Here is a 57,671-nt window from a genome sequence, read left to right as displayed (position 1 = left end):
TGCTCGGCCTCCACCAGCGCGGACTGCTTCATGGAAGCCATCGCGGAGGCTTCGATCATCACGTCGCGCATGAGCGGGAACTTGAGCGACAGCTTGCGCTGATCCTCGGCCACGCGGGAGCTGAAATCCACAAGCCCCGCCAGCGCGGTGCGGCTGAACGGCAGGAGGCGCGTCTCGTCGATGATCCCGGCGATGCGGATGAGCCACGAACGGATGTCGGCGGCGGTGCGCTCCACCGTTTCGGTCATGTGCGCCTTGATCTTGAACAGCTTCGCGAAGCGGTCGTCGTTGGTCAGCAGGGCTTCGTACAGTTCCTCGTTGCCGATGAGCACGACCTTGAGGTTCAGGGGAACCGGCTGCGGCTCGATGCCCTTGGTGCGGACAGCGCCGTCCGGCACGTCGCCCGCTTCCTCAAGCCGCGCGGAACCGGCGCGCAGGGCGCGGAGAAGCCCTTCCCATGCGCCGGGATGTTGGAGGATGTCCTCAAGGTGCAGGACAAGGAAACCGCCGTTGGCCCGGTGCAGGGACCCGGCCTTGATCAGCGTGAAGTCCGTAACCAGCGCGCCCATTTCCGACTCGCGCTCCACGCAGCCGAGCAGGTTGGCGGTGGTGGGGTGGTCTTCGATGATCAGGGGCGCGCCCTTGTTCCCGCTGTTGTCCACAAACACGTTCACGTCATAAAGGTACGTGTCCGTCTCCGGATGCTGCGCATCGCCGGACAACGCGGCGCTCAGGGCCTGCGGGGGCTGCGTTTCGCGGGGCAGGAAACTTTCCGGGTGATCCAGAATATCCTGACGCAGGGCCTCGAAATACTTTTTCAAGGCGGAATCCGGCTCGCCGTCCGGCCCGGCGCAGTTCTTCAGGATGCGCTCCACGGCGGGGGCCAGCACGGCGGACAGCACAGAGCCGATCACTTCCCGCTCCAATGTCCTCTCGTCCGAACGGAAGGACTGCTCGGCGGAATTCAGCTTGCGCACCATACCGGACATGGCCCGCAGGAGGGTATCGCCCTTCTGTTTGAGCCCCTGACGCAACGTGGGATCGAGATGTTCGTACTCGTCTTCGCTCAGGCGCTTGCCTTCCACCAGAGGATACAGGGTCAGGCTGCCCTGATCGTCCATATCGAGGTTGAAGCCCTGTTTCCCGGCGGTCTTGTCCATCTGCTTGATCAGCCCGGAACGCACGGCCTGAAAGCGATCCTGCAATTCGGAGCGTTTCTTGACGTAACTCTCGTTTTCCAGACGGACGGGCAGTTCCTTGCGGATGTCCGCCAGCGCCTGCGAGAGGATGGAACGCAGCTTCCTGCCCTGCCCCGCGGGGACGGACAACAGCAGCGGGTGATCCGCGTCATCAAAATTGTTGACGTAAAGCAGATCCGGCGGCGTCTGGGCCTTGCGGATGCGGGGTTCGAGAAACTCCCGGAGCATGTAGGTACGCCCAAGGTTCGACTCGCCGGAAAGATAGACATTGTACCCTGCCGTATGGATGTGCAGCGCCAGCTCCAACGCTTTGAGGGCACGGGGCTGCGGGGCCACCTTGCGGTGCCCGTTGCGCGGGATGGCGTCGCTCGTTTCCCAAGGGATGCGATCCGGGGGCAGGCTCGAACAGAGGCGCTGGCCGGGCAGAGACTTTATTTTACTCATACTCTTCCTATATGGATTCAAAAGGCCACAGGGAGGGGAGAGAAAACCTTTCCGGAGAAAGGCCGTCCCCTTCCCTCCCCATCCCCTTTCAAAGGCTTTCGCCGTGAAAAGAGCGCGGCACCTCCCAAAAGGCATCGGCTTTCCTTGCGGCGCAGGCCGGGAACCCCAAACGGGAGGGCCGCAGCCGGGACAGCCCGGCGGCGGGAAACTTACTACGCGTACACCCTGGCGAGGATCTCGGCCCCGCCGTCCTCGGCGAGGGATCGGGCCAAAGCGAGGCCCACGGCGCGGGCTTCATCGGCGCGGCCCGTCACCTTGCGGCGGATGATCACCGAACCGTCCACTTCGCCGACCAGACCTTCCAGTTCAAAGGTGTCGCCGTCGAGCATTTCCGCGTGCCCGGCAATGGGAACCTGACAGCCGCCGTCAAGCCCGGCGAGCAGGCCGCGTTCGGCCTCCACGCAGATGCGGGTGGGGCGGTGCTCCATGAAGGCCAGCATTTCAGCGAGATCCTTGCGATCCTCACAGAATTCGATGCCGAGCGCGCCCTGCCCCACGGCGGGGATGAACGCGGGCGGGGCAAGCGGGCGCTCCTTGGGCACGGACAGGCCGAGGCGCTTCATGCCCGCCGTCGCCATGATGATGGCGGCGAACTGCCCCTCCGTCAGCTTGCGGAGCCGCGTATCCACGTTCCCGCGCAGGGAAACGACTTCAAGATCCGGCCTCTGGGCCAATACCTGCGCCTGGCGGCGGAGGCTGCTCGTGCCGACCACGGCCCCGGCGGGCAGGCTTTCCAGCGAATCGTAATCCACCGAAAGGAACAAATCCGTGGGGTCCTCGCGTTCCGGCACGATGCCGAGGATGAGGCCCTCAGGAAGCTCCATGGGAACGTCCTTCATGCTGTGTACGGCGATGTCCGCCGCGCCGGAAAGGAGCGCCTCCTCAATTTCCTTTACGAACAGCCCCTTGCCGCCGACCTTGGCCAGCGGCACGTCAAGGATGATGTCGCCCTTGGTCTTGATGATGTTCAGTTCCACCGCAAGGCCGGGATGCGCGGCTTCGAGGCTGTCCTTCACATGGTTCGCCTGCCAGAGGGCCAGACGGCTGCCACGGGTGGCGATAACGAGTTTTTCCATAACGATCCTTGGCTGGTGGATACGGTGCCTTTTTGAGGGACGCCGCCGTACCGGAGCCGCCCCCTCACACATATCCGGGAAAGGGAAACCCGGAGAAAGGCCGCCTTTCGGAAAGCCCCTCCCCGGCTTTGGGGAATTTAGTGGCAGCTCGCGCAGTTGCCGCCGGAGCAGCCGGCGCATCCGCCCCCGGAAGACGGCGCGGAGGGCGCGCCGAAATCTCCGAGGCTTCCGCCTTCGCAGTGGCGGCACGGCTTGGAGATGAGCTTTTCCGTGGCTTCGGCACGGCAGGCCGGGCACACCGGGGTTTCATCGCCGAAAACAAGTTCTTCAAATTCATGGCCGCAACGGGTGCAGCGGTATTCAAACATGGGCATGACGCTTCTCCTGTAAACGTATTCAGTCAAGCATAGGCTTGATGGCCATCACATTTTCAAAAAGGTAGTAGTCCGTCAGCGCGCAGAGCATATGCCCGATGGCGGCGTGCGTCTCCTGCACGAGCGGCGTGGACGGATGCCCCACCGCAAGGAGGATGTCGCACAGCGGGGCCATGCGCCCCCCCCCGTCCCCGGTCAGGCCGATGGTGAACAGGCCCTGCTTGCGGGCCGCCTGCAGCGCGCCGATGACGTTGGCGCTGTTGCCTGAGGTGGAAATGCCGACGAACACGTCGCCGGGCCGCCCAAGCGCCTGCACCTGCTTGGTGAAGACGAGATCGTAGCCGAAATCGTTGCCGATGGACGTCAGCACGGAAGAATCGGTCGTCAGCGCGATGGCCGGAAGCGGAGGCCGATCCATCAGGAACCGGTTGACGAATTCCGCGGCCCAGTGCTGGGCGTCCGCCGCGCTCCCGCCGTTGCCCGCCAGCAAAATTTTGCCTCCGCGCGCCACGGCGACGGCCATGCGCCGGGCGGCCTCGGCCACCTTGCCCCCGTGGACGGCAAAAAAATCGCGGCGCAGTTTCGCGCCGTCTTCCGCATGTTGGGAAATCATTTGCAGGGCTTTGTCCATAAAGATGCTCCTCCGAACCGCATGGCCGCATACACAGATAATCCCTGATTCCCGTTCTGCAACCCGCCTGCGGCGAACTTTGAGCTATAAGCGAAACAGCCCCCGCTGACAACTCCATGCGGGCCGTGCGGCATCCCCACAACCCGCCGAAACGATACGGCGGCGGTACCGGGCGCCCAAGTTTGCTATTGAAGAATCACAGGGATTCTACTACTGAAAGCAGATGCACTCCGTCACCTCCATACTTCTCGTCACCAAGGCCCGGCATGCCGCCGCCGAAGCCACCGCAGCAGCCGTCGGCCAGTGGCTCGGAGCCCACGGCGTGGCCTGTTCCGCCCTTCCCGCCGACTGCCCTTCCGAAAAACTCGTCGGCAGGGCCCGCACCGCCGACGCAATCCTGATCCTCGGCGGCGACGGCACTTTCGTCGGCGTGGGCCGCAAGCTCGCCGGGCTGGACATCCCGCTTCTCGGCATCAATTTCGGGCAGGTCGGCTTTCTGACCGAGCTTCCCGCCGCCGGCTGGGAACCTGCGCTGGAACGCCTCCTCGCCGGAAAGATGATCACGCGCACCTGCCTCCTGCTCGCGTGGGAGCTCCTGCGTGGCGGGACGCCCATCGCCAGCGGGCACGCCGCCAACGACGTGGTGGTCGGGCGCGGCGCCATCGCCCGCGTGCTGCCCGTCCATGTGTCCGTGGACGGCGAAGACATGGGCGTCGTGCGCTCCGACGGGGTGATCGTCTCCACGCCCCTCGGCTCCTCGGCGTATGCCCTGTCCGCCCACGGGCCGCTGGTGCACCCCAAGGTGCAGGCCCTCACCCTGACGCCCATTTCGCCCTTCTTCAAGAGCTTCCCGCCCATCGTCCTGCCCGCGGACTCCCGCATCCGCCTCGAAACCGACGACGCCGCGCCCGACGCGTTCCTGACCGTGGACGGGCAGGAAGGCATCCCCCTGTGCGGCGGCGACGTCATCCGGGTGCAAAGCCTCGACGCCGGGCTGCGCGTCCTTTCCTGCTCATCCGGCACCTATTTCCAGCGGCTGCGCGAGCGCGGCTTTATCCAGACGGGCGGGACGTCCGCCCCGGAGCAGGCATGAACAGGCTTCCCGACATCGGAAAGGTCAGCGATCTCCGGCTCGGCGACCATCCCGGCTTTGATGCGTGGTTCTACAGCTTTTGCGCGGAAAACAACATCGAGCACGGCATCAACCCCAGCGGCGTCGCCAGCCCGGAGCAGCTCCGTTTCATGGTCGCCTTGGACGAGCGGCAGGTGTACGCGCCGTGTTCCGACGCCACCTTCCGGGAACTGGCGGCCTCCTTCCACCTCCGCAGTTTTCCGCCCCGCGTGCGCAGCCAGTATATTGCGGCATGGCGCTCCATCATCCGGGTCGTCCGCTACGAAAAAGACCGCCAGAAGCGCCGCGACATGATCAACTACTGCCGCCACCGCTTCCGGGGCTGCCTCGCGCTCGGCAACATCCTGCCCTCCCGCCTCGTCAAGCGGCTGGTCACCACGCTCATCAGCCATTTCGACGCGGGCGATCCGTGGCTGAACGAACGCCTGTTCTACAACGAAACGCTCGCCTCCTTCCTCCGTTCGCAGGCCCTGCAGAATGCCCTCGGACGCCTGCCCGACGGCCTGAGCGCCGAGGGCATTCCCGATCTGCGCCGCGCGCTGGATCTGGCTGAGCTGGCCCGCCTCTTCCACCTTGCCGGGCGCTCGCACCGCACCCTCACCCAGCTCATCCACAACTGCGCGGCGGCGGAAAGCGGCAAGTGCGGGTTCCCGGACATCTTTACCGGTTCCGAAGCCTTCATCCCGCAGGTGGAGGAGCTTTTCCCCGGCCCGCCGCGCACGTTCCTCTACATCTGCGCGATGGAGGGCGGCCTTGCCCTTGATCTGCGGATCATCCAGACGCTGCTGCGGCTGGGGCACAAGGTCATCCTGACGCTCAAGGAAGCGCCGGTCTACTACGCCCCGACCATCTGGGACATGGATCGTGACCCCCTGCTGGTGGACAGCCTGCCGGAATCCCATTTGTTCAAGGCTCCGGCCGCATCCAAGAACGAATTGCTCCGCCGCCTGCGGGAAAACCGCCTGCTCATCATTTCGGACGGCACGGGCGAGCGGCTCAACCTGTACCGCACCTCGGTCACCTTCGCCCGCGCATGGAAAGAAAGCGACGCCGTCATCGCCCGCGGACGCTGCAACCGCGACGTGCTCCTCGGCACGAGCCACCTCTTCACCCGCGACGTCTTCTGTTTCTGGGAGGATCGCGGCGAAGTGCGCATGCAGCTCAAGCCCCATGCGCCCGGCATCCGCAAGTTCAGCGAGCAGGCGCTCACGGCCAAGGCCCGGACCATCATCAAGAGCATGCGCGCCTCCAAGGACAGCGGCAAGGCCGTAATGTTCTACAGCTGCATCATCGGCAGTATCCCCGGCCAGACCGCCACGGCGATCAAGGTGGCGGACACGTTCGTCCGGTCGCTGCGGGAGCGGCTTGATCAGGTCTTCATCATCAACCCGGCGGAATATTTCGAGCCCGGCATGGACGGGGACGATCTCATGTTCATGTGGGAGCAGGTGCAGCGCAGCGGCCTCATCAACATCTGGCGCTTCCAGAGCATGGAGGACATCGAGGCCAGCTTCGGGCTCATGGGGCTCAAGGTCCCGCCCGTCTGGTCGGGCAAGGACGCCACCTTCTCCACCGGATGCACCAAGGAAATGCGCATCGCTCTGGACATGCAGCGCTCCCATCCCGAACTCCAGATCGTCGGCCCCGGCCCGGAAAAATTCTTCCGCCGCGGCGACTACGGCGTCGGCAAATTCTTTGACGCCACCATCTCCAACGCCTATCAGGAATAGCCATGACCACACCCACGCAACTGTTCACGCTTCTGGATGCCTGTTTCGACGCCCAAAACGAAGCCACGGCCCTCTGGCACAGCCAGGAACCCGAAGCCGCCGACGTCGCCCCCGACGCCCCAGCCTCCCCCGATGTGCTCCTTGCCCTCGTCCGCGCGCAACACCTGCGGAATTTCCGGCTCTGGCACATTGAGGACACGGCCCGCCGCCGCGACGTGACGCCCGACGTCATCGCAGACTGCAAGTACCGCATCGACAGGCTCAATCAGGAGCGCAACGACCGCATAGAGCGCGTGGACGCCTGCCTCGTGGCCCTGCTCTCCCCGCTGCTCCCGGCCTCGCCCGCGCCGCACATCAATACGGAATCCCTCGGCATGGCCATCGACCGCCTTTCCATCCTCAGCCTCAAGATCTGGCACATGGACGAGCAGGTCAGGCGCACCGACGTGACTCCCGAACACATCGCCTCCTGCGAAAAGAAGCTCGCAGTCCTCAAGGAGCAGCGCGCCGACCTCAGCCTTGCCGTCAAGCACCTCGTCACCGAGTTCGTCGAGGGGACCAAGACCCCCAAGCTGTATTTCCAGTTCAAGATGTACAACGACCCCACGTTGAACCCTGAGCTGTATGGAAAATAGATGAGAATCGGGGAGGGGAAGGAGAACCTTTCTGAAGAAAGGCTTCTCCTTCCCCTCCCCGAACCCCACCCCTTCCTCTCCCAAGACTTTCATCTTTTTGGGTGAGGCGCTTCGTCAGCCGTGCGGCAGGGCAAAAGGGGTGTCGTCAGAAAACATATTGAGAATCGTTCGGCCTTTCGGAGTCGCCCTATGTCCGCTTATGAAACCGTCATCGGCCTTGAAGTGCATGTCCACCTCTGCACCAAATCCAAGCTGTTCTGCTCCTGCCCCACGACGTTCGGGGTGGAGCCCAATACCAACGTCTGTGAGGTGTGCGCCGGGATGCCGGGCGTGCTGCCCGTCCTGAACCAGACCGCCGTGGAGTACGCCACCCGCGCGGGCCTTGCCCTTAACTGCACCATCAACAACGATTCGGTATTCGCCCGCAAGAACTACTTCTACCCCGACATGCCGTACAACTACCAGATTTCGCAGTTCGAGCGCCCGCTGTGCGAATTCGGGCATCTGGACATCAACGTCGGCGGCGAAGCCAAGCGCATCGGCATCACCCGCATCCACATGGAAACCGACGCGGGCAAGAATATCCACGAAGGCGACCACAGCTATCTCGACCTCAACCGCGCCGCCGTGCCGCTCATCGAAATCGTGAGCGAGCCCGATATGCGCAGCGCCGAGGAAGCGGTGGCCTATCTCAAGGCCCTGCACGCCATCGTGGTCTACCTCGGCATCACGGACGGCAACATGGAGGAAGGCAGCTTCCGTTGCGACGCCAACGTATCCATCCGTCCCAAAGGCGCGGCCGAGTTCGGCACCCGCACCGAGCTCAAGAACCTGAACTCGTTCCGCCATGTGCAGAAGGCCATTGAGTACGAAGTTGCCCGCCAGCAGGATGTTTTGGAGGATGGGGACAAGGTGGTTCAGGAGACCCGCCTGTTCGACAGCGTGAAGGGCATCACCATGTCCATGCGCGACAAGGAAGAGGCGCACGACTACCGCTATTTCCCCGACCCGGATCTCGTGCCCGTACACATCACGGATGAGCAGCTCGAAAGCTGGAAGGCCAGCCTTCCCGAACTGCCCGCGCAGCGCCGCCGCCGGTTCATGGAAGAGTGGAAGCTCCCCGAACAGGATGCGGACATCATCACGTCCGACCGCGCGCAGGCCGATCTGTTTGAGGCGGCTGTGGCCCTGTACAACGAGCCGCGCAAGATAGCCAATTACATGACCGGCCCCATGCTCCGCGAGATCAACCAGACCGGCGTGGCGCTTAAAGATTCCGCCCTCAGGCCCGAAGCCCTTGCCGAACTCGCCAAGATCGTTGACGGCGGCCTTATCAGCGCCAAGATCGCACAGGATATTTTCAGCGAAGTGTACGCCAACGGCGTCATGCCCGAAGCCTATGTCCGCGAAAAGGGCCTTGTGCAGGTGTCCGACACTTCCGCCATCGACGCCGCCGTCTCCGAGGTGATCGCCGAGAACCCCGCCGAAGCCGAAGCCTACAAGGGCGGCAAGACCAAGCTCATCAGTTTCTTCGTCGGGCAGGTCATGCGCAAGATGAAGGGCAAGGCCAACCCCGCCCTCGTCAATGAAGCGTTGGGAAGGTTGTTGAAATAGGGGAAGAATATTGGAGGGGGAGAGGGAACCCTTCTGGAGAAGGGTTCCCTCTCCCCCTCCAAACCTCCCCCTCTCCCTCCCAAGACTTTCGACTTTATAGAATCCCCATTCTCAATTTTACTGGATAAAAGAGCCTTCCTCCGTATGGGGGAAGGCTTTTTTTGCCATATTCTAGAATAAAGAGAAAAAGAATGAAGCAGGTTCCCTTTTCTAAAGAGGAGCTGCTCCAGGGAAAGCTGGGAACAGGGATTCAATAAACATAAAAGTCTTTGGAAAGGGAGGGATGGGGTTTGGGGAAGGGAGGGAAAGCTTTTCTTCAGAAAAGTTTTCCCTCCCTTCCCCAACATATCCACCCCACCCTACCCTACCTGCCCGGCAGCAAAAAGGCTTTCAGCTCAACCGGATCGCAGCCGCTGAACAGCAGATGCAGCGGAAAACGGTCAAGCACGGGCGAAAGGGCCTCGTTCGTGTAGGGGACGCCGCGCATGGCCTCTTCCAGATCACAGATCTCGCAACCGCTCGCCTCGTCGGTCAGGCTCTTGCCCGGCCCGGCCATGAAGAAATCGCCGTAAAAATGGCACTCGGCCACGCTGCCCTGCCGGATGTCGTAGGAAACTTCCACCTTCCCCCAAGGGAAACGCTGCGCCTTGCGCTCCGTGAACGGAGGCGATGCGCCGTACGTCCAATCCCACGTCGAATATTTGGCGTCCCGCAGACGGGTGACGGCGACGAAATCCGCCGCGCTCATCCGGTATTCATCCCCGGAACGGTGCTCCATGATCGCATCGCGCACGCGCTGCACCGTCAGCGGCGGCAGATCCGGGGAGTGCTCCGCCAAATACCCGGCCAAATTCCCCACGCGGCTGCGGACAGAGGCCACGCCCTTTGACTTGTACTTGGCCGGGTCCACATTGAGCGCCTGAGACAGGACATCGAGATCGCTGTCGACCAGAATGCAGCCGTGATGCAGATAGCGCATCCCCCGGCGGCAGTGCGCCACGCCAGCCACCTTCAGGCCGTCCAGCATCAGATCGTTGCGCCCGGAAAAGGCCACGGGCAGGCCGAGCTTTTGCAGCGCCTCGGCAATGGGTTTTCCGGCTTCACTGAAGGCGGGCAGGGTTCCTTCCTTCTCCAGATGATGGATGAAGGTATAGTTGAGCGTCCCGGCGTCGTGATAGACCGCGCCCCCGCCCGTCATCCGGCGCACCACGCTGATCCCGCGTTCGCGCACGAAATCGGCGTTCACTTCCTGACGGGTGTTCTGGAACCGCCCCACCACGATGGCCGGGCTGTTCTGCCACAGGATGGCGTAACCGGGATGTCCGGGCTCGATCCGGCCTAAAAAATATTCCTCAAGCGCAAGGTTGAATGCCGGATCGAGGGAGTGATTTACAATCCAATACATGCGGAACTCCATAAAAAAACTTTCATAATGGCGCAGTCCCATTATGAAAGTCCCAAAGGGCCGGGAAAACGGCAAAGAGAGGAGAAGGAATCCCCGACGGCGAACCGTCGGGCGTCGCCCGTAATCCTTGGCGGCGGCAAAGCGTTCTTTGCTGATCCCTTCCCCTCCTCGGCTGTTTTTCGTTTACATATCGCCCGTCAGAACGGGCTTGCGGGCTGCGCCGACTTCATCGACGCGACCCACTTTAGTCCGGGTCGGAGAGGCATGCAACAGATCGGCGTCGGTTTCGGCCAGCTGCGCGATGGAACGCATGGCCTCAATGAACGCGTCCAGATCCTCAAGGTTTTCCGACTCGGTGGGCTCGATCATGATCGCGCCGTGCACCACCAGCGGGAAATAGATCGTCGGCGGATGGATGCCGCAGTCGATCAGGCGCTTGGCGATGTCCATCGTGCTGACCCCGAACCCTTCCTGCTTCTTGTCCGTGAACACGCATTCGTGCAGGGACGGCTGCGGGAAAGGCAGATCGTACAGATCCTTGAGGCTGAACTTGATGTAGTTCGCGTTGAGCACGGCCAGCTCACTGGCACGCTTCAGATCCGGGCCGAGGGTCTTCAGGTAGGCCCATGCGCGCAGGACTACGCCGAACTGCCCCCAGAAGGGATGCATACGGCCGATGGACTGCCCGCCTGCATCGACGGAGTTGTCCACCCAGCCGAGCTTGCTGTCGGTTTCGACCAGACGGGGGCCGGGCAGGAACGGCACAAGCGTCTTGCTCACGCAGATCGCGCCGGAGCCGGGGCCGCCGCCGCCGTGCGGGGTGGAGAACGTCTTGTGCAGGTTCATGTGCATGACGTCGATCCCGATATGGCCCATGTGGGCATAGCCCATGATCGCGTTCAGGTTCGCGCCGTCGCCGTAGACGAGGCCGCCGCGGGCGTGCACGAGTTCGGCGATTTCCTTGATGTTGGACTCGAACAGGCCGAGCGTGTTCGGGTTCGTGATCATGATCCCGGCGCAGTCGTCATCCATCAGGGCGGCCACGTCCTCAACGGTCAGGATGCCGTCGGGACCGAGCGGAACCTTTACCGACGAGAAGCCGCACAGGGCGGCACTGGCCGGGTTGGTGCCGTGCGCGGTGTCGGGGATGAGCATCTTGGTGCGCGTGTTGCCCTGAGCCCGGTGCCATGCCTGAATGAGCATGATGCCGGTCAGTTCGCCGTGCGCACCGGCGGAAGGCTGGAGGCTGCAAGCCTCAAGGCCGGTCACGGCGCACAGCATCTGCTCGGTTTCGTACAGCACCCGCAGCGCGCCCTGCGAATATTCGGAGGGGAACAGCGGATGCGCACCGGCAAAACCGGGCAGCGCGGCGATCTTTTCGTTGATCTTGGGGTTGTATTTCATGGTGCAGGAACCGAGCGGATACATGCCCGTGTCCACACCGAAGTTCCACGTGGAAAGGCGCGTGTAGTGGCGCACCACATCCAGTTCGGCAAGGTCGGGCAGATTCAGCTCCGTCCGCACCATACCCTCCGCCTCATAAGGGGCGGCGGGCACGTCCGATTCGGGCAGGCTCACGCCCACGCGTCCGGGGCGGCCTTTTTCCCACAGCAGGGGCTCGTTCAGTACGAGACTCGACACCCCGGGCCAAGACTGATTGCTCATCAGGCGATCTCCTTCAGGATGGCGTCGATGTCGGCGCGGCTCCGGGTTTCCGTAACACAGAAAAGGTAGCTGTCGGCAAGCGGATACCACTTGGACAGCTCCATGCCGAACATGATCTTCTTTTCTTCGAGGAGGCGTTTCCACTTGGCGTCGAAACCGGCGGGAGCGGCCATCACGAACTCATTGAAGGTCTGGCCGGAATACACGGGGCGGAAGCCGAGCTTGACGAGGCCGGCCTTGAGGTACTCGGCCTTGTCCCGGTTGAGCTGGGCCATATGGCGGAGGCCCGTGCCGCCCACGCTCGCAAGGTACATGGCGCAGGTCATGGCGCACAGCCCGGCGTTGGAGCAGATGTTGGACACGGCCTTTTCGCGGCGGATGTGCTGCTCGCGGGTGGACAGGGTGAGCACGAAGGCGCGCTTGCCCTTGTTGTCCACGGTCTGGCCCACGAGACGGCCCGGCAGGTTGCGGACGAACGCCTTGCGGGTTGCCATAAGCCCCAGATAAGGACCGCCGAACGCCTGCGACAGGCCGAAGCTCTGCCCTTCGCCGCACACGATGTCCGCGCCCTGGCTGCCGGGGGTGGCCAGCAGGCCATAGGCCATCGCTTCGGTGAAGCCGGTGATCAGCAGACCCTTGCGGGCGTGGATCCATTCGGCTTGTTCGGCAAGGTGTTCGACCACGCCGAAGACGTTGGGGGACTGCACGATCAGCGCGGCAAGCCCCGTATCGTCCTTGAGGTGCTCAAGGCTGGTGCCGCCCTCTTCGGTCATGGTGAGGTCGCGCACTTCAATGCCGTTGGCGTTGCAGTACGTGTCCAGCACCGCGCGGTAATGCGGATGCAGGGCCAGCGAGACCGCCACGGCGCTGCGCTTGGTCAGGCGGCAGGCCATCAGCGCGCCTTCGGCCAGCGCGGTCGCGCCGTCATACATGGAGGCGTTGGCCACTTCCATGCCGAGCAGACGGGCGATGAGCGTCTGGAATTCAAAGATGCCCTGCAGCGTGCCTTGGCTGATTTCCGGCTGGTACGGCGTGTAGGCGGTGTAAAATTCGGAACGTCCGGCAAGGGCCGGGACAACGGCGGGGATGTAGTGCTGGTAGCTTCCCGCGCCGATCCATGCGGAACCGGCTGCGGGCATGGAAGCCGCCAGCGCTTCGGCCTGCGCCGTCAGTTCCCACTCCGTCATGGCGGTCAGAGGAAGCGCACCCTCGTGGCGGCAGTCCGCCGGGATGGAGGAAAACAGATCCTCCACCCTGTCGGCACCGACGACGCCGAGCATCTGCGCTTCGTCTTCCGCGGTGTGGGGGAAATAACGATGCATTACAGGGTCTCCAGGTGCGCCTTGTATGCCGCGGCATCCAGCAGTTCGCCCACGCCTTCGGCGGCCTCGATTTCGATGATCCAGCCTTCGCCGTAGGGGTCCTGATTCACTTTTTCAGGGGCGTCCGCCAGCGCTTCGTTGACGGCCTTGACGGTGCCCGCGACGGGCATGAGCAGAGGGCTCACGGACTTGGTGGATTCGAGCGTGCCGAATTCCTGGCCTTTCTCAAAGGTGTCGCCCACGGAAGGCAGTTCCACATAGGTGAGGTCGCCGAGGGCGTTCTGGGCGTAATCGCTCACGCCGATCTTCCACGGGGCGGAGGTGCTGATCCATTCGTGATCTTCCGAGTAACGCAGTTCGGCGGGAATGTTGGACATGATCGTGTTCCTCTCGTGCGGTTGATATTTATGGTATGCCTCCGGCGGCAAAGGGCTGCCGCCCCTTGACCCCGCCCGGGGGGAATGATTCCCCCCGGACCCCCTCAAAACCGTCCGTATCCGCTCCGGCCGAAACAACGTTTCAACCGGAGCGGATACGGACGGCCCCGAGCGCGTCAGGAGTTCCCTCTTCGTTTTTCAACAAGGCCCACTCGCCTCCCCCGCCCCCATTACAAACGTCTTGGGAGAGGGAGAGGTGGGGTTTGGGGAGGGGAGGGAGAAGCCCTTCTCCAGAAGGGTTCTCCCTCCCCTCCCCAATCTCAAAACCTTTTCCCTTCCTACAGGCTTCCCAGCTTCTTGCGGGCGGTGCGGGCGGGGCGGATGTCGGTCACGGTCTCGACCTGAATCTTGCGGCGCGGATCGGCGAGCGTAAGCTTGGTGCCGTTCTCCAGCGGACGGTTCACGCGGACAAAGCCGCAGACAAGGCCCTTGGGCGCGAAGCCTTCCGGCTTTTCCGGGCTGGCGACGCTCGTGATCACGCCGTCCACGCGCCCGATGGACACGTCCGCCACGCAGGTGAGCACGTCGCCGATGGCCTCGCCGTCCAGCAGAACCTGCGGATGCGTGTCGTGATCGGGAGACGTCACCTTGCGGGGGTCAAAGCCGCAGTAGGCGTAGGTATATGTGACGCTGCCGGAAGCGAGGGCTTCCTCAAGGGCGGAACGGCCAAAGAAATCCTTCGTCCAGTTGCCGTTTTCGTCCTTGGGCAGGGTAAAGGGCCACGGATTGTTCACAAACGGCCACGGCCCGATGTCCTGCTGCGAAAGCGGAAGCATAGCCCCGGCGCGCACGGAGTCGCGGGCCGCCAAGCCGCAGGGGATGACGCCCTCATCCTTCCCGGCTTCGAGAATCCGGTTCCAAATGTCCACGATCTTGTCGTAGGGAACGAAGATTTCAAAACCCTGCTCACCGGTATATCCCGTACGGGACAGGAAAATCGGCGTCCCGTCGGCAAGGAAGATATCGCTGTCGGCAAGTTCGATGTCGCCCTTGAAGGAAAAATAAGGCAGCTTGTCAAATACGGCGTCGGGATCCTTGAGGAGCTTGGCCATGACGCGGACTGTGGCCGGGCCCTGAAGGTCAAGCTTGCCGTACGTCCCGGCGAGATCGCGGATCGTGACGTCCTTGCCTTCGGAAGCGGCCCACGCACGGAGCGATTCGGCGATGCGTTCGCCCTTGCCCACGTTGAGCACCACAAAGTAGCGGCCTTTGCTCAGGGGGTATATGATGGCGTCATCCACCACGCCGCCGGACGCGTCGAGGAACGCGCCGTAAGCGGCACGCGGGCCGGACAAGGACAAATCCTTGGTAAAGGCCCACTGGAGGGCCTCCAGCGCATCGGGGCCGGAAACCATGAGCCCGGCCATGTGCCCGATGTCGAACAGCCCGGCGTGCTGGATGACGGCGAGATGTTCCTTCACCGCGCCGGTGGGATACCAGAGCGGCATATCCCAGCCGCCGAAATCAACCAGCGTGGCTCCGAGGGCCTCGTGCGTTGCGTGTAATGCCGTTTGATGCAACATGAATGACTCCGTTTGACATTCCCTGTTTGTACGAAATCCCGCGCCGCCTGTGCGACACCAGAAAGCCGACGGGACACCCCCGCCGACTCAAAAAACTCCACAAACCGCCGGGCGCCTACAGAACATAGGGCACTTTCAGGCCGAACCCCTTATAAACGATAAAGGTTTCGATGGAAGAAACCCTGTCGTGACACTTGGAGAACTCGTTGGTGTAGAAATCCAGCAGGCCGAATTCCTCATTGAGCAGCACGGTCAGGATGAGGTCGTGCCGCCCCGTCAGGACGGCCACGGAAACCACGCCCCTCAGATGGGAAAACACTTCGCCCTCGCCCACCAGATCCGGGGAGCGGAGCTTGATCGCCACCAAGGCCAGCGTATGGCCGGGCAGCTTTTCCACATCGACCTGCCCGCAGATGTCCAGTACGCCGTCTTCGATGAGCCGGGCGGCGCGGGTACGGACAGTCACTTCGGAAAGCCCCAGATCCGCGGCGATGTCCCGGAAAGAGGCGCGGCCATTGCGCAGCGCCTTGATAATTGCCAGATTGGTTTCGTCGAGCTTGATTTTCATGACATTCCGATGGTCGGAGACCTGCGAAAGCCGGGATGCGTTCCCAGAACCAGTACGTTTTTTGCAAGAACTTTTCTTTCAAAAAAGGATAGTCCTTTTCATTTTTTTATTCAACAGAAATTCCTCCTTTCTCTTTTGTTAACGATATTTTTCACAGACAGCCGCTCCTTGGGCGCTTTTCTCGAAAAGGCAGGGGAAAAGGCCATAAAACAGACCACATCAATGCCGTTTTTCTCCATAGAAGTATCTTTTTTGCAAAAACGGCATGAGCATCCGACATCAAAATTTTTCCCAAAACCTTTACTCCCATCGGAAAAAAACGCAGGATGCTCCATTACCCACTTTTGCGGCATCTTCCGTATGGGCAGCCGCCCCGCGCCGCAAGCCCTTTTCCGCCCCGGCGCATCATGGAGGGAAGCAAGCGCCTCTTTCAGGCGACGTTGGGAGGTAATCACGAAACGGTCAGGGCTATCCCCTTGATATTCGTTCCCCGTTTCGGCATTCTTGCTCTTTGAAAAAGGATGCAATCATGGATACGTGAACGGACAACCGCACATGCAAAGGATCCTATGCTGCATAACGTCGATCTCATCCTGACGCTTGCCGGTGGCCTGAGCGCAGCCCTCGTGCTCGGATTCATCACCCAAAAACTGCGCATGTCCCCCATTGTGGGTTACCTGTTGGCAGGCATTATTGTAGGCCCCTACTCCCCCGGCTTCGTCGCCGATGCGGACACGGCTTCCCAGTGCGCGGAAATCGGCATCATCCTGCTCATGTTCGGCGTGGGCCTCCACTTCCACCTTAAAGACCTGCTGGCCGTCCAGCGTATCGTCCTGCCCGGCGCGACAGCCCAGATCGGGGCGGCAACCTTGCTCGGCATGGTCGTTTCGCACGGTTTCGGCTGGTCATGGTCAGCCGGGGCTGTTTTCGGCATGGCCATCTCCGTCGCCAGCACGGTCGTCCTGACCCGCGTCCTCTCCGACAACAAGGCGCTGCACACCACGACGGGCCACGTCGCCCTCGGCTGGCTGGTGGTGGAAGACCTCTTCACCATCCTTCTGCTGGTGCTTTTGCCCGCCATCGTGGGCGGCGGCGGACAGTCCGAAAGCGTCTGGCACGTCCTTGCCGTTACGACGCTGAAACTCGGCGCCCTTGTGGTCTTCGCGCTGGTGGTCGGCCAGCGGATCATCCCCAAGCTCCTCGCCTACGTAGCCCGCACCGGAACCCGCGATCTCTTCACCCTCTCCGTCCTTGTCCTGGCCCTCGGCGTGGCTGTGGGCGCGGCCAATTTCTTCGGCGCGTCCATGGCCCTCGGCGCCTTCCTCAGCGGCATGGTCGTCGGCCAGTCCGAATTCAGCTCGCAGGCCGCCGCGGAAGCCCTGCCCATGCGCGACGCCTTCGCCGTCCTCTTCTTCGTTTCCGTGGGGATGCTGTTCAACCCCGCCTCGCTCATCAGCGACTGGCCCCTCATCCTCGCCACGCTTGGGATCGTCCTCATCGGCAAACCGCTGGCCGCCTTCATTGTGGTCAAGCTCTTCGGCAAGCCTTTGCGCATGGCCCTTTCCGTCGCGGTCGCACTGGCGCAGATCGGTGAATTTTCCTTCATCCTCGCCGCGATGGGCGTCAGCTTCGGCGTACTGCCCAAGGAAGCGTCCAGCGCCATCATCGTGACGGCAATCGTTTCCATCACCCTCAACCCCCTGCTCTACCGGCGCATCAACGGGGTGGCCCATTGGCTGGAATCCAAGGGCATCGGGCTCCCCCGGCTCGACGAAAATGAGCTTTCCCACCCTGAAGGCGCGCAGCGCATCATTGTTGTAGGGTACGGCCCCGTAGGGAAGCAGCTCACGGGCATCCTCCGCGACAACAACCTCGACGTGGTGGTCGTGGAAATGAACATTGATACCGTGCGGAGGGTCAGCGCGCTCGGCGAGAAGATCATCTACGGCGACGCCACACAGCGCGAAGTCCTGATCCACGCGGGCGCGGAAGAGGCCGAGGGGCTCATCATTTCCTCGTCGAGCGCACCTGCCGGGGAAATCGTGGAAGTCGCCCGCGCCATCAACCCCAACCTGCGCATCCTCGTCCACACCACCTATCTGCGTGTGGCGGAAAACCTCAAGTCCGAAGGCGTATCAGCCGTCTTCTCCGGCGAACGTGAAGTCGCCGTCGCCATGACCGAGCACCTGATGCGCGACTTCGGAGCCACGGACGAGCAAATCGACCGCGAACGCCGCAAGCTCCGCGAGCGCATGGCCTGATCTGGTTCAGGTTCCTTCAAAGGCCGTTGGTGAAAGCAAGCCCCGCAGGCGCATGGCCTGCTCCGGCGGCGGCACCTCGAATCTGATGCAGAAAGGGCAAGTTCCGCTGGCGCATGGCCTGCCCCCAAGATGTCAACAGCGGAAGAGACGCCTCACGGCAAGATCCGCGGGCGCATGGCCCGCTCCCCTAACCCGCCAAACCACCGTCTCTGTACAAACCGTGGAGGCCATACAAGCCTTCACGGTTTTTTCAGGACAGGGGCGCCACGCCTCACGCTTTCCCTTCCGCCCCTCCCCCCACATCCCCTTATTTTTGCAAAAGTGTCGCATCTGCATCAGATTTGCCGGGCACAACCATCTAAAGTTCTCGGAAACATCATGATGGCCCGCCGTTCCACAACCTGCGGGCGTTTTGGGGAGGGAACCATGACCGTATCCAAGAACGTGCTGATGGCGCTGCTGATCCTGAGCTATGCAACGTGGGGCGGCGGCATGATCGCCATGAAATACGCGTTCGAGTCGTTTACCGCCATGCAGGTGGTTTTCGCCCGCGTAGCGTTCGCCGGGGTCATCTATCTGGCGCTGTACCGCCTGTGGAGCCGTCTCCCCTATCAAAAAGGCGACTGGAAATATCTGGTGGCGATGGTTTTGTTTGAGCCCTGCCTGTTCTTCCTCTGCGAAACCTTTGCCATGACCTACACCACGGCATCGCAGGGCGGCGTCATCGCGGCCTGCTTCCCCCTTTGCACCGCCGTAGCCGCATGGCTGTTCCTCGGCGAAAAGCTGACCAAGAAGACCATCGTCGCCATGCTGCTTGCCGTGGCGGGCGTCGCCGGAGCCTCCCTCGCCGCCGAAAGCTCGGATCAGGCCTCCAATCCCATCCTCGGCAACCTGCTCATGGTTGGGGCCATCCTGTCCGCAACGGGCTATGCCATATGCGTACGCTTTATTTCCCGGCGCTACTCCTTCCTGAGCATTTCAGCCATTCAAGCGCTCGGCGGAACCATCGTATTCCTGCCCTTCGTGTTCATGACGCCCATGCCCGCCGACATCACCGCGCCCGCAGTCGGCGGCCTGCTCTATATGGGGATCGGCGTGGGTTTCCTTGTCTATTTGAGCTTCAACTTCGCACTCAAACACCTTGAAGCGGGCATCGTAGCCCTCTTCGGCAACCTCATCCCCGTATTCACCCTTATCTTCGCCTTTACCATCCTCGGAGAACGCCTCACGCTGGCCCAAGCCCTTGGCGTCGGGCTTACTTTCGTAGGCGTCATCATCGCGGCCTTGCCGGAAAAACAACAGCGGCAGTAAAGCGGGAGAGGGCATCTCCATAATGCCCTCTCCCCTCATCCTCCTACACCGATTCCATATTCTCCCCAAGAGATATGGCGCTTCCCCCTTTCCTGCCCTGTTCCTACTCTTGCTATAATCACACCGCCTATTTTGCCTTCATCCACGGAACATTCCGCGCAGCCTCCCCGCCAGCCCAAAGCCTTCGGAGTGGAATTCTTGGGAGAGGAAAACCGTTCTAGGCCGTGTCGCCATTTTATATGTAGCTATTTGAAACTATTGGAAACAATCCTTTTGCAACCTGAAAAACAGTTAAATGATTTCAATAGATTATATCCAATTGACGACACGACCTAAGGAAAGCGTTCCCTCCCCAATCTTCCTCGCACAATCGTGCCGGACACAAAATGGCTCTGTTATAGTTTGTGGTTGTTCCATCTCCACAGTACGGTGAAAATACAACCTTTTTCTCCGGTTTTCCCCTTGGCGGGATCCTCGGCCAAGGCCTTTTGCCGGTTATCCCTTTGGAACTTCAAGGAAAAAGGCATCAACCATTTTCTATAACACAGCCAAATAAAAAGGCTGTGCCACAGGAAACGATTGATGTTTTGTTTGAAGTTCCAAAGAAATAACCAATACCCTCCAATCATGGAGCCCACCAGCGAAAAAACAGAATAAAAAGTATATATTTTCAGTATATTAATAAAATTAAAGGCTGTGTTCAATTTTACGGTTGATGATTTTTTCAATGAAAATCAATAGATAAAAGCTCGTTCTACGTCTGGTGATGTGGGCCTCTCTCATTTTTTGTTCATTACATGAAATCCAGTTTTGAAGAATTGTTGCGAGACCTCCAAATCATTTCCAAAGAACTCTTCCTTTCCAGTTGGAATACTTGTATCAGCCACAAACTTAAACACAGCCAAATTAAACAACCACATACTCTGACAGAGCCTTCTGGAAAAACAAACTTTGGGAGTCCCCCGGCAAAGCCGGAAGATTATCTGTTGTTGGTTACCGTGCGGCCTCCTGCGGGCCTATCGCGCCGCGCATCAACCGCACGCCTATCGGCGGGATTCAAACAAAAAGGGGAACCTTCCTTCCGAAAGGTTCCCCTTTTTGCATCGATTCTTTTCCCCTACGAAATCCTGCTTCCCGGCGCGACATCCCCGCCGGGGGCGAGGAGGGTCAGCTTGCCGTCAGGGGATTCCGCCGTCAGGATCATGCCCGCGGATACGAGCCCGCGGATCTTGCGCGGCGCGAGGTTGGCGACCACGCACACCTGACGGCCCACGAGGGTTTCCGGCTCAAAGTGCTCGGCAATGCCCGACAGGATCTGACGCGGCTCGGCTTCGCCAAGATCGATCTTGAAGCACAGCAGCTTGTCCGCATTGGGCACCCGGCCCGCTTCGAGGATCGTGCCCACGCGCAGCTCAAGCTTCTGGAAGTCGGCGTATTCGGCCACTCCGGGGGCGGCTGTTTCAGCAGGCGCGGGAGCGGGCGCGGCTTTGGCTTCCTTCCCCTTGGCGGGCTTCTTCTGCTTCGCCTTTTTGTCTTCCTTCATCTCTTCCGGGATTTCCAAGCGCGGGAACAGGTTGGACGCGGACGCGATCACGCTGCCGGTGGCAAGGCATTCCCAAGCGCCCTCTTCATCGTTGACGTTCCCGGCGGGCGCGACGCCGAAACGCTCGGACGCGGGCAGGGGCTGGCCGAGCTGCTCAAGCAGGGCCGCCGCCGTGCCCGGCATGACCGGCCACAGGCAGAGCGCCACCTTGCGCATGCATTCGAGCAGCAGCCGGATGACCGTGCCGAGGCGGGCCGTATCGCCCTGCTTGAAGAGCGTCCACGGGGCTTGGGAATCCACGTACTTGTTGAGGGCGCGCACGAGCTCCCACAGCGCGTCGAGGCCCTGCGAGAAACGGATGTTGCCGAACAACTGCACGTAGTTGCGGCGGGAGTTCTCCGCAAGCTCGACGAGCGCCTTGTCGTCCTCGGTCAGTTCGCCCATCGGCGGAACCTTGCCCTCGAAATACTTGGCGTTCATGGACAGCACGCGGCTGAACAGGTTGCCGAGGTCATTGGCGAGATCGGCATTGAAGCGGGTGATCAGCGCCTCTTCGGAGAAGCTGGCGTCAGAACCGAACTGCATGTCGCGCAGCAGGAAATACCGGAACGCATCCAGCCCGTAATGTTCCGCCATCTTGATGGGCTCGACCACGTTGCCGAGGGACTTGGACATCTTGGTGTCCTTGATGAGCCAATAGCCGTGTACGTTGAGGTGCCTGTACAGCGGCACCCCGGCGGATTTCAGCATGGTGGGCCAGAATACGCCGTGCGGCTTCAGGATATCCTTGGCGACGAGGTGCTCGCCGGGCCAGTACGCGGCATACTTGCCGCCGTCGGGCCAGCCGAGGGCGGAAATATAGTTGAGCAGCGCATCAAACCACACGTAACAGACGTAATCCTTGTCGAACGGCAGCTCAATGCCCCATTCGAGGCGGGATTTCGGGCGCGAAATGCACAGGTCTTCCAGCACGCCGCTTTCGATCATCGACAGCACTTCGTTGCGGTAGCGTTCGGGACGGATGAAGTCGGGGTTTTCGCGGATATGCTCGGCAAGCCAGGGCAGGTACTTGGACATGCGGAAGAAATAGTTCTTCTCCTGAATGAAGTCCGGCTTGGTCAGGTGCTGCGGGCACAGGCCGTTTTCCAGTTCCTTTTCGGTGTAGAAACGCTCGCAGCCCGTGCAGTAATGCCCGCCGTGCTCGCCGAAATAGATGTCGCCGTTGTCGTACACCTTCTGGAGGAACGCCTGCACGCGGGCCTTGTGATCGGCATCCGTCGTGCGGATGAACTGATCGTGCTTGATGCCGAGCTTGGGCCACAGGGCCTGAAACTGGCCGCTGATGCCGTCCACGAATTCCTGCGGGGTCTGCCCGGCGGCTTCGGCGGCCTTGACGATCTTGTCGCCGTGCTCGTCCGTGCCGGTCAGAAACCACGTATCCTCGCCGAGCAGCGTATGGAAACGGCGCAGGCTGTCCGCAACTATGGTCGTATAGGCGTGCCCAAGATGCGGGCGGGCGTTCACGTAATAAATCGGTGTCGTAATGTAAAACGTGGAGGACACGGGAAAGCTCCTTTCATGGTGTTCCGTATATGCCGGCCGCAAACCGTCCCGTCTGCAGCCGTTTCTGACTCATTGCCCCCTCCCCCGCCGGAACGGGCTTCCGCCGCGCGGCCTCCCCTCAGGCCAAACGCCCTCAGGGATGATGGGAGGGGTTCGGGAGAAGCGGGCCCTTTCCCCGGAAAGGCCCCTTTTCGCTCCCCCGTCCCTATCTCTTCCGCTTGCGCTTGCGCTTGGGACGGAGCCCCTCTTCAAGCGTTTCCATATCGCCGTCATTGAGCCCGCCGAGATCGTCAAACTCATCGGGGTCGTCGCCAAACGCCTCGTCGATGGTGTCCGGATCGGCCATGACCACCATCAGCTCGTCATGCGGACGGGGCGCCGAAGGCTTGTTCTCCGGCTTCGCATCAGGCTTTCCTTCCGGGCGCGGCGGCGCGTCGGGACGCCGGGGATCGAGCTCCTGCCACTCGTCGAGCGTCAGCTCAAGCTCCTCGTTCGTATCCGTCAGCAGGGCCACGCTGTTGCGGAACATGTTGGCGCGCAGCACTTTCATGGGGCCCCTGTTGGTCTGGTAGCGTTTTCCGAGGCGCGGGCAACTGCTGTGGAAAATATCATAGTTCTCCTGCTCATAACTGAGGCAGCACAAGAGGCGCCCGCAGATGCCCGAAATCTTGGAGGGGTTCAGGAACAGGTTTTGCTCCTTCGCCATCTTGATGGTCACGGGCACAAACTTGCGCAGGAACCGGCGGCAGCAGCACACCATGCCGCAGCTCCCCACCGCGCCGAGCATCTGCGTCTCGTGCCGGACGCCGATCTGGCGCAGCTCAATGCGGGTGTGGTATTCGCGCACCAGATCCTTTACCAGCTCACGAAAGTCGATCCGGGTTGGGGCGGTAAAATAAAACACCAGCTTGCTGCGATCGAAAAGCACCTCCACATCGACAAGCTTCATGTCGAGCTGGCGTTCCCGGATGCGCGATTCACAGAACTTATACGCGGAGTACGTCAGGGTATCGTTTTCTTCCGCAACGATCTGATCCTCGTCGGTCACCTTGCGCAGGATATCGCGCACACCGTCCGGGGGAAGATCCTCAGGAAGGCGATCCACAATGTTCATGACCGTGGCGATGCCGAGGCCCTGACCGGTTTCCGCAAGTACGCGATCCCCCCTGCCGACAAAGGGATCCTCACAGTAGAAAAAATATATTTGTCCGTAATGACTAAATTTTATACCGATTATGCGCTTCATGTAGGTGCGTTGTCCGCCGCGGGGCGAACCGGGTAAGAAGGATGAAAATAGATCCCTTCCTTTTCCGTCATTCCAGAGGTTGTGTCAATCATCCGACAGCGCTGGATTTTGAAGCCGCGCTGCGGTATGCAACAGGTTCCTTGTCCCCTCACCAACCCACGGAGGCGTCATGATCAACCGCGAACAGGCTTTGGCCCTTTTGAACGAACCCGGCCCCGAAAAACATCTCATCCAGCACGCGCTGGCCTCGGAAGCGGTCATGCGCGCCCTTGCCCGGCATTTAGGCGAGGACGAAGAGGTGTGGGGCCTGACCGGGCTGCTGCACGATCTCGACTATCCCCTTACCCATGATGATCCCGCCAAGCACGGCCTCGTCGGAGCCGAACGCATCGGCGACCGCCTGCCCGAAGAAGCCCTGCACGCCATCCGCGCCCACAACGGCGAAATGACCGGCGTGGCCCCCTCCTCCGCCTTCGACTACGCCCTGCGCTGCGGGGAAACCGTGACCGGGCTTGTGGTCACGGCGGCACTCGTGCGCCCCACGGGCATGGAAGGCATGCAGGCCTCCAGCCTCAAGAAAAAGATGAAAGACAAAGCGTTTGCCGCCAGCGTCAACCGTGACTGCATCCGGCAGTGCTCTGAGCTGGGGCTTGAACTCGGCGACTTCCTCACCCTCGCCATCGGCGCGATGGCGGAAATCGACGAAGAGCTTGGGCTGAGGAAATAGGCCCGGCTTGGGTTCGGCGGCTTCCCCATCCTCGCCATCGGCGCGATGGCGGCAATCGGCGGAAGGCTTGGGCGGAGGAAAGAAAGGCCGCCGGGAAAAGGAAACGGCATCCCCCACCGCCGCGATACGGTGCAGGCTTTGAGCGGTCATACCGCCTCACCGCCGGACGCTCATGCGGCGAGGCCGCCCCATGCCGCTTTGTGTGGGCTAACTATTGAACGTCACTCATTGTGACCTCCTTTTGATTTGTTGCCGCCTGCAGTTGCCAGACCGCAAGCTTTACTGACAAATCAAAAGGAGTTTTTATAACATATGTAAAGCCGTAAGCTTTTCGGAACCTCCCGCATAGCGGGATGTTTCCTTTCCATACAAAAAAGGAGAGGCTTCCGTGAAAGCCTCTCCCTCTTTCTGCCGTAGCCGAAACAATCAGCAATTCTTGTTGCAGTGGAACTCGTCATCCATCCAGTATTCCAACGGCATGGCTTTCTTCATATTTTCGATAAGGGCCTTTTCCTTTTCGGAGTCCATCGCATGGAGACGGATATAGACGTGGCTGCTCCCTTCCTGCGTCTTGCTGCGCGAGGTGAGCACGGAAAGGACGTTGCCTCCGTTCTGGCTGATGGCCTCGAAAATCGGGGTCAGCACGCCGGGCTTGTCGGGAAGCATGAAGGCAAGCTGAAGGCCGCCCTTGCTCGCGCCGCAGAAGTCCACCAGCACCCTGAAGATGTCATGATCGGTGATGATGCCCACAAGCTCCCCGGAGCCGTCGACCACCGGCAGGCCGCCGATCCCCTTGTTTTCCATGATCAGGGCGGCGGCGTCCACGGCGTCGGTGTCGTAGACCGTGACCGGATCGCTGGTCATGATGTCTTTTACCTTCACTTCGGAAAGGAGGTAGTACAGCTCGTGCATATCGAGCGTCGTCGCCTTGGAAGGAGAGGCGGCCCGGATGTCCCTGTCGGAAACGATGCCTGCCACGCGCTTCCCGTCAAGGACGGGAAGACGCCGGATATTATGATCCTTCATCAACTTCGACGCTTTCAGCATGGATGTGTCAGGGGTCACGGTGATGACGTCCTTGGTCATCCACTCACGAATCAGCATGGGAACCTCCTTGCGAGACAATCGGAGAGTTACGAGGGTTAAAGGGGGGCTCTTCGAGCAAGCCTTAATCTACACGAATTCCCGCCTTCACACAATGCCGGGAGACGGAAGAATACGCGCTGGCCTCTCCTTGGAAAGCGTGGTATCCGACCCCCATGATACCTTCCGATCCGATGCCGTTCTGGCTGACGCTGGGCCGCCCGCTCACCCGGCTTTTGTTCGCCATGTGCCTTGGCCTGCTTATCGCCAATATCGTTGAGGCGCTGCGCTGGACGCGGCCCCTCGCCCGCCTTTCCGCGCCGCTGGTGCGGCTCGCCCGGCTGCGCGAAGCCGCCGGTGCGTCCTTCTCCATGGCCTTCTTCTCCCCGGCCGCCGCCAACGCCCTGCTGTCCGAAAGCCACGCCAAGGGTGAAATCAGCCTGTGCGAGCTTGTGCTCGCCAACCTGTTCAACAGCCTGCCCGCCTATATGGTCCACCTGCCGACCATGCTGTTCATGCTCTGGCCCGTGCTCGGCGCCCCCGCCCTCATCTATACGGGGCTGACCCTCGCGGCGGCCGTGCTGCGAACCCTGTTTACGGTGGGCCTTGGGCATTTCCTCCTGCCGCCCCTTCATGGCGAAACCTGCATCGAGTGCCGATTGCCTCAGGAAAAAGTCACTTTCAAAAGCGCCGCGCTCAAGGCGTGGAAACGGTTCCGCCGCCGCCTGCCCAAGCTCGTCATGTTCACCATCCCCGTCTACGTCGCCATGTACCTGATGCAGCACTACGGGCTGTTCCGCACCGCCGAGGCGTGGCTTTCCGAGCATACCCCGTGGATCGGGTTCATCAGGCCGGAGGCGCTCGGCATCGTGCTCCTGAGCCTCGCCGCCGAAATCGGCGCTTCCCTGTCCGCCGCGGGTTCCGCCCTGCATATGGGCGGGCTTACCCCCCCGGAAGTCATCATCGCCCTGCTCGTCGGCAACATCCTCTCCACCCCCATGCGAACCATCCGGCACCAGTTCCCGGCCTACGCCGGATATTACAGCCCCGGCCTGGCCTTCAAGCTCATCTTCTGCAACCAGCTCCTGAGGACTGCCACCATGATCGGCGTGACATGGGCCTATTGGCTGTGCGCCGTCGCCTGAGAAAAGGCGTACCCCAAGCGGAAAACGTTCTCCCTGCCGGAATGCAGCCACATTTGCGGCGGCGGAGGGCCTTGAGGGCGCGTAGGGCCTGTTCACACTATGCCGCATTTTCCCCATGCCAGAAGAGAGTTGAAGGAAAATGCAGCATCGCTCAAAACAGATATAACCATTTGTAAGTTATGTTTATTCTCTGTTTGCGCGAACAGGCCCCAGGCTGCATCATGAAAAACGGTTGATGCCTTATTTCTTGAGGTTCCCAAAAAACGGCGGATAAGATGCCTCCGGCATGGTGCCCGCCAACGAAAAAGCGAGGGGAAAAGCCGCGTATTCACCATACCGTGGAGATGAAGCCTTCGTATCCCGAAGGCTCTGTTCTAGTATGTGGTTGTTTCATCACCACAGTGCGGTGAACAGCCTTTTTATCCGGTTTTCCCCTTGGCGGGAGCCACGGATAAGGCATTTTGTCGGTTATCCCTTTGGAGCTTCAAGGAAAAAAAGCATCAACCATTTTCCATAACACAGCCATCCCGAATAACGGAGCCATGCGCTGGACAACGGGGATTTCGCCCTGATAAAAAGCCGTTTCCCGTCCATTAGCGGGGAGAAGGGCTGAACCAGCCGCTTGCCGTCATCAAGGGCACGGTTTCCCCGCCATCACCGGGGAGGAGGAAGGCCATGCTGCACGGCCCGCATCCGCCCACGGTTCCTAAAACAGTTTTCTTGCCCCAATTTAAGATAGAAAATTCAACAAATTACATTTTTTGCTATTTTCCTGCAAAAAAAGCTTGCCAAGTCCCTCAAACTCGCTTATTAAATGACCTCGCTGCTGCGGCAGCAACCTGTGGCAAGGTAGCTCAGTTGGTCAGAGCATACGGTTCATACCCGTAGTGTCGAGAGTTCAAATCTCCCCCTTGCTACCAGCTAACAATGGCGGTTCCAGATAGCTATCTGGAACCGCTTCGTCGTTTTAGTATCCGGTGTTTCTGCATGAGTGCATGCCGTTCCTTTGCGGGAACGGTATGCGCTTTGCTTTATGGAAGTTGCGGGCCAGCTGCGGACGGCGTCCCCATGCCGTCCGTATGCCGCGGCGACGGAGGAACGCCTTTCAGGGGGTCACACCATGCGGAAGGCGCGAAAAAAAGCTAAGCATACGGTAACGATCCTCGTCCGGAAACACACCCGCGCCGCACCGCTCAAAGACGATCCGGGCCCATGCCCCGCCCGCCTCCACGAAAGAACGCGGATCGGCTTCGTATCGTTTCCGGCCCCGCGCATGAATGTCATAGGCCACCAATTGGCCGTATGTCGGGGCAGCCGCCATAAGGATCTGCCAAAACAACGCATACCCGCCTTCGCGTTCCCGTGCCGCGCCCGCCTCGCCTTCCCCGTAGTGCCCCATATAGGCCACACTCAGGCATTGCCGGAACGCGGCGATCCGTTCAGGAGGCGTGCCATCCGGCAGCAATCGCTGACCGAGGCTCCCGAAGGTTTGGGCGTTGGTTCGTGTCTGTTCCGTAATAGGGACATGAAAGTGCATCAGGCAACATCCCGCCAGCAACCCTGTACCCAGCAAGGTTAAGACGTTTCGCATGGCGCCTCCTTAGGCCGTGTCGCCATGTTACATGCAACCATTTGAAACTATTAAAAACAATCCTTTTTGTAACTTTAAAAATAGTTAAATGATTTGGCTGTGTCATAGAAAACGGTTGATGCCTTATTTCCTTGAAATTCCAAAGAAATAACCAATAAAATCTCCCAATCACAGAGCCCACCAGCGGAAAGATTGGAGAAAAAGCATATATTTTCAATATATTGATAAAATAAAACAACCAGGCTCTATGACAGAACCAATAATTTTAATGATTATATCTCATTGACGATACGACCCAGTATTCCGGGCGATTCCACAGGAATCCCCTCGCTCTTTGCAGTTCCGCCGTGCGGCTTTTCCCTTGTGGGAACGGCTGAATGCCAGTCCCCGCCGCCCCGTCCCCCGCAACGCAATGGGCCTTACCCACGAAGCCATACCAATGTCTAAAACAATCCCCGGCGAAAGGTACGCCTCCAGACCGGGAACAACATGGCCTTCGTTGACCGCCATCCAGCAGTTTCCGTTTCCCCCGCTGGCCTCAGCAATCCAAAGGCCCGTATTGCCGTCCCCGAAATCGAGCCCATCCATTCAAAATGACTGTCGGGATTGAGGTATCTGCATCGGGCCCCATAATCCCCGCCATGCCCCGCAAACCGGAACACCCGGAGCGTATCCGGCATTCCGCCTATCTGTCTCCTTCTGCGGCAGTGGCCTGCAAAGCGGGAACGTCAAGAATGATGATGTCCTTTCCCCTCAGCTCGACCAAGCCCGCCTCGGAGAACCGGGACAACTGGCGGGAAAGCGTTTCACGGGCCAGCCCAAGCAGGTTGGCGAGCACTTCCCGCGAAACGCCGAGCCGGATGCAGTCCCCGCCCCCGATCTGCCTTCTGTGCAGCAAATACGTGGCAAGCCGACAGGCCGCACCGCCCTGCCCCTGCGCCGCCAGCTTGTGCGCGAACATCCGCAGGCGGAGCGACAGCGCCGCGAGCATCCGCAAGGCCATCTCCGGGTTTTCCGTCACCAGCGCAAACAGCGCCTCCGCCGGAAGGAACAGGGTTTCCACGTCGTCCACCGCCACGGCGGACGCCGGGAACGTCCCCTTTTGGAACATCGCGGCCTCGCCGATTGTGTTTCCCCCGCGGACAAGGTGAAGCACCATCTCCCGCCCGTCCGTGGCGAAGCGGACGACCTTCACGACGCCGCGCAGGACGATGTGCATGCCGTCGGCGCGCTCCCCTTCACGGAACAAAGCCGCCCCGCGCGCAAACCTACGCATCCGGCATTCCACGGCGAGACGCTCCCGCTCGTCCGGGGACAACGGCTCAAACAGCGGCAAGCCACCGAGCACTTCCAACCGTTCGTTTGACATGCCAGCTCCTGTTTTACAGTGTATTTCTTTAAAAAATGGCTGTGGTATAGAAAATGGCTGATGCTTTTTTCCTTGAAGCTCCAAAGGGATAACCGGCAAAATGCCTTGGCCGTGGAGCCTGCCAAGGGGAAAACCGGAAAAAAGGCCGTATTTTCACCGCACTGTGGAGATGAAACAACCACATACTATAACAGAACCTAAAAAATACACCGGGGCCGCCGCTGGGCGCAAGCGTTTCCGCACCAAAGGCACCAAATGCAAAAAGGACGGGAGCTTCCGAAAAAGCGCCCGTCCCTTTTACGCTATGGCTGGCAACAAGGGGGGTGGCAAGAAACATTCACATCTTCAACGAAACCTATATTCAACCATATGAGATATAAAATGATCTTTAGAAAGTCACCGAAAAGGCGAATGTCTCGGCGGCAATCCCCTGTGCGGTATCCCTGCGGCATCGCGGGCCGCACGGGAAACGCCGTCCTCCCCCGTATGCCGTTTATCCCAGAAGGGCCTTCAAATCCTCTTCAGGGGTGGAAATGGGCTTGATGCCCCAGTTTTCGACCAACAGATTGAGGATGTCGGGGGATACGAAGGCCGGGAGGCTCGGCCCAAGGTGGATGTTCTTCACGCCGAGGGCGAGCAGGGTAAGCAGGATGGCCACGGCCTTCTGCTCGTACCACGACAGCACCAGCGAGAGCGGCAGATCGTTGACGCCGCACTTGAGCGCGTCGGCCAGCGCCAGCGCCACCTTGACGGCGGAATAGGCGTCGTTGCACTGCCCCACGTCCATAAGGCGCGGGAACGGCCCGATCTTGCCCAGCTCCTTGTCGAAGAAGCGGAACTTGCCGCACGCCAGCGTGAGGATGAGCGTATCCTGCGGGGCCTTCTCCACAAATTCGGTGTAGTAGTTGCGGCCCGGCTTCGCGCCGTCACAGCCGCCCACGAGGAAGATGTGGCGCACGGCCCCGGACTTCACCGCATCAAGCACGGCGGGGGCGGCGTCCAGCAGCGTCTTGCGCCCGAAGCCCACGGTCACTTCCTTGCCCGGCGCGTCTTCCTCGAATCCGGGCAGTTCCAGCGCCTTGAGGATGAGCGGCGCGAAGTCCCGGTTCTTGATATGCACAAGGCCCGGCCAGCCCACGATGCCGGAGGTGAATACCTTCCCGCCGTAATCCTTGGGGTTCTGGATACAGTTGGTGGTGAACAGCACCGCGCCGGGGAAAGCGGGCAGTTCCTTCTGCTGGTTCTGCCACGCCGTGCCGTAATGCCCCACAAAATGCGGGAACGCCTTGAGCGCCGGGTATCCGTGCGCGGGCAGCATTTCGCCGTGGGTATAGATGTTGATGCCAGTACCCTGCGTCTGCTTCAGCAGTTCGTACAGGTCTTCGAGATCATGCCCGGAAACGAGGATGGCCTTGCCCCGGCGGTGCCCAAGGGAAACCTGCGTGGGGACGGGATCGCCGAACGCCTTGGTGTTCCCGGCGTCCAGAAGTTCCATCGCCTTCAGGTTGGCCTTGCCGCAGCGCAGCACCAGATCCAGCCAATCCTCAAGGCTGCGCGCCTTGTCCGGCGTGCCGTCCTTGTCCGGCATCCCGGCGGCGAGCGCCTCATAGATGAAGGCGTTCAGTTCCGGGTCACGCTGGCCGAGAACCGCCGCGTGATCCGCATAGGCGGCTACGCCCTTCAGCCCGTACAGGAGCAGCTGCATGGCGGAACGGACATTCACGTCGTCGCTGAAACGGTCGGTTCCGGCCTGCACCTTTCGGATGCTTTCCCAGTCGGCTTTCACGGCCGCGTCGCTCGTATCCGGCGTACAGCCGAGCTTCGCGGCGAGCGCCTTGCGGCGGCGTATGGCTTCCAGGGCGACTTCTTCAAGGGCCGCGGGATCGAAATTCACATTGGTGAGGGTGGAGAACAGCGCGCGGACGGTAAAATCGTCCGTATCCTGCTCAACCACGCCCTTGGCGCGGGCCTTGAGCGCCGTGCGGGACAGCAGCCGCAGCGCGTAGATCACATGATCCTGAAGATCGGCAACCGGGGCCAGCTTCCCGCAGACGCCCATAACCGTACAGCCCGTGCCCTTCGCCGTCTGTTCACACTGATTGCAAAACATGGAAACCTCCAAAGTTGAGGGGAAACGACATCATCTTGTCAACGGATACTCTTCCCTTTACCCGAAAAAGGCAGTGATCGGGATCACAATCACCCTTCCCGCACAAAGAAATCATGCCGCAGCCGCGTGTTCCGCCCAATCTTCCCGGCTTGACAAGGCTCTTGCACGCCAGCTAGAAAAACCAGTTAACCGGTTTCACGCCGGGCCATCCAATCCGCAGCGCGCAGCCGCGCCCTGCCCCGGAGTTCGCCTCACCATGATATGCAAACGCTGCAAGTCCGCTACGGCCATCATCTCCCTGCCGAGCCACAATACCGGATTCTGTGAAAACTGCTTCCGGGATTTCTTCTCCGCGCAGGTCGCCCGCGGCATCGAAACCGGAAAGCTGTTCACCCACGAGGATCGCATCCTCGTCGCCCTGTCCGGCGGCAAGGATTCCCTCTCCCTCATGCTTGAGCTTTCGCGTCAGGGCTATGACGTTACCGGCCTGCACATCGACCTCGGCATCCCCGGCACGTCCGAAATCGTGCGCGGGGTCATCGAACGCTTCTGCGGCAGGCACGGCTTCAAGCTCATCGTCAAGGAAATGGCCAAGGAAGGGCTTGCCATCCCGCTGGTCAAACAACGCCTCAAGCGCCCCGTCTGTTCCGCCTGCGGCAAGATCAAACGGCACTATTTCAACAAGACGGCGCTTGAGGAAGGCTTCACTGCCCTTGCCACCGGGCACAACCTCGACGACGAAATCGCCCGCCTGTTCAGCAACACCCTCCGCTGGGACGTCGGCTACCTCTCGGATCAGGGCCCGCGCCTCGACGGTGAAGACGGCTTCGCCCGCAAGGTGAAACCCTTCTGGCGGCTGACCGAATTTGAAACCGCGACCTACGCCTTCCTTGAAGAGATCGAGCACCACCATACGCCCTGCCCGTACAGCGCGGGCGCGAGCTTCACCTATTACAAAGGGCTCTGGAACCAGCTTGAGGAAGAGATGCCCGGACGCAAGCTCTCCTTCTACGTGGACTTCCTCAAGCGCGGGCGTTCCGCCTTCGCCGGGCTCGAAAAGGCGGAAGGCGACGCCCTCGCCCCCTGCACCGTCTGCGGCTACCCGACATCCTCCGGGGTGTGCGGCGTCTGCCGCATCCGGGAAGCCATAAAGGAAGGGAAGGAGTAGAGATTGGGAGGGGGAGGGGCCCTTTCTGGAGAAAGGGCCCCTCCCCCTCCCAAACCCTCCCCCTCTCCCCAAAGACTTTTGACCTTATCGAATCCCTCTTTTCCGGTTCTTCGGAAAATGAAGGCCGGGGCACGGAGTCGAGTCTCTCTTTCCTGTTTGGGGAAGATGAAGGGCGGGGCACGGAGTCGAATCTCCAGTTTTGGGGAGATAAAAGCCGGGGCGCGGCATCGAACCCCTCTCTCCAATTTCAGGAAGATGAAGGGCCGGGGCGCGGATCGGGTTCGGAAGGATATTGTAAAAGCGGATCGGTTCCGAGGAGCCGGATGCGGACATCCTGCCGGAGCAGTTTAGCGGGTGCGGGGAAAATCCCCGGCCGCCCTCTTGGAGAAAATATGAGCATCAAGCAGCGATTTGATCAGGAGCCGATCTATCTCATGGACGGATCGGCCTTCGTATACCGGGGGTTCTACGCCAACCAAAGCATGCAGCGTTCGGACGGGTTCCCGACGAGCGCGCTGTTCATCGTGGCCCGCATCCTCATGCGCATCCTCCGCGAGGAACAGCCCAGGCATTTCGCCTTTGTGCTCGACGGGCACGGCCCCAACTTCCGGCATGAGCTGTTCCCGCTGTACAAGGCCCAGCGCAGCGCCACCCCGGAAGACCTCATCAAGCAGATCGATCCCATCCATCGGCTCATCAAGGCGCTCGGCCTGCACCTTGAAGTCTCCGACAACTGCGAGGCGGACGACTGCCTCGCTTCGCTCGCCAAGCGTTACCGCGAGGAACGCCCGGTGATCCTCGTGGCTACCGACAAGGATCTCAAGCAGTGCCTGCATGAAAACGTCATGATGTGGGACCCTGCCAGCAAGGATGAAAAAATCGTCACCCTCAAGAGCTTTGAGGAAGAGACGGGCCTCAAGCCCACGCAATGGCCGGACGTGCAGGCGATCATCGGAGACTCCAGCGACAACATCCCCGGCGTCCGCGGCGTGGGGCCGAAGACGGCGGAAAAGCTGTTCCACGAGTACGCCTCGCTGGAGGCCATCCGGGACGGCTTCGCCTCCATGAAGCCCGCCCTGCAAAAAAAATTCGACGGGCAGCTTGAGGCCATGTTCCTGTACCGCCAGCTCACTACGCTGGACACTACCCGCTGCGCCTCCCTCACGCTCGACGCCATGCGCGTGCGCCCGGTGAACCGGCAGGAGGCCGCCACCCTGCTCCGTGAATTCGAGCTCAGTTCCCTTGAACGCGAACTCGCCACGCTCATCCGCGACGGACGCGTCGCCGTGGAACACGACACGCCGGAAACGGTGGATTCCGGGAAAGGCGGCCCCATGCGCCAGCTTTCCCTGCTCGACACGCCCAAGGCCGAACCGCGTCAGCGTCTCCGCGACGCCTCCGATCCCTTCTTCGACGCGCTGGAAGGCAACCCCGTGGCGGTGCTCGGCGGGCACGGCGAACTCGCCGTCGCCGTCGGGGATAAGGAAATCGTCTATACCGGCCTGACGCCCAAGCTCGTGGATCGCCTGCTCAAGGCGAAATTCGTGATCGCGCCGGACGTCAAGGCGCTGCTGCACACACACGCGGACTGGCGGCGCATCCCCTCGGAAAAATGGTTTGATCTTGGGCTCGCCAGCTACCTGCTGGAGCCGGAGGATCGCGACTACGGCTGGCCCAAGCTGTCCGCCCGCTGGGGTACGGCTCTTGGGCTTTCGGCAGCCAATCCCGGACTCCTCGCCCTTGCCATGACCGACCAGCTGCTTAAGCGGCTGTCCGGCGCGCACCTCGTCGAACTCATGAAGACGCTGGAACTGCCGCTCATCCCGGTGCTCGCGGACATGGAAAGCGCTGGCGTCAAGCTCGACGCCGAAGCCCTCGCCGGTTTTCTGGAGGAAGTGCAGAAGGATCTGGATCGCATCACCGAGGATGTCTACCGCGAAGCGCAGGGGCCGTTCAACATCCGCTCCGCGCAGCAGCTTGGGGACGTGCTGTTCAACCGCCTGAAGCTCCCCATTTCCGGCAAGACGCGCGGCGGGCAAGCCTCAACGTCTCAGGACGTGCTGGAAAAACTTTCCGGCCACCATCCGGTGGTGGACGCGCTCCTTGAGTTCCGCAAGCTGGAAAAGCTGCGCTCGACCTATCTGGAACCGCTGCCCCGGCTCATGGGCGGCGACGGACGCATCCGAACCACGTTCAACCAGCTTGCCACCGCCACGGGCCGCCTTTCGTCCAGCAACCCGAACCTCCAGAACATCCCGGTGCGCGGAGCGCTTGGCCGCCGGATGCGGGCCTGCTTCACCGCGCCGGAAGGCAAAAAGCTCATCTCGGCGGACTATTCGCAGATTGAGCTTCGGGTGCTGGCGCATCTTTCCCGCGACGAGACGCTGCTGGCGGCCTTCCGCGAGGGCGCGGACATCCACGCCCGCACGGCCAGCCTCCTCTTCGACGCCCCGCCCTCCGAGATCACCCCGGATCAGCGCCGCAACGCCAAGACCATCAACTTCGGGCTGATCTACGGCATGGGCCCGCAGAAGCTGGCGCAGGAGCTCAAGATCCCGCTGTCCGAGGCCAAGGCGTTCATGGCCCGTTATTTTGAACGCTTGCAGGGGCTCAAGAACTTCTACGAGAACGTCGAGGAAATGGCCCGCGAGCAGGGCTATGTCACCACGCTTGCCGGACGCCGCCGCCCCCTGCCGGACATTCAGGCCGAAAGCCAGCAGGCGCGTTCGCTCGCCCGGCGTCAGGCCATCAACACGCTCATTCAGGGCAGCGCTGCGGACATCATCAAGCTCGCCATGCTTGCCGTGCACGGTGACGCCCCCCTGCGCGCTCTGGACGCCAAGCTGTTGCTGCAAGTACACGACGAACTGCTGCTTGAAGTCCCCGAAGCCGCCGCGCAGGAGGCCGGGGAACGCGTCGCCGCGCTCATGGCAACCGTCCGTCCCGGCGGGATCGTCCTTGACGTACCCCTCAAGGCCGACTGGGGCGCCGCCGGGAACTGGGGCGATGCGCATTAGTTGGGGGAGGAAAGAGACGTGGGGAGGGGAAGGAGAACCCTTCTGAAGAAGGGCTTCTCCTTCCCCTCCCCACACCCCTCCCCTTCCTCTCCTAAGACTTTTGCATTCGGCTGTGCCGTGGTACTCGGTTGATATGCCCTTTCTTGGGACTCCAAAAGGGATACGTAATGAAATGGTTAGCTGCTTCATAGAAAACGGTTGGTGCTTTTTGCTTGAAGTCCAAAAGGATTAACCGACAAAATGCCTTGGCCGTGGATTCCGCCAATGGAAAAACTGGAGAAAAAGGCCGTATTTTCACCGTACTGCGGAAATGAAACAACCTTATGCTATGAAGACCCAAGTGTTTCAATCATAGAGCCCGCTAAGAGGATATTTGTATAAGGTTGTGTCATAGAAAACGGTTGATGCTTTTTTCCTTAAAATCAAAAAGAATTAACCGAAAAAATGTCTTAGCTGTGGATTCCACCAATGGAAAAACTGGAGAAAAAGGCCATATTTTCACCGTGCTGTGGAAATGAAACAACCTTATGCTATGAAGAGCCAAATGTTTCAATCATGGAACCCGCCAAGAGGATATTTGTATAAGGTTGTGTCATAGAAAACGGTTAATGCTTTTTTCCTTGAAATCAAAAAGGATTAACCGACAAAATGCCTTAGCCGTGGATTCCGCCAATAGAAAAATTGGAAAAAAAGCCGTATTTTCACCGTGCTGTGGAAATGAAACAACTTTATGCTATGAAGAGCCAAATGTTTCAATCATGGAGCCCGCTAAGAGGATATTTGTATAAAAGCGCTGCATGTTCATCATGTTGTGTGGATATATCAGCCATATTTCATGGCAGAGGCTTGTATTTTAGGCAGTTATCGTAACCTGCAGACACATCGGCAGCGTTTTGAAAGGAAAACGGGAGAAAGCTATGCCCCGATTCATCAATCCCAAGCATCTGATGGGAGCCACCAAAAATTCCCTGTCCGGCCTCGTGTTCGCGTGGAAAGGCGAGCAGGCGTTCCGGCATGAGGTGCTCGTACTGGTTGTTCTGGCAGCCCTGCTTGCCGTAACGGGTAAAGACGCCGGACAATGGCTGCTGGTGCTCGGCGGCTGGATCGGGGTCATGGTCGTGGAACTGCTCAACAGTGCCGACGAAGAATCCTTCGATCTCGTGACCACCGAATGGAACGAACACGTCAAACGCGGCAAGGATATGGCCTCCGCCGCCATCTTCCTTGCCATGGTCATCAATGCGGGCATCTGGGTCTATACCTTTTTCTTGAGCTGAACATTCCCAAAAACTTTGGCGCTCTCATAGGTCGTGTCGTCAATTTTATATAATCAATTGAAATTATTAAATATTTTATGTTATAAAATATTATTATATAATTCCAAATAGTTACATATTAAACAACGACACAACCTAGCATATTGCTGTTTTATCTCTACAGCATACTGGAAATACAGATTTTTTCTCCAGTTTTTCGCTGATGGACTCCATGATTGGAGGGTATTTTTACCCCTTTGGAATTTCAAGAAATAGTCTGTGTCCTAGAAAATGGTTGATGCTTTTTCCTTGAAGCTCCAAAGGAATAACCGGCAAAATGCCTTTGGCTATGGATTCCACCAAGGGGAAACATTGAGAAAAAGTCTGTATTTTCACTATGTTGTTGAGGCGAAGCAACCATATACTATGACAGAGCCAAGAAATAAAGCATCAACCGCTTCCTATGACGCAGCCAAAGCTTTATAGTCAATAAAAACAAACTATAACAAGCTCATAAAACAAGAAAACAGGGAAACATGCCCGCGTCTCCCCCACCCCATTACGAAAGTCTTGGGAGAGGGAGGGGAGAGGTCTGGAGAGGGGAGGGAGAAGCCCTTCTTCAGAAGGGTTCTCCCTCCCCTCTCCAGTTGCCTTTCACCCTTCTCCCCCCAAAGGACACCCATGCAACAGCTTTTCCTCAAAAAAAACGAAGACCGCCGCCTGCGGGCGGGGCACCTGTGGATTTTCAGCAACGAAGTGGACGTGAAGCGATCCCCGCTGACGGCGTTCGCGCCGGGCGAGGCCGCACAGGTCTGCGCCGCCGACGGGCGCCCCATCGGGACAGCCTACGTCAACCCGGCTTCGCTCATCGCCGCGCGCATCGTCAGCCGCAAGCCCGACGAGCCGCTCGACGCCCCCCTCATCAAAAAACGCCTCGAACGCGCCCTGCTGCTGCGTGAAGCGCTGTTCGACGTGCCTTTCTACCGCCTGTGCCACGGTGAAGGCGACTGGCTGCCCGGCCTCGTGCTCGACCGCTACGGCGACGTGTTCAGCGCGCAGATCACCACGGCGGGCATGGAAGCCCAAAAGGATGCCCTGCTCGAAGTGATCGGGGAACTGTTCACCCCCAAGGCCGTGCTGTTCCGCAACGACGTGAGCGTGCGGACGATGGAAAACCTGCCCCTGAGCGTGGAAACGGGTATGGGCACGGTGCCGGACGAAATCGAAGTGCGGGAAAGCGGCGCGGCCTTCACCGTCCCACTGGCGGAAGGCCAGAAGACCGGCTGGTTCTACGACCAGCGCCCCAACCGGGTGGAGGCAGCCAAGTACGCCAAGGGCAAGACCGTGCTCGACGCCTTCTGCTACGCGGGCGCGTTCGGGGTCATGGCGGCCCGGAACGGCGCGGCGGGCGTGACGTTCCTCGACGCTTCAAAACAGGCCCTCGACATGGCAGGCCGCAACCTTGCCGCCAACGCCGGCTGCCCCGGCGAAACGCTGCCCGGCGACGCGCTGGACACGCTGGCGGCGCTGCGCGACGGGGGGCGGAAATTCGGCGTGGTCTGCGTCGATCCCCCGGCCTTCATCAAACGCAGGAAGGACGCCGAGCAGGGCCTCAACGCCTACCGCCGGGTCAACGATCTGGGCTTGCAACTCGTGGAAAACGGGGGCATTCTCACGAGCTGTTCCTGTTCGCACCACCTTGAGGCCGAAGCGCTGCGCCGCCTGATCGCCCAGTGTGCCGCCAAGAGGGGCCTGAACACGCAATTGCTGTATCAGGGCTTTCAGGGGCCGGATCATCCGGTGCATCCGTCCATGCCCGAAACGGCCTATCTTAAAGTCTTTATCCTGCGGGTCTGGAAAGACTGATCCGCGCCGCGAAATTTGTCCGCATGACAGGAGACATCATGTTCAACAAGCCCCGTTTGCTCACCCCCGGCCCCACGCCTCTGCCCGAACGCGTCCGCCTTGCCCTCGCGCAGGACATGATCCACCACCGGAAGCCCGGCTTCAAGAAAATCCTGCTGGAAACCGAAACCATGCTCCAGAAGCTGTTCGGCACCGAACAGCCGGTGCTCCCGCTTTCCTGCTCCGGCACCGGGGCCATGACCGCCGCCGTACACGGCCTGTTCCTGCCCGGCGAAACCGTCATTGTGGTGAACGGCGGCAAATTCGGCGAGCGCTGGTCCAAAATCGCCGCCGTACGCGGGCTTAAGGTCGTGGAAATCGATGTGGCATGGGGGCAGGCCGTGACGCCCGCGCAGGTCGAACAGGCGCTCCGCGAACATCCCGAAGCCAAGGGCGTGCTCATGCAGGTCTGCGAAACCTCCACCGCCGCACAGCATCCGGTGGAAGCCATCGCCCGGCTTACCCGCACGCGCGAGGTGCTCCTTGTCGCGGACGGCATCTCGGCGGTCGGCATCTCCCCCTGCCCGATGGACGCATGGGGCATCGACTGCCTCCTTACCGGCTCCCAGAAGGGCCTCATGGTCCCGCCCGGCATGGCGTTGCTGGCCCTTTCCGCGCGCGCATGGAAACGCGCCGAATCCATCCCGGCCTCCTGCTTCTATTTCAACCTTGTGGGCGAGCGCGACAACGTGCTGAAGGGGCAGGGGCTGTTCACCTCTCCGGTCAGCCTCATCGTGGGGCTGCACGAGAGCCTGTCCATGCTGTTTGAGGAAGGCGGCCTCGACGCCCTGTACCGCAAGCAGTGGGCGCTCACCTGCATGGTCCGCACCGGGGCGCAGGCGCTGGATCTGCCCCTGTTCGCGCCCACGCATTACGCTTGGGGCGTCACCAGCATCCTGCTCCCCGCCGGGGTGGACGGCGACAAGCTCCTCAAGGTCGCTGCCGACGAATGCGGCATTGTCTTCGCGGGGGGGCAAGATCATTATAAGGGCCGCATGGTCCGCTTCGGGCACATGGGCTGGGTGGATTGGGCGGACGCGCTGGCGGGATTGCACGCGCTGGCCTACGGTTTGCGGGCTTCCGGCGGCTTCAGCGCGTCGCGCGATTATCTGGAAACGGCACTTTCCGCGTATCATCGCGCCCTTGACGTTGAGCCGGGACGAGTTATTCCTGATGTAAGAAGTTGAACAGGCCCCCTGCCGGGCCCCTCATAGACACTCGTTCCACGGAGACGCCATGAATACTGCTTCCCCTGAAGGCCATAAGGCCTGCAACTGCAATAAGCCCGGCTGCGACTGCTCCATGCCGCAGGTCACGTTTTCCACGTTCATCCTTTCCCTCGCCTCGTCCGCGCTGGTGCAGCTCGGCGAGGTTCCCAACCCGGAATCGGGCGCGACCGAACAGGATTTGGTCATGGCCAAGCATACCATCGACATCCTGACCATGCTCGAAGAAAAGACCAAGCAATGCCTCGACAGCGACGAAGCCCGCCTTCTGGAAGGCATCCTGTACGAACTGCGTATGAAATACGTCATGAAAAAGGTGGATTAAAAGCCATGCCGCAAGAAATGATCCGGGTTGGCCTTGTCGGGGTCACCGGCTACACTGGGATGGAGCTGGCCCGTCTGCTGACCGGGCACCCGAACATGAAGCTCACCGCCGCCACCTCCCGCACCGAAGCGGGCAAACGGCTCGGCGACCTGTACCCGTTCCTCAACGGCCTGCCGGGGGCCGACGTCATCCTTATCGAGCCTGAGCCGGAACTCATCGCCGAGGAATGCGATCTGGCCTTCCTTGCCGTCCCGCACACGGCGGCCACCGAAATGGCGGCGGCGCTCGTGGAACGCGGCCTCAAGGTAGTGGATCTTTCCGCCGACTTCCGCCTCAAGAGCGCAGAAACCTATGAGCAGTGGTACAAGGTCGAGCACAAGCGCCCCGACCTGCTTCCCGAAGCGGTATACGGCCTGCCGGAGCTCTACGCCTCGGACATCGCCAAGGCGCGCCTCGTGGCGAACCCCGGCTGTTACCCCACTTCGATCATCCTCGGCATGACCGCGGCCCTCGCCGACGGCCTTGTCGAAACCCACGGCATCGTCGCGGACTCCAAGTCCGGCGTATCCGGCGCGGGCCGTTCCGCCAAGCTCGGCTCGCTCTACTGCGAAGTGGCGGACTCCTTCAAGGCTTACGGCATCGGCACGCACCGCCACACCCCGGAAATCGAACAGGAGTTGTCCCGTCTGGCGCACGAGCCCATGACCATCTCTTTCAATCCGCACCTTGTGCCCATGAACCGCGGCATCCTGTCCACGATCTACGCACAGCTCAAGGCCCCCCTCTCGCAGGCGGACGCCCAGCGCGTGTATGAGGAAACATGGGCGGACAGCCCGTGGGTGCGTGTCCTGCCCTCCGGGCAACTTCCCGAAACCCGCAATGTACGCGGGACGATGTTCTGTGATATGTCCGTCATCGTCGATCCCCGGACCAACCGGCTCATCGTGGTGTCCGCCATCGACAACGTCTGCCGCGGCGCGTCCGGGCAGGCCATCGCCAACGCCAACCTCATGTGCGGGCTTCCGGTCACGGCCGGGCTCATGCTCTGCGCCATGATGCCGTAAGGCCTCCGGCGGCAAGGGGCGCGGCCCCTTGAACCCCGGCAGGGCTCCGCCCTGCACCCGCCGGGGGGAATGATTCCCCCCGGACCCCCTCAGAGAAATCGAAAACGGACGGTTCCAAACCGGCTTGCGCCGATTTGGAACCGTCCGTTTTCGATTTTCCCGTTATTGCTGTACCGTATTTTTACGGCAGCATATTTTGTTTGGCTGCGTCACAAAAATGGTTGATGCTTTTTCCTTGAAGTCCCAAAGGAATAACCGACAAAATGTCTTACTTATAGGTTAGCCAATGTAAAAAATGGATAAAAAGGATGTATTTTTATCATGTGTAGAGAAAAACAACTATATACTATGACAGAGCCGTTTATTTCGCTCTGTTCTAGAGCAAATTAATTTTAAATCTTTATAACATTAAAGTTTAAGGCACGCTCATTTCGATATTTAACAATGTAAGTACATTGTGCTTATGTCTTCGCAGTGGCCGCCTGCTTCCCGCAGTCGGAAGAACCGACAAAGTGCCTTACTCATGGATTCAGCCAATGAAAAAGATGGATAAAAAGATTGTATCTTCACCATGTTATAGAGATAAATCAACCCAATACTCATGACAGAGCCGTTTGTTTCGCTCTGTTCTAGAGCAAATTAACTTTAAATCTTTATAACATTAAAGTTTAAGGAACGTTTATTTCGGTATTTAACAATGTAAGTATATTGTGTTTATGCCTTCGCAGCGGCCGTCTGCTTCCCGCAGTCGGAAGAACATTTTCAACGTGAAAACGCTCTAAAGAAAGGGATTATTATAATATGTTTTAATAATTATAAATTTTATAAATAGTATATATCGAAATATAAACTAAAATCCTCAAAACGCAAAATTTAAGTAAATCATACCCCCTTTTATAGGACAGAGCCTTTGTTTTTGGCTCTGTTATGGTATGTGGTTGTTTCATCTCCACAGCACGGTGAAAATACGGCCTTTTTCCCCATTTTTCCCCTTGGCGTGCTCCACGGATAAGGCATTTTGCTGGTTATTCCTTTGAAATTTCAAGGAAAAAAGCATCAGCCATTTTCTATAACACCGCCTTGTTTTTAAACAATAAAGCCTCTTATCTCAGAGGGGCGGCCCCGATAGCTGCAACATACAAGGCAGGTATCCGATAAAGGAGAAGACCGTATTACGGCAAACAGTAAATATTCTCTTGCTTGGGCTTGCCAGCAGATAGCCAATAAAACGCTTTGCCATGATGTCAGCCAAAGAAAAAGCCCGAAACGGGCCATCCTTTCACCATACGGTGGAGACAAAGCTACGGCATCCTCTGACGGAGCCAAGGCGAAAATGCTAAAGGGAGGGAAGGATGGGAGCATAGGGCATTTCCCTTCTCCCAAAGCCTTCCCTCCCCATTTTCAAAATCTCTTCCCTTCCTAACACGCACAGCGCAGCATCTTGGCGCCGTCGCGGAAAAGGATCTGCATCTTGTCGGGGGGGAAAACTTCCTGCACAACGCCGCTGCCGAACTTGGGATGTTCGACGACATCGCCGACGGCGAAGGACTCGTTCATGGCGTAGGGGCGGGCGGAAGCAACGGTCATGTTCATGGTGCGCTGCCAGTTCTGTTCCATGTCCTCGGCGGCCTTCTGCGCTTTGGCGGCGGCACGGGACGCGGCGGCGGGGGATGCGGCGGCCGTGGAAGGCGTGGAGGTGGGCTTGAAGGAATTTACGGCTTCCTTGCGGGTCTCACCGGCCTTTACGCGGCAAACGGCCGTCTTTCCCTTCACTTCCTTGGGTGTCGCAGGCGGGTAATACTTGTGCACGCTTCCGCAGGCGCGGCATTCCACCTTGACGATTTCCCCGCCGACAAGGGCGACGATGACATGCCCGGTAATGTCATTGCAGCGAGTGCAACGGGCTTCAATACGATCTCCGGGACCCGGCATACCAGCCATAAAAACTCCTTCAAAACACGCTGTCACGAAAAAAAGAATGAAGAAAAAACCAGCAAACGAAACGCGTCCAAGGCCCGTAAACAGCAGAAACGGGCCCCTCGTTTCTTTGTCCAGACCGGAAAGAATACACGTATGATAACGCAGTGACAAGCCCTGACGTGCCGGAAAAGAATATCCAAACATCCGTGCGGGCTACAGACATCTTGAGTGAAAGGGCCCGGCAAAGGGACATTCACCTTTTTGATGATTTTCTAAAAATTTATTTTGAATTTCAGACAGTTGAAATACGGTTTTCAGTGCAAAAGCGAATGCCTCCCGGCAAATCGGCTCTGGTGCAACCCAAACGGATCTGCTATGTTGCGGCGAACACAAACCCGATAAAAGGAGCGTTCTTATGGATGCCTTTGAAGCCCTCCATACTCGCCGCAGCATTCGCCAGTTCCTGAACCGGCCCGTCGGTGAAGACATTGTCAAAGAATTGCTGAGCGCTGCCATGTCCGCGCCCACGGCGGGGGGCATCCAGCCGTGGAGGTTCGTGGTCATCACGGATCGCGAAAAACTGGATAAAATCCCGGAGTTCCATCCATACGCGGGCATGATCAGGCAGGCCCCGCTCGCCATCCTCGTTTGCGGGGACACCACCTCGGCCCATTACGGCAAATACTGGGTGCAGGACTGCTCCGCCGCTATGGAAAACCTCTTGCTCGCGGCACGTGCCAAGGAACTGGCTTCTCTCTGGTGCGGCGTCCATCCCGTCCCTGAACGGGAACAGGCTTTCCGTGAGCTCTGCAACCTTCCGGATACCGTATCGCCGCTCGGCCTTGCCATTATCGGCTACTCCGAAACGCCCTTCTCACATAAGGAACGTTACGACGAACAGAAAGTGCATTTTAACGTCTGGTAGGGCCAACCTATCCGAACGGCACAGCACTGTTTGAAGCAGCCCCCGCACCGTTTGAAACGGCACCGCACGGACAAAGAAATCCGGCTAAGGAAAAATACAGGCAATTGGCCATTTCCAAAGCCGCAGCGCTTCAGTATGGGCAAAAAACAGGATATTCACTTTGGCTGTGTTATAGAAAAACAGCTGATGCTTTTTTCCTTGAAGTTCCAAAGGGATAACCGGCAAAATGCCTTAACCGTGGATCCCGCCAAGGGGAAAACAGGAGAAAAAGGCTGTATTTTCAACGCACTGTGGAGATGAAACAACCACAAACCATAACAGAGCCTTCGCTTTTACAATGGAAGTTACATTTCAACTACATGGAATTCAAAACGATTTTTTTGAAAATCATCGAAAAGGTGAATGTCTCGGAATAGTCTGGGGATGACGGCGTATCGTTTTATAAAGATACGATGGATTTTCATTCCCTGCACCAGAAGGCCCACTCGGAATTCTCCCTGCCGCATCATAACGGCGCTCCCATGAGTTCCGCCGCTGGATTCCGCACTAAACGCGTTATCCCTGTGTATTTTCTTGTTACCATACTGTCGCGCTGCGGCTAAGAAAGGGGTAACCGCCCTATCATGTCGACAGTCGCCATATCTGCGTACTGGTATCCCGGCCTTTACTCCAGATTCTACTGCATCCCATCTTTTTTACTTCCCGTATCTCCATGCTTTTGTGGCGTGGGGCTCTCAACATTTTCCCCCAAACCCTCCATCATGATGACGCCCCCCCAAAAAAATATTTGGTGAACTCTAGAGCATGATACCCCTTACCGTTTTGGAGGAGTAGAGGACAAAAGAAAATTTCTATTCAATAAAATATATCTATATCAATATATTAAATAGGCAAAAAAGAGCGGTCGGCAGAACCATATGCCCGACCGCGTTTCTTGGATGCAGCCCTGTATGCAGCATTTTGTTCAAATTATATCAAAGTAGAACACCTTTGATTGTTCACTCAATCTACTTTACTCATATACAAGACCTGTTCCTTTTCATTCTGTCCTCGATTCATAATAACTCGCCACTACATTCAAAATTCTGTTGACAATAGACTGTGTCCTGTTATTAGTCGAATGAAAGGCGTCAGGTCTGTGGAGCCGTAAACTCCACAACCGCTCAAAGGCAGAGGAGTTGGTGATTTTTTTCACCCCAAAAACAGGGTTGGCTTTCGGCACATGCCCCAAGCCAGGAGGAGACTGTTATGGCAAATGAAAACAACAATGTGGTCATCGACCAAGCCCAATCGCACTGGTCAGACCTGTGGAAGAAGGAAGACTACTGGGCCATTTGGCTTGGTTTCGTCCTGCTGATCGCGGCCATCTGCATTTTCATCAATGGCGCTCCGGCCAGCTACAAGGAGACTATCGACAACTCCAACGCGATCATGAAGGCGGAAGCTGAGAAGGCTCCGTTCAAGACCATTGCGTATATCCAAGCTCAGGATGCCAAGAAGGGCGTCGTCGGCACCAACCTGCCTATCGCCAAGGAAATCAAGGCATTCATAGCCAGCCCCGGCAAGTGGACGAACAACCCTCTGAAGGCCATGTTCACCAGCCAAGCCGAGGCCGACGCGAAGAACGCCGCCAATAAGGAAAAGGCCGAAGCAGCCAAGGCCAAGGCCGAAAGCTCTTTCGCCGCCGCCGAAGCCGCCGAAAAGCTCGCCGCCGATGCGGGCTACAAGGATGCCGGACTGAACGCCGCCGCCGAAGCCGCCATCAAGGACTGGATCAAGGCCAAGTCCGAAGCGTCCAAGGCCTCCGCCAAGGCCAAGCCCGTAAACCTTTTCACCACCCTGCCCCTGCTGATGGTCGCCTTTGGCCTGTTCTTCGGCATCGGCATCTTCATCATGGGCCAGAACCTGCCCAAGTTCCTCATCGGCTTCGTGGGGCTGTTCGTCGTCGTGGTTGTCGCCATGATCCTCGGCCAGCAGTCCACTATGGCCTACTACGGCATCGGCGTAGAGCCGTGGGGCATCATGTTCGGCATGATCATCGCCAACACGATCGGTACCCCGCAGTGGATAAAGCCTGCGCTTCAGGTTGAATACTACATCAAGACGGGCCTCGTGCTCCTTGGCGCGGAAATCCTGTTCGATAAGATCATCGCCATCGGCACCGCCGGCATCTTCGTGGCGTGGGTGGTCACCCCCATCGTGCTCATCGTGACCTTTATTTTCGGGCAGAAGGTTCTCAAGATGGCCTCCCCGACCCTGAACATCACCATCTCCGCCGACATGTCCGTGTGCGGCACCTCCGCCGCCATCGCCGCGGCCGCCGCGTGCCGCGCCAAGAAGGAAGAGCTCACCCTCGCCCTCGGCCTGTCCATGACCTTCACCGCCATCATGATGGTGGCCATGCCCGCCCTCATCAAGTTCCTCGGCCTGCCTGAGGTGCTTGGCGGCGCGTGGATCGGCGGCACCGTCGATTCCACGGGCGCCGTGGCCGCCGCCGGTGCGCTGCTCGGCTCCAAGGCCATGTATGTGGCCGCGACCATCAAGATGATCCAGAACGTGCTCATCGGCGTGACCGCCTTCGGCATCGCCGTCTACTGGTGCACCAGCGTTGAAAAGACCGCCGGACGCGAAACCAGCCTGATGGAAATCTGGCATCGTTTCCCCAAGTTCGTCATCGGCTTCCTCGCCGCTTCGATCATCTTCTCCATGTACAGCGCCGACCTCGGCCCCGACCTCGGCACCGCCCTCATCAACAAGGGCGTCATCGACGGCATTGAAAAGGGCGTCCGCACATGGTTCTTCGTGCTCGCCTTCACCGCCATCGGCCTGAGCACCAACTTCCGCGAACTCGCCCCCTACTTCAAGGGCGGCAAGCCCCTCATCCTGTACGTCTGCGGCCAGTCCTTCAACTTGGCCCTGACCCTTCTCATGGCGTATGTAATGTTCTACCTCGTCTTCCCCGAAGTCACGGCGAAGATCTGACGGGCTCGTCGGCGCATCCGGCTTACGGGTGCGCTGCTTCCTCACCCCCGGATTTGGAGGTGGAACCGCCCGGCGATTCCACCTCCTTATGCAAAAGCTCACCGGGCCGGGATCTTCCCCCTACCCCTCATAGGAAAAGCATCATGTCCAGACGCCCTCTCCCCGGCTATGTGAAGCTGCTTCTCTGCATGTTCACGATATGGCTGCTGCTCTGGGTCATCACCCCGCTTTGGGTACCCTACAGCAAACTGCATCAGGACTTTGCCGCAGCACAGGAAAAATATGATGTGCCCATCGGCGCGCTCTACTACAATGACATTCCCTTCATCAACGAAGCCGCTATGGAACTCCGCGACACGTGGCGCTTCCTCCCGCGCGGCCCGTTGCCTGAAAAGAAATAGCAGGGATAACCGGGGGAGGAAAACCCTTCTGAAGAAGGGTTGTTCCTCCCCCGGCCCCCCTCCTTTCCCAAGACTTTCGACTGGTGGGGAGGCCACTCAAAAGGAGTCCCTGCCGAATGGATGCTGACGGGAAGAGAGAGAGAGAGAGAGAGAGAGAGAGAGAAGAAAGAAAGAAAGAAAGAAAGAGAAAGAAAGGCTCTGTTATAGTTTGTGGTTGTTTCATCTCCACAGTACGGTGAAAATACAGCCTTTTTCTCTGGTTTTCCTCTTGGCGGAATATAGGGCTAAGGCATTTTGTCGGTTATCCCTGTGGAACTTCAAGGAGAAAAGCATCAACCATTTTCTATAACACAGCCAAAAAAAAGAAAGAGAAATCTACCTGAATTATAAACAAGGTTCCGCCATAGCCTTTGATTGATGCAGTGTTGCAGGAGTTGATTTCATCAAATTTTTTTGAATGTATTTGCTGGTGAGCCCTGCGGCAAAAAATTTTCTTAGTCTCTATCTTGAGTTACATAAAATAGTCTATCAATCTTTTGTTATGGCAGGGGTATAGACAAAGGCTCTGTCATAGTATGTGGTTGTTTTCTCTCCACAATTGATAAAAATACAGACGTTTTCTCCAGTTTTTCCGCCGATGGACTCCATACTTGAGGCATTTTATTGGTTATTTCTTTGGGGCTTCAAGGAAAAAAGCATCAACCATTTTCTATGGCACAGCCTAAACAAAAGCCTTTGTCAGGGAAAACGAATGAAGTTTTATTTCTTGGGTCGTGTCTTCAATTAAATATAATTTTTTGAAATTATTTAACTATTTTTCAAGCCTCAAAAAAATTTATTTTTAATAGTTTTAAATAGTTACATATAAAAATGACGACACAGCCTAGGAGTTCTCAATAAAAAATCAATAAGATGCCTCAACCAAAGGGCCACCGCCAATACCCATAAAAAGCTCTCTATTCACTGCACTGTATAACACAACTCACGCTCTATAACAGTACCGCAAATAATAACCACCCATATAACGGGTGGTTTCTTGTTTCGGATACTTCGTATCCCCAACAGGCTGAAGCCCATAAAGAAAAGGCTGTGTCATAGAAAAAGGTTGATGCCTTTTTCTATGGCGTTCCGAGGGAATAACCAACAAAACGCCTCAGCCATGAAGCCCGCCAAAGGGAAAGCTGGAGAAAAGGCTGTATTTTCACCGTACTGTAGAGATGAAACAACCACGTACTATGACAGAGCCTAAAGAAAAGGCTGTGTCACGGGAAACGGCTGATGCTTTTTCCTTGAAGCTCCAAAGGAATACCCCCCCCAATGCCTTAACCATAAACCATAGATTCCGCTAATGGGAAAACTGGAGAAAAAACTGTATTTTCACCGCGCTGTGGAGATGAAACAGCCGCATGCTATGACAGAGCCAAATAAAAAGGCTGTGAACTCCGTTCACAGCCTTTCTTTTTTCAACGGTACTCCCTCTGCGCGGCCTCCCCACCAGTCAAAGTTTTCGCGGGGAAGGGGAGGGGTTCGGGGAGGGGAAGGGGGGCCTTTTTTAAAAGGCTCCCCTTCCCCTCCCCGATTGCCTTATTCTTCGCCGTCAAAAGCGAGATTCGCACCCATGACGGGGCCGTAGTACATGGCGGCGTCGTCAAGGTCTTCCTCAATGCGGAGAAGCTGGTTGTACTTGGCGAGGCGGTCGCTGCGGCAGAGCGAACCGGTCTTGATCTGGCCGGCATTCACACCCACGGCGAGGTCGGCGATGAAGCTGTCCTCGGTTTCGCCGGAACGGTGGGAAACGACCGTCGTGTAGGCCGATTCCTTGGCAAGCTGGATGGCGTCGAGGGTCTCGGTCAGAGTGCCGATCTGGTTCACCTTGATGAGGATCGAGTTGGCGATGCCCTCTTCGATGCCTTCGGCAAGGATGTCGGGGTTGGTCACGAACAGGTCGTCACCCACAAGCTGGATGTTGTCGCCGAGGGTATCGGTCAGCTCGCGCCAGCCGTCCCAATCGTCTTCGGCAAGGCCGTCTTCAATGGAGACGAGCGGATACTTGGCGGTGAACTCCGCCAGCCATTCGATCATTTCCCGGTTGCTCAGAGCGCCCTTTTCGCCGATCATATACTTGCCGTTCTTGTGGAACTCGGAAGCGGCGGCGTCAATGGCGAGCACGACTTCCGAACCGGGGTTGTAGCCGGATTCCTCAATAGCCTTCAGGATATAGCTGAACGCTTCGTCGTGGTTCCTGAGGTTGGGGGCAAAGCCGCCCTCATCGCCCACGCTGGTGATGTGGCCGTCGGCGGCAAGGATGGTCTTCAGCGTATGGAAGATTTCAGAGCCCATGCGCAGGCCGTCGGCAAACGTGTGCGCACCGACGGGCATGATCATGAATTCCTGAATATCCAAGTTATTGGGGGCGTGAGCGCCGCCGTTGATGATGTTCATCATGGGGACGGGCAACACCTTGGCGTTGACGCCGCCGATGTACTGGTACAGCGGCAGGGCCAGGGATTCAGCGGCGGCGCGGGCCGTGGCGAGCGATACGCCGAGCATGGCGTTGGCGCCGAGGCGGGACTTGTTGTCCGTGCCGTCCAAATCCAGCATGGTGTTGTCCACCTGCACCTGACGCAGCGCGTCGAGGCCCACGATCGCTTCCGCAATCTCGGTGTTCACATTTTCAACGGCCTTGCTGACGCCCTTGCCTTTATAACGGGCCTTGTCCCCGTCGCGCAGTTCCAGCGCTTCGCGGGTTCCCGTGGAAGCCCCGGACGGGACGGCGGCGCGGCCTACGTGACCGGAATCAAGGGAAACTTCTACCTCTATCGTAGGATTGCCGCGCGAATCAAGGATTTCGCGGGCCCAAACTGAAGCGATCGTACTCATATTGTCCAGCTCTCCGTTCTGCCCCTGAACAGTGTGTGACCTTGGGGACAGGGGCAAGCCTCCCGGTCACGGAACATCTTTTTTCACATACCATCAAACGCGGGGCACTGCAATGAGCCGCTATCCCTGATCCCGCATCGTCTTGCCATCGCAACACATTTGCCACAAAACACTTTGACGGGCGGGCATGGTGAACGTGAGCCCCTCATGGGCCATCATAACAAAAGGATGACGGCGGCGGAGGGGTTAAAAGTGGGGAAAAACGGATTCCATGCCTTTTAAGGCTCAGGAAAGCTTTTTCCATATATGGAATACGTACTTCCCTTTTAGGAGGCCTCGCCTTGAAACGTCTTCCTAAATCGTTTACCGTCCGTTCTTTGAAGAACGGCCCTGCCATGAGATGTGACGGCTTCATCTCCGCAGTACGGTGAAAATACAGCCTTTTTCTCCAGCTTTCCGTTAGCGGGCCCCATGACTGAGGCATGTTGTCGGTTATTTATTTGGAACTTCGAGAAGGCTGTGTTCTAGAAAATGGTTGATGCTTTTTTCTTTGAAACTCCAAAGGGATAACCGGCAAAATGCCTTGGCCGTGGATCCCGCCAAGGGGAAAACCGAAGAAAAAGGCTGTATTTTCACCTCACTGTGGAGATGAAACAACCACAAACTATAAGAGCCTTCGAGAAAGGAAACATCAATCGTTTGCTGTGGCACAGCCTTAAAAAACCGGGAGGCCATCCCGGAAACCGTGTCCCATATCCGAGGATATACCCATGCGTACGCTTGCGCTCCTGATGGCCACCCTGCTCCTTGCGGCTGGGCTGGCCTCCGCGCCGGTTCAGTCCAGAGGGCTCCAAAGGGAGATGAAGGTCGGCTTTATCTATATTTCCCCGATCGGCGAAGAAGGCTGGTCATATGCCCATGATCAAGCCCGTAAGCTCTTGAGCACCATGCCCGGCGTGAGAACCTCGTATGTGGAAAGCGTCCCCGAAGGGCCGGAAGCCGAGCGCATCATCCTAAACATGGCCCGCAAGCATTACGACGTCATTTTTGCGACCAGTTTCGGCTACATGGATTTTATGCTCAAAGTTGCCGAGCAGTACCCCGACTCCACATTCATGCACTGCTCCGGCTACAAGAACGCCCCCAACATGAGCAACTATTTCGGCAGGATCTATCAGGCTCGCTATCTCACCGGCCTGGTGGCCGGTTCCATGACCCGGAGCGGCGCCATCGGCTACGTGGCGGCCTTCCCCATCCCAGAAGTCATCCGCGGCATCAATGCCTTTACCCTCGGCGTGCGTGCGGTGAACCCAAAGGCCGAAGTCCGTGTAGTCTGGACTAAGTCATGGTATGATCCCGTCATGGAAAAAAACGTCGCCAAGCGCCTCATCAAAGAGGGCGCGGACGTCATCGCGCAGCATCAGGACTCCAGCGGTCCCCAAGAAGCGGCACAAGAAATGGGTGTTTATTCCATCGGTTACAATACCGATATGACCCGTTTTGCACCACGGGCTCACATGACGTCCGCCATATGGTCGTGGGGGCCCTTCTATAAGGAGGTTGTAGAGCAAGTCCGCGCGGGGACGTGGAAAAACGGTTCCTTCTGGTACGGCATGGAAACCGGCGTGGTGGACATAGCCCCCTATGGCCCCATGCTCCCGCAAAATGTGCGCGAACTGACCGACAGGGCCAAAGCCGACATCAAGAGCGGAAAGCTCGTTGTCTTCACGGGCCCCGTCAAAGATCAGCAAGGCGTTGAACGCATCCCCGCGGGTACGGTTCCTCCCGACAAGGAATTGCTCAGCATGGATTGGTTCGTTGAAGGCGTCAACGGCACCCTCGACTAAAAAACGCGTCTTGAATAAGTACCCCGGAATGGCAAGTTTCCTTTTATAAGACAGCTAGAGACATTTCGGAGCTCCCAACTGCTTGCCCTGCGCCTGTTTTGTCCTGCCGCGCCTTTAAGCGGCGGCAAAACCCCACCCCTTCCATCCATCGTCCCCGCCTCCAGACAGAGAATCATTCCACGGCGGGCTGGAGCGGCAGCTTTGAACGGATGCGGGCACATTGGAATCCCTGCGTATCCCCACCATGTTTCCATCCCTTCCGGGAATGCCTAGCCGAACAAACATTCCGGGATGAAGCCGGAGGCACAAATCGCGATAGGCCCCTACCCTATGCCGTAGCCTGCGGCATGGCGAAACGGGGCCCGAAACAGTGCCCTTGCCTATATCGTCCTAATCCAGCTCCTCAACAGAAAGCGCTCCTACCTCTACGGATGAAACTGAAACACCCCATGCGTGTGGGGAAAGCCAAGCTGAAAAGCGCATTCATCCATGCCCGGCCCCGCGTGCGTGGGGAAGACCCGTAGACTTCCTTACCCACCTTGTCGCTGTAGGAAACACCCCCACGTGCGTGGGGAAGACGGGAGATGGCTCCGGGGGTGACTATGGCATTTAGAAACACCCCCACGCGCGTGGGGAAACCCTGGCCGGAAACTTTCACGGAAAGCCGGGTCTGGAAACACCCCCACGCGCGTGGGGAAACCTTTTTCGCAGTTTAGCGCCATGCTTTTTGATGCGAAACACCCCCACGCACGTGGGGAAGACTTCCATCCACAGGGCGGCCCCGCGCTTATGAAGGAAACACCCCCACGCACGTGGGGAAGACCCTGAATCGTTCTTACCTGTACGGATGACTCCGTTGGCAACATGGGCGATTTTCCGGCCATTGCCGACGAAGTACATGCCGGGCTGGTTGCGGGCGCGCTTCCAAGGAATGGGGGAGGGTGGGACGTGGCTGTCCGGCAAACGCTCCCTGCCAATCGAACGCTTCCCGCCTTCGCGGGGCCGATGCCTCCGCATTGGCCTCGCAGGAGGAACGGCAGCCCGGTGCCCGCGCCGTTTTTCCTCCGCTTTCCGGGCCGCCATGCCCGCCTTCTTCCATCCCCATTGGTGGAAGAAACCCCGCTGCACCGGAGGCGGCCCCATCAGCCTTTTTCACAACATACAATTATATATCAATAAAATACAGGCCACAGCATTTCAGAGTGCGGCCCCGTTCAAAAAGCCCTCTCGATAAGCTCCCAAGGGTGCCATCCTACTTTGCCGTCCCAGCCGAAATACGGCCTTCGCGTTGCGATAAGGCGTTGTTCCGCAAGCAATTGAATCGCTACCGGCGGCGTGGCGAGCTTCGAGGCCTTGCGCTTCGCGCCGTCAAGCGTGCCTTCATACTCAAAATGCCTCCCATCCCCCAAACGGATGGTAAACAGGTGTTCCGTCTTCATATATAGGGCTCCTGTTAGTCTAATAAAGAAGCCATGCTATGATAGAATATACGGTCTTTCAAGAACGCTGAGATGGTTTATGATTCAAGGTGGTTTCATACTCGTGATATGAAGCGGCCTTTCCTCCGGCCCGTTTTGGGGCCGCCTCCCTGCCCTCCGCTTTGGCCCCGATCTTCCTTGTTCAGCGCCCTTTCCCCCGCGTTCCGGCGCCTCTCCGCTTTGGATGCGTCATATCACGATGACAGTGGGAGCCCCAATCCGGCGACCGGGCATTCCATCGCCGCGTCACGTTACGATGGCACTGTATGGGAAAAGCTGCGGCACTCGATACGCACGGAAGCCTTTAACACGGGAACCTTTAATATAGGGACGGATAGCGGAATGGAGAAAAGAGGGAAGCCGTTCCGACAGGCTTGGTGAAAGGGCAATTTTCTCCCTTTCATAATGTCTTCAGACAATTCCCCCTCCATGTGTATCCGTATGGCGACACACTGCCGCCCTTCCTCTTCACGGCTCATACATACGGGTTGTTCATACAAACAATACAAACGTCACACTAAGGCCACGTTTCCGCCACGAACGGCGTCTAGGTTCTCCCTTGCCTCATCCTGAAACGGATCAACAAGGAGAAACCCCATGAATGCCGATTACAGTCGCCGCACCTTCCTGCTGGGCGGGCTGGCTACCGGAGCCGTGCTGCTCGCCGGAAAAACCTTCCTGCATCCTTCCGCAGCCCACGCCGCCACGGAAGCCGTCTCCCTTGACGCATGCATCAACATGACGCCCAAGGAAATGGCGGACAGATCCCAGTACGTCATGGCCGCGTGGAAATACCTTCAGGACGCCGCCGCGGAAATCGGCAACCCCGGCCTACGCGCCGCCGTGCTGGACATCATGAAAAACCCGGCCCCGCTGCTGGCCGAAGGTGACGCCAAGGCCATCATGAAGGAATTGAAGGGGCAAGGGCTGCTCGCCCAGGACGCCAAGGCCGTTTTCCCGCCCTGCGCCGGCACGAAGAAAAGCCCGCAGCCTTTTTATACCGCGCCCGGCAGCGGCTGGAACAGCCACCACAGCTACCCCGGCGGGCTGGTGACGCACACGGCCCTCAACGTTGCCTCCTGCAAGGCCCTGTACGACAACTATGTCGATATGTTCGGCCTGAAGCTCGACCGCGACGTGGTGCTCGCTTCCCAGCTTCTCCACGACCTCCACAAGCCGTGGGTCTTCCAGTGGCAGGCGGATGGAACCTGCCGCAAGGAAGAAACCCTCGCCGCCACCGGAGAACACCATATCCTCAGCGTCGCCGAAAGCCTGCGGCGCGGGCTGTCCCCCGAACTGTGCGTAGCGCAGGCCTGTGCCCACGATCACCCCGGAGCCGCCGCATCCGAACAGTTGGTGGTGGGCTGGCTGAAGGCCGCCGCCGTTATCAACGGCAAAGATCCCGTCAAGGCCGGGCTTGTGGAAAAGGGCGGCAAAACCCTGCCCATGCCCCGCCGCATGGAAGGCTTCGTGACCCACCTCGCTGACCATGACTGGGTGCTCAGCGTGCCCGCCGCCCAATGGACCGTGGACGCCCTCAAGCAGGTCGCCGTCCGCTCCTACGGCATCAAGGAAGCCGATCTGTCCAAGAAGCCCTTCAACCAGTTCCGCAACTACGTGCTTTCGCAGAAGACCGCCATGCAGCTTTACGGCGCGTACAGCACCAAGGGGCTGGATGGATTGACCGCCGAAGTCGCCGAACTCGTGCGCGCCTGATTTTCACAGTTTTTCTCAACAAAGGATCGTTACATGAACACACGCATCATTCCCGCCCTGTTGGGCGCCCTGCTCTTCTCCGGCGTCGCGGAAGCCGCGCCGAACATTTACCCTGTGGATACGGCCCGTTTCCTGGGCGGGAGCCGCTTCGACTTCAAGGTGGAGTTTGACGGCCAGCTCGCCGAAAAGGACGCCAAAGTCCTGATCAACGGGCAGGACGCCAAGGCCGTTCTGGGCGCGAAACCTAAATTCATCGCCAAGGAAAAGGGGGCCGACGGCTCCGCCCTGCTGCTGCGCGGCGCTTCGCTCAAGCCCGGACAGTACAAGGTGACGGTGGAAAGCCCCACCGGGAAAGCCTCCGCCAACTGGGACGTGTACGGCACGCCCGCCAAGCCCGCCGCCAAGAACGTCATCCTGCTCATCGCAGACGGCCTGAGCATGGGACACCGCACGAGCGCCCGCCTCATGTCCAAAGGCGTGACCAACGGCATGTACAACGGCAAGCTGTCGATGGATACCCTGCCCTATACCGCCATGCTCGGCACATGCAGCGTGGATTCCATCGCCGCCGACTCCGCCAACACCGCCTCCGCCTACATGACCGGGCACAAGTCCAGCGTGAACGCCCTCGGCGTCTACGCCGACCGCACTCCCGACTCGCTGGACGATCCCAGGCAGGAAACCATCGCCGAACTGCTCCGCCGCACGACCGGCAAATCCATCGGCGTGGTTTCGGATGCCGAAATCGAGGACGCGACCCCGGCTTCCGTGGTCGGGCATACCCGCCGCCGCGCCGACAAGGCCGAAATCGTGGATATGTTCTACAACGTGAAGCCCGACGTCATCATCGGCGGCGGCTCCGCCTACTTCCTGCCCCAAAGCGTCCCCGGCTCCAAGCGCAAGGACGACAAGAACTACATCGAAATGTTCCAGAAGGAAGGCTATGCCCTTGCCACGTCCAATACCGAGCTTTCCAAGGCCATGAAGGGCAACCCCGACAAGCTGCTCGGCCTGTTCCATACCGGCAACATGGACGGTGTGCTGGATCGCAAGTTCCTCAAGAAAGGGACTGTCTCCAAGTTCCCGGATCAGCCGGATCTCACCGACTCCATGCGGGCCGCCCTTTCCGTGCTCTCCAAGAACCCCGAAGGCTTTTTCCTGATGCTTGAAGCGGGCCTCGTGGACAAGTACAGCCACCCGCTCGACTGGGAACGCGCCGTCTACGACACCATCATGTTCGACAAGGTCGTCGCCATTGCGCAGGAATTCTGCGACAAGAACCCCGACACCCTGCTCATCGTCACCGGCGACCATACCCACTCCATCAGCGTCATCGGCACCGTGGACGACAACCTGCCCGGCGAGCTCATGCGCGACAAGGTGGGCATCTACGCCGAGGCCGGCTATCCCGCCTATAAGGACGAAAACGGCGACGGCTACCCCGACGACGTGAACGTGTCCAAGCGCCTCGCGGTGTTCATCGGCAACTACCCCGACTATTACGAAACCTACCGCCCGAAGATGGACGGCCCGTTCGTCCCGTCCGTCAAGGATGAAAAGGGGCATTACATCGCCAACGCCGCCTACAAGGATGTGCCCGGCGCGCAGCTCCGCATCGGCAACCTGCCCCGTACCGAATCCACCGGCGTCCACTCCATCGACGACCTTGTGGTCGGCGCGCGCGGCCCGCATGCCGACGCCTTCCGGGGCTTCATGAACAGCACGGAAGTCTTCCGCATCATATCCGAAGCCCTCGCACTCGGAAACAAGTAGGAAAAACCGGGAGGAGGGCGCTTC

The 57,671-nt window shown here is 59.1% G+C and carries 42 protein-coding genes, 1 tRNA gene and 1 CRISPR repeat array (1 of these 44 running past the window's edge); of the genes, 22 read left to right on the top strand and 21 right to left on the bottom strand.

All coding sequences use genetic code 11. From position 1 onward, the window contains the following. From AC6I1V_RS12660 to AC6I1V_RS12645, 4 genes are all read right to left on the bottom strand, one after another. Window positions 1–1,643: the 5' portion of a Lon protease family protein gene (locus AC6I1V_RS12660; protein WP_302552193.1), read on the bottom strand. Its footprint begins 823 nt before the window's first position; only the first 1,643 of its 2,466 coding nucleotides appear in the window; the start codon lies at window positions 1,641–1,643; the stop codon falls past the left edge of the window. 212 nt (window positions 1,644–1,855) lie between these two features. Beyond that, a complete protein-coding gene (gene hemC, locus AC6I1V_RS12655; protein ID WP_486854670.1) occupies window positions 1,856–2,779 on the bottom strand; it encodes a hydroxymethylbilane synthase in 924 nt (307 codons plus the stop codon). A gap of 137 nt (window positions 2,780–2,916) precedes the next feature. Continuing rightward, the gene (locus AC6I1V_RS12650; protein WP_308771422.1) at window positions 2,917–3,153 is read right to left on the bottom strand and encodes an FmdB family zinc ribbon protein; all 237 of its coding nucleotides are present in this window, start codon (window positions 3,151–3,153) and stop codon (window positions 2,917–2,919) included. A 22-nt stretch (window positions 3,154–3,175) separates the two neighbouring features. Beyond that, window positions 3,176–3,784 (bottom strand): D-sedoheptulose 7-phosphate isomerase, encoded by a 609-nt coding sequence (locus AC6I1V_RS12645; protein ID WP_302552197.1) that lies wholly within the window; start codon window positions 3,782–3,784, stop codon window positions 3,176–3,178. 223 nt (window positions 3,785–4,007) lie between these two features. Between AC6I1V_RS12645 and AC6I1V_RS12640 the strand changes: the two genes are divergently transcribed. The 4 genes from AC6I1V_RS12640 to gatB all read left to right on the top strand — a co-directional run bounded on the left by AC6I1V_RS12640 (window position 4,008) and on the right by gatB (window position 8,895). Next, entirely contained in the window at window positions 4,008–4,877 is an 870-nt protein-coding gene (locus AC6I1V_RS12640) for an NAD(+)/NADH kinase (RefSeq protein ID WP_308771423.1), read from the top strand. Next, complete coding sequence (locus AC6I1V_RS12635) at window positions 4,874–6,646, top strand: hypothetical protein (RefSeq protein ID WP_486854671.1); 1,773 nt, start codon at window positions 4,874–4,876, stop codon at window positions 6,644–6,646. The genes AC6I1V_RS12640 and AC6I1V_RS12635 overlap by 4 nt, the downstream gene beginning before the upstream one ends. Before the next feature lie 2 nt (window positions 6,647–6,648). Beyond that, window positions 6,649–7,281, top strand: a complete 633-nt coding sequence (locus tag AC6I1V_RS12630; protein ID WP_482332021.1) for a DUF4254 domain-containing protein — start codon at window positions 6,649–6,651, stop codon at window positions 7,279–7,281. A 189-nt stretch (window positions 7,282–7,470) separates the two neighbouring features. Then, a complete protein-coding gene (gene gatB, locus AC6I1V_RS12625; protein ID WP_302553964.1) occupies window positions 7,471–8,895 on the top strand; it encodes an Asp-tRNA(Asn)/Glu-tRNA(Gln) amidotransferase subunit GatB in 1,425 nt (474 codons plus the stop codon). Window positions 8,896–9,259: 364 nt separating this feature from the next. Here gatB and lplA read toward each other — a convergent pair whose 3' ends face one another. The 7 genes from lplA to AC6I1V_RS12590 all read right to left on the bottom strand — a co-directional run bounded on the left by lplA (window position 9,260) and on the right by AC6I1V_RS12590 (window position 16,342). Next, window positions 9,260–10,300 (bottom strand): lipoate--protein ligase, encoded by a 1,041-nt coding sequence (lplA, locus tag AC6I1V_RS12620; RefSeq protein ID WP_337430687.1) that lies wholly within the window; start codon window positions 10,298–10,300, stop codon window positions 9,260–9,262. Between the two features lie 183 nt (window positions 10,301–10,483). After that, window positions 10,484–11,965, bottom strand: coding sequence for an aminomethyl-transferring glycine dehydrogenase subunit GcvPB (gene gcvPB, locus AC6I1V_RS12615; RefSeq protein ID WP_497737030.1), 1,482 nt, complete (start codon window positions 11,963–11,965; stop codon window positions 10,484–10,486). Continuing rightward, window positions 11,965–13,287: an aminomethyl-transferring glycine dehydrogenase subunit GcvPA gene (gene gcvPA / locus AC6I1V_RS12610; protein WP_486853897.1), complete on the bottom strand. Its 1,323-nt coding sequence runs from the start codon at window positions 13,285–13,287 to the stop codon at window positions 11,965–11,967. Before gcvPA ends, gcvPB begins: the two co-directional genes overlap by 1 nt. Continuing rightward, window positions 13,287–13,664, bottom strand: coding sequence for a glycine cleavage system protein GcvH (gene gcvH, locus AC6I1V_RS12605; protein ID WP_308771308.1), 378 nt, complete (start codon window positions 13,662–13,664; stop codon window positions 13,287–13,289). Before gcvH ends, gcvPA begins: the two co-directional genes overlap by 1 nt. 338 nt (window positions 13,665–14,002) lie before the next feature. Next, window positions 14,003–15,247: an aminomethyl transferase family protein gene (locus tag AC6I1V_RS12600; protein ID WP_486853898.1), complete on the bottom strand. Its 1,245-nt coding sequence runs from the start codon at window positions 15,245–15,247 to the stop codon at window positions 14,003–14,005. A 115-nt stretch (window positions 15,248–15,362) separates the two neighbouring features. Next, window positions 15,363–15,815, bottom strand: a complete 453-nt coding sequence (locus AC6I1V_RS12595; RefSeq protein WP_302553970.1) for an Lrp/AsnC family transcriptional regulator — start codon at window positions 15,813–15,815, stop codon at window positions 15,363–15,365. 110 nt (window positions 15,816–15,925) lie between these two features. Beyond that, window positions 15,926–16,342 (bottom strand): hypothetical protein, encoded by a 417-nt coding sequence (locus AC6I1V_RS12590; protein WP_497737029.1) that lies wholly within the window; start codon window positions 16,340–16,342, stop codon window positions 15,926–15,928. 42 nt (window positions 16,343–16,384) lie between these two features. Here AC6I1V_RS12590 and AC6I1V_RS12585 point away from each other — a divergent pair, with 42 nt between their 5' ends. Together AC6I1V_RS12585 and AC6I1V_RS12580 are read left to right on the top strand one after the other, a co-directional pair. Beyond that, the gene (locus AC6I1V_RS12585) at window positions 16,385–18,076 is read left to right on the top strand and encodes a cation:proton antiporter (protein ID WP_302553973.1); all 1,692 of its coding nucleotides are present in this window, start codon (window positions 16,385–16,387) and stop codon (window positions 18,074–18,076) included. A 426-nt stretch (window positions 18,077–18,502) separates the two neighbouring features. Beyond that, a complete protein-coding gene (locus AC6I1V_RS12580) occupies window positions 18,503–19,387 on the top strand; it encodes a DMT family transporter (RefSeq protein ID WP_497737028.1) in 885 nt (294 codons plus the stop codon). 1,117 nt (window positions 19,388–20,504) lie between these two features. Here AC6I1V_RS12580 and metG read toward each other — a convergent pair. Both metG and AC6I1V_RS12570 read right to left on the bottom strand, forming a co-directional pair. Beyond that, a complete protein-coding gene (gene metG / locus AC6I1V_RS12575; protein ID WP_486853900.1) occupies window positions 20,505–22,535 on the bottom strand; it encodes a methionine--tRNA ligase in 2,031 nt (676 codons plus the stop codon). Window positions 22,536–22,698: 163 nt separating this feature from the next. After that, on the bottom strand, window positions 22,699–23,739 hold the full coding sequence (locus tag AC6I1V_RS12570) for a PSP1 domain-containing protein (protein WP_486853901.1): 1,041 nt from the start codon (window positions 23,737–23,739) through the stop codon (window positions 22,699–22,701). 169 nt (window positions 23,740–23,908) lie between these two features. Between AC6I1V_RS12570 and AC6I1V_RS12565 the strand changes: the two genes are divergently transcribed. Further along, window positions 23,909–24,466 (top strand): HD domain-containing protein, encoded by a 558-nt coding sequence (locus tag AC6I1V_RS12565; RefSeq protein WP_302554440.1) that lies wholly within the window; start codon window positions 23,909–23,911, stop codon window positions 24,464–24,466. A 426-nt stretch (window positions 24,467–24,892) separates the two neighbouring features. Here the strand turns inward: AC6I1V_RS12565 and AC6I1V_RS12560 are convergent, their stop codons facing one another. Next, entirely contained in the window at window positions 24,893–25,570 is a 678-nt protein-coding gene (locus AC6I1V_RS12560) for a CBS and ACT domain-containing protein (RefSeq protein ID WP_302554439.1), read from the bottom strand. A gap of 155 nt (window positions 25,571–25,725) precedes the next feature. Between AC6I1V_RS12560 and AC6I1V_RS12555 the strand changes: the two genes are divergently transcribed. Further along, a complete protein-coding gene (locus AC6I1V_RS12555; RefSeq protein WP_486853902.1) occupies window positions 25,726–26,694 on the top strand; it encodes a hypothetical protein in 969 nt (322 codons plus the stop codon). An 843-nt stretch (window positions 26,695–27,537) separates the two neighbouring features. After that, window positions 27,538–27,614: transfer RNA gene (locus AC6I1V_RS12550), tRNA-Met, on the top strand. Window positions 27,615–27,799: 185 nt separating this feature from the next. Here the strand turns inward: AC6I1V_RS12550 and AC6I1V_RS12545 are convergent. The 4 genes from AC6I1V_RS12545 to hcp form a co-directional block, all read right to left on the bottom strand. Further along, the gene (locus AC6I1V_RS12545) at window positions 27,800–28,285 is read right to left on the bottom strand and encodes a hypothetical protein (protein ID WP_486853903.1); all 486 of its coding nucleotides are present in this window, start codon (window positions 28,283–28,285) and stop codon (window positions 27,800–27,802) included. Between the two features lie 685 nt (window positions 28,286–28,970). Continuing rightward, window positions 28,971–29,654 (bottom strand): Crp/Fnr family transcriptional regulator, encoded by a 684-nt coding sequence (locus tag AC6I1V_RS12540; protein ID WP_302554453.1) that lies wholly within the window; start codon window positions 29,652–29,654, stop codon window positions 28,971–28,973. A gap of 28 nt (window positions 29,655–29,682) precedes the next feature. Further along, a complete protein-coding gene (locus tag AC6I1V_RS12535; RefSeq protein WP_497737027.1) occupies window positions 29,683–29,991 on the bottom strand; it encodes a hypothetical protein in 309 nt (102 codons plus the stop codon). A 156-nt stretch (window positions 29,992–30,147) separates the two neighbouring features. Beyond that, the gene (gene hcp / locus AC6I1V_RS12530) at window positions 30,148–31,764 is read right to left on the bottom strand and encodes a hydroxylamine reductase (protein ID WP_486853904.1); all 1,617 of its coding nucleotides are present in this window, start codon (window positions 31,762–31,764) and stop codon (window positions 30,148–30,150) included. A 256-nt stretch (window positions 31,765–32,020) separates the two neighbouring features. Between hcp and AC6I1V_RS12525 the strand changes: the two genes are divergently transcribed. The 7 genes from AC6I1V_RS12525 (at window position 32,021) to argC (ending at window position 41,725) form a co-directional block, all read left to right on the top strand. Then, window positions 32,021–32,932, top strand: a complete 912-nt coding sequence (locus AC6I1V_RS12525) for a PP-loop family protein (protein ID WP_302554451.1) — start codon at window positions 32,021–32,023, stop codon at window positions 32,930–32,932. 392 nt (window positions 32,933–33,324) lie between these two features. Further along, window positions 33,325–35,949, top strand: coding sequence for a DNA polymerase I (gene polA, locus AC6I1V_RS12520; RefSeq protein WP_486853905.1), 2,625 nt, complete (start codon window positions 33,325–33,327; stop codon window positions 35,947–35,949). A 917-nt stretch (window positions 35,950–36,866) separates the two neighbouring features. After that, complete coding sequence (locus AC6I1V_RS12515; RefSeq protein ID WP_302554143.1) at window positions 36,867–37,226, top strand: diacylglycerol kinase; 360 nt, start codon at window positions 36,867–36,869, stop codon at window positions 37,224–37,226. A 660-nt stretch (window positions 37,227–37,886) separates the two neighbouring features. Further along, window positions 37,887–39,071: a class I SAM-dependent rRNA methyltransferase gene (locus tag AC6I1V_RS12510; RefSeq protein ID WP_486854735.1), complete on the top strand. Its 1,185-nt coding sequence runs from the start codon at window positions 37,887–37,889 to the stop codon at window positions 39,069–39,071. A gap of 38 nt (window positions 39,072–39,109) precedes the next feature. Then, entirely contained in the window at window positions 39,110–40,297 is a 1,188-nt protein-coding gene (locus AC6I1V_RS12505) for a pyridoxal-phosphate-dependent aminotransferase family protein (RefSeq protein WP_479858991.1), read from the top strand. A 49-nt stretch (window positions 40,298–40,346) separates the two neighbouring features. Then, entirely contained in the window at window positions 40,347–40,661 is a 315-nt protein-coding gene (locus AC6I1V_RS12500) for a DUF1844 domain-containing protein (RefSeq protein WP_374044391.1), read from the top strand. Between the two features lie 5 nt (window positions 40,662–40,666). Next, window positions 40,667–41,725, top strand: coding sequence for an N-acetyl-gamma-glutamyl-phosphate reductase (gene argC, locus AC6I1V_RS12495; protein WP_486854734.1), 1,059 nt, complete (start codon window positions 40,667–40,669; stop codon window positions 41,723–41,725). 1,419 nt (window positions 41,726–43,144) lie between these two features. On the opposite strand, the gene AC6I1V_RS12490 is transcribed toward argC, so the two are convergent. Then, window positions 43,145–43,666 (bottom strand): hypothetical protein, encoded by a 522-nt coding sequence (locus AC6I1V_RS12490; RefSeq protein ID WP_302554139.1) that lies wholly within the window; start codon window positions 43,664–43,666, stop codon window positions 43,145–43,147. 394 nt (window positions 43,667–44,060) lie between these two features. On the opposite strand from AC6I1V_RS12490, the gene AC6I1V_RS12485 reads away from it, so the two are divergent. The 3 genes from AC6I1V_RS12485 to AC6I1V_RS12475 all read left to right on the top strand — a co-directional run bounded on the left by AC6I1V_RS12485 (window position 44,061) and on the right by AC6I1V_RS12475 (window position 47,953). Next, entirely contained in the window at window positions 44,061–44,570 is a 510-nt protein-coding gene (locus AC6I1V_RS12485; RefSeq protein ID WP_302554138.1) for a nitroreductase family protein, read from the top strand. Window positions 44,571–45,818: 1,248 nt separating this feature from the next. Beyond that, the gene (locus tag AC6I1V_RS12480) at window positions 45,819–47,552 is read left to right on the top strand and encodes a YeiH family protein (RefSeq protein WP_497737026.1); all 1,734 of its coding nucleotides are present in this window, start codon (window positions 45,819–45,821) and stop codon (window positions 47,550–47,552) included. 143 nt (window positions 47,553–47,695) lie between these two features. Continuing rightward, complete coding sequence (locus AC6I1V_RS12475; protein ID WP_302554136.1) at window positions 47,696–47,953, top strand: hypothetical protein; 258 nt, start codon at window positions 47,696–47,698, stop codon at window positions 47,951–47,953. Between the two features lie 1,584 nt (window positions 47,954–49,537). Here the strand turns inward: AC6I1V_RS12475 and eno are convergent. Next, window positions 49,538–50,833 carry a phosphopyruvate hydratase gene (gene eno / locus AC6I1V_RS12470; RefSeq protein WP_302552947.1) on the bottom strand — a complete coding sequence of 432 codons (1,296 nt, stop codon included), beginning with the start codon at window positions 50,831–50,833 and terminating at the stop codon, window positions 49,538–49,540. A 770-nt stretch (window positions 50,834–51,603) separates the two neighbouring features. Here eno and AC6I1V_RS12465 point away from each other — a divergent pair. After that, window positions 51,604–52,680, top strand: a complete 1,077-nt coding sequence (locus AC6I1V_RS12465; protein ID WP_486854028.1) for a BMP family ABC transporter substrate-binding protein — start codon at window positions 51,604–51,606, stop codon at window positions 52,678–52,680. 551 nt (window positions 52,681–53,231) lie between these two features. After that, window positions 53,232–53,503: direct repeats of the CRISPR family, unit length 28 nt; unit sequence GAAACACCCCCACGCACGTGGGGAAGAC. Window positions 53,504–53,894: 391 nt separating this feature from the next. Here the strand turns inward: AC6I1V_RS12465 and AC6I1V_RS12460 are convergent. After that, a complete protein-coding gene (locus AC6I1V_RS12460; RefSeq protein WP_308771082.1) occupies window positions 53,895–54,119 on the bottom strand; it encodes a hypothetical protein in 225 nt (74 codons plus the stop codon). Between the two features lie 636 nt (window positions 54,120–54,755). On the opposite strand from AC6I1V_RS12460, the gene AC6I1V_RS12455 reads away from it, so the two are divergent. Both AC6I1V_RS12455 and AC6I1V_RS12450 read left to right on the top strand, forming a co-directional pair. Continuing rightward, the gene (locus AC6I1V_RS12455) at window positions 54,756–55,874 is read left to right on the top strand and encodes a metal-dependent phosphohydrolase (RefSeq protein ID WP_486854027.1); all 1,119 of its coding nucleotides are present in this window, start codon (window positions 54,756–54,758) and stop codon (window positions 55,872–55,874) included. 33 nt (window positions 55,875–55,907) lie between these two features. After that, entirely contained in the window at window positions 55,908–57,647 is a 1,740-nt protein-coding gene (locus tag AC6I1V_RS12450) for an alkaline phosphatase (protein ID WP_486854026.1), read from the top strand. Window positions 57,648–57,671 lie beyond the last annotated feature (24 nt).

This window comes from Bilophila sp. T19-St14 (assembly GCF_059728385.1).
This window is presented reverse-complemented; position numbering and strand designations above follow the sequence as displayed.

What these genes read in the sequence shown, in the direction of transcription:
- hemC (WP_486854670.1), bottom strand. Translation starts at nt 2,779, where the DNA reads ATGGAAAAACTCGTTATCGCCACCCGTGGCAGCCGTCTGGCCCTCTGG.
- argC (WP_486854734.1), top strand. Translation starts at nt 40,667, where the DNA reads ATGCCGCAAGAAATGATCCGGGTTGGCCTTGTCGGGGTCACCGGCTAC.
- AC6I1V_RS12480 (WP_497737026.1), top strand. Translation starts at nt 45,819, where the DNA reads ATGGCAAATGAAAACAACAATGTGGTCATCGACCAAGCCCAATCGCAC.
- gatB (WP_302553964.1), top strand. Translation starts at nt 7,471, where the DNA reads ATGTCCGCTTATGAAACCGTCATCGGCCTTGAAGTGCATGTCCACCTC.
- AC6I1V_RS12640 (WP_308771423.1), top strand. Translation starts at nt 4,008, where the DNA reads ATGCACTCCGTCACCTCCATACTTCTCGTCACCAAGGCCCGGCATGCC.
- AC6I1V_RS12585 (WP_302553973.1), top strand. Translation starts at nt 16,385, where the DNA reads ATGCTGCATAACGTCGATCTCATCCTGACGCTTGCCGGTGGCCTGAGC.
- AC6I1V_RS12505 (WP_479858991.1), top strand. Translation starts at nt 39,110, where the DNA reads ATGTTCAACAAGCCCCGTTTGCTCACCCCCGGCCCCACGCCTCTGCCC.
- AC6I1V_RS12555 (WP_486853902.1), top strand. Translation starts at nt 25,726, where the DNA reads ATGATACCTTCCGATCCGATGCCGTTCTGGCTGACGCTGGGCCGCCCG.
- eno (WP_302552947.1), bottom strand. Translation starts at nt 50,833, where the DNA reads ATGAGTACGATCGCTTCAGTTTGGGCCCGCGAAATCCTTGATTCGCGC.
- gcvPB (WP_497737030.1), bottom strand. Translation starts at nt 11,965, where the DNA reads ATGAGCAATCAGTCTTGGCCCGGGGTGTCGAGTCTCGTACTGAACGAG.
- AC6I1V_RS12465 (WP_486854028.1), top strand. Translation starts at nt 51,604, where the DNA reads ATGCGTACGCTTGCGCTCCTGATGGCCACCCTGCTCCTTGCGGCTGGG.
- AC6I1V_RS12650 (WP_308771422.1), bottom strand. Translation starts at nt 3,153, where the DNA reads ATGCCCATGTTTGAATACCGCTGCACCCGTTGCGGCCATGAATTTGAA.
- AC6I1V_RS12535 (WP_497737027.1), bottom strand. Translation starts at nt 29,991, where the DNA reads ATGTTTCTTGCCACCCCCCTTGTTGCCAGCCATAGCGTAAAAGGGACG.
- AC6I1V_RS12455 (WP_486854027.1), top strand. Translation starts at nt 54,756, where the DNA reads ATGAATGCCGATTACAGTCGCCGCACCTTCCTGCTGGGCGGGCTGGCT.
- AC6I1V_RS12525 (WP_302554451.1), top strand. Translation starts at nt 32,021, where the DNA reads ATGATATGCAAACGCTGCAAGTCCGCTACGGCCATCATCTCCCTGCCG.
- hcp (WP_486853904.1), bottom strand. Translation starts at nt 31,764, where the DNA reads ATGTTTTGCAATCAGTGTGAACAGACGGCGAAGGGCACGGGCTGTACG.
- AC6I1V_RS12545 (WP_486853903.1), bottom strand. Translation starts at nt 28,285, where the DNA reads ATGCGAAACGTCTTAACCTTGCTGGGTACAGGGTTGCTGGCGGGATGT.
- AC6I1V_RS12600 (WP_486853898.1), bottom strand. Translation starts at nt 15,247, where the DNA reads ATGTTGCATCAAACGGCATTACACGCAACGCACGAGGCCCTCGGAGCC.
- AC6I1V_RS12450 (WP_486854026.1), top strand. Translation starts at nt 55,908, where the DNA reads ATGAACACACGCATCATTCCCGCCCTGTTGGGCGCCCTGCTCTTCTCC.
- AC6I1V_RS12540 (WP_302554453.1), bottom strand. Translation starts at nt 29,654, where the DNA reads ATGTCAAACGAACGGTTGGAAGTGCTCGGTGGCTTGCCGCTGTTTGAG.
- AC6I1V_RS12515 (WP_302554143.1), top strand. Translation starts at nt 36,867, where the DNA reads ATGCCCCGATTCATCAATCCCAAGCATCTGATGGGAGCCACCAAAAAT.
- AC6I1V_RS12635 (WP_486854671.1), top strand. Translation starts at nt 4,874, where the DNA reads ATGAACAGGCTTCCCGACATCGGAAAGGTCAGCGATCTCCGGCTCGGC.
- AC6I1V_RS12500 (WP_374044391.1), top strand. Translation starts at nt 40,347, where the DNA reads ATGAATACTGCTTCCCCTGAAGGCCATAAGGCCTGCAACTGCAATAAG.
- AC6I1V_RS12460 (WP_308771082.1), bottom strand. Translation starts at nt 54,119, where the DNA reads ATGAAGACGGAACACCTGTTTACCATCCGTTTGGGGGATGGGAGGCAT.
- AC6I1V_RS12560 (WP_302554439.1), bottom strand. Translation starts at nt 25,570, where the DNA reads ATGCTGATTCGTGAGTGGATGACCAAGGACGTCATCACCGTGACCCCT.
- AC6I1V_RS12485 (WP_302554138.1), top strand. Translation starts at nt 44,061, where the DNA reads ATGGATGCCTTTGAAGCCCTCCATACTCGCCGCAGCATTCGCCAGTTC.
- AC6I1V_RS12630 (WP_482332021.1), top strand. Translation starts at nt 6,649, where the DNA reads ATGACCACACCCACGCAACTGTTCACGCTTCTGGATGCCTGTTTCGAC.
- AC6I1V_RS12510 (WP_486854735.1), top strand. Translation starts at nt 37,887, where the DNA reads ATGCAACAGCTTTTCCTCAAAAAAAACGAAGACCGCCGCCTGCGGGCG.
- AC6I1V_RS12475 (WP_302554136.1), top strand. Translation starts at nt 47,696, where the DNA reads ATGTCCAGACGCCCTCTCCCCGGCTATGTGAAGCTGCTTCTCTGCATG.
- AC6I1V_RS12580 (WP_497737028.1), top strand. Translation starts at nt 18,503, where the DNA reads ATGACCGTATCCAAGAACGTGCTGATGGCGCTGCTGATCCTGAGCTAT.
- AC6I1V_RS12645 (WP_302552197.1), bottom strand. Translation starts at nt 3,784, where the DNA reads ATGGACAAAGCCCTGCAAATGATTTCCCAACATGCGGAAGACGGCGCG.
- gcvPA (WP_486853897.1), bottom strand. Translation starts at nt 13,287, where the DNA reads ATGCATCGTTATTTCCCCCACACCGCGGAAGACGAAGCGCAGATGCTC.
- AC6I1V_RS12570 (WP_486853901.1), bottom strand. Translation starts at nt 23,739, where the DNA reads ATGAAGCGCATAATCGGTATAAAATTTAGTCATTACGGACAAATATAT.
- AC6I1V_RS12565 (WP_302554440.1), top strand. Translation starts at nt 23,909, where the DNA reads ATGATCAACCGCGAACAGGCTTTGGCCCTTTTGAACGAACCCGGCCCC.
- lplA (WP_337430687.1), bottom strand. Translation starts at nt 10,300, where the DNA reads ATGTATTGGATTGTAAATCACTCCCTCGATCCGGCATTCAACCTTGCG.
- polA (WP_486853905.1), top strand. Translation starts at nt 33,325, where the DNA reads ATGAGCATCAAGCAGCGATTTGATCAGGAGCCGATCTATCTCATGGAC.
- AC6I1V_RS12595 (WP_302553970.1), bottom strand. Translation starts at nt 15,815, where the DNA reads ATGAAAATCAAGCTCGACGAAACCAATCTGGCAATTATCAAGGCGCTG.
- gcvH (WP_308771308.1), bottom strand. Translation starts at nt 13,664, where the DNA reads ATGTCCAACATTCCCGCCGAACTGCGTTACTCGGAAGATCACGAATGG.
- AC6I1V_RS12490 (WP_302554139.1), bottom strand. Translation starts at nt 43,666, where the DNA reads ATGGCTGGTATGCCGGGTCCCGGAGATCGTATTGAAGCCCGTTGCACT.